This window comes from Nonomuraea sp. NPDC004186 (genome assembly GCF_053603495.1).
On record NZ_JBSGFQ010000091.1, the window covers coordinates 1 to 53,430 of the forward strand.

General features: G+C 73.1%; 47 protein-coding genes, 1 pseudogene and 2 riboswitches. Of the genes and pseudogenes, 26 read left to right on the plus strand and 22 right to left on the minus strand.

Translation table 11 applies throughout. From position 1 onward, the window contains the following. Positions 1 to 191 (minus strand): annotated as a pseudogene (locus ACWEPL_RS47605) (hypothetical protein); the annotation flags it as partial. A 248-nt stretch (positions 192 to 439) separates the two neighbouring features. On the opposite strand from ACWEPL_RS47605, the gene ACWEPL_RS47610 reads away from it, so the two are divergent. Beyond that, positions 440 to 3,229: a BTAD domain-containing putative transcriptional regulator gene (locus ACWEPL_RS47610; RefSeq protein ID WP_452440142.1), complete on the plus strand. Its 2,790-nt coding sequence runs from the start codon at positions 440 to 442 to the stop codon at positions 3,227 to 3,229. Here ACWEPL_RS47610 and tenA read toward each other — a convergent pair. The 3 genes from tenA to ACWEPL_RS47625 all read right to left on the minus strand — a co-directional run bounded on the left by tenA (position 3,210) and on the right by ACWEPL_RS47625 (position 7,558). After that, positions 3,210 to 3,917 (minus strand): thiaminase II, encoded by a 708-nt coding sequence (gene tenA, locus ACWEPL_RS47615; RefSeq protein WP_350742943.1) that lies wholly within the window; start codon positions 3,915 to 3,917, stop codon positions 3,210 to 3,212. The two genes, ACWEPL_RS47610 and tenA, sit on opposite strands and share 20 nt — an antisense overlap. Then, positions 3,909 to 4,004, minus strand: a riboswitch (TPP riboswitch). It overlaps the preceding gene by 9 nt. A 29-nt stretch (positions 4,005 to 4,033) precedes the next feature. Next, entirely contained in the window at positions 4,034 to 6,148 is a 2,115-nt protein-coding gene (locus ACWEPL_RS47620; RefSeq protein ID WP_452440143.1) for a hypothetical protein, read from the minus strand. A gap of 180 nt (positions 6,149 to 6,328) precedes the next feature. Next, entirely contained in the window at positions 6,329 to 7,558 is a 1,230-nt protein-coding gene (locus tag ACWEPL_RS47625) for an MFS transporter (protein WP_452440144.1), read from the minus strand. Positions 7,559 to 7,617: 59 nt separating this feature from the next. Between ACWEPL_RS47625 and ACWEPL_RS47630 the strand changes: the two genes are divergently transcribed. The 13 genes from ACWEPL_RS47630 to ACWEPL_RS47690 all read left to right on the plus strand — a co-directional run bounded on the left by ACWEPL_RS47630 (position 7,618) and on the right by ACWEPL_RS47690 (position 23,712). Beyond that, positions 7,618 to 8,592, plus strand: coding sequence for a helix-turn-helix domain-containing protein (locus ACWEPL_RS47630; protein ID WP_452440145.1), 975 nt, complete (start codon positions 7,618 to 7,620; stop codon positions 8,590 to 8,592). An 84-nt stretch (positions 8,593 to 8,676) separates the two neighbouring features. After that, positions 8,677 to 8,797: riboswitch (SAM riboswitch) on the plus strand. 54 nt (positions 8,798 to 8,851) lie between these two features. Continuing rightward, entirely contained in the window at positions 8,852 to 9,958 is a 1,107-nt protein-coding gene (locus ACWEPL_RS47635) for an ABC transporter substrate-binding protein (protein ID WP_363985439.1), read from the plus strand. Continuing rightward, positions 9,937 to 11,052, plus strand: a complete 1,116-nt coding sequence (locus ACWEPL_RS47640; RefSeq protein WP_452440146.1) for an ABC transporter ATP-binding protein — start codon at positions 9,937 to 9,939, stop codon at positions 11,050 to 11,052. Before ACWEPL_RS47635 ends, ACWEPL_RS47640 begins: the two co-directional genes overlap by 22 nt. Then, a complete protein-coding gene (locus ACWEPL_RS47645) occupies positions 11,049 to 11,906 on the plus strand; it encodes an ABC transporter permease (RefSeq protein ID WP_452440147.1) in 858 nt (285 codons plus the stop codon). Before ACWEPL_RS47640 ends, ACWEPL_RS47645 begins: the two co-directional genes overlap by 4 nt. Further along, complete coding sequence (locus tag ACWEPL_RS47650; RefSeq protein WP_363985433.1) at positions 11,899 to 12,699, plus strand: ABC transporter permease; 801 nt, start codon at positions 11,899 to 11,901, stop codon at positions 12,697 to 12,699. The genes ACWEPL_RS47645 and ACWEPL_RS47650 overlap by 8 nt, the downstream gene beginning before the upstream one ends. 32 nt (positions 12,700 to 12,731) lie before the next feature. Further along, positions 12,732 to 14,837, plus strand: coding sequence for a hydantoinase/oxoprolinase family protein (locus ACWEPL_RS47655; protein ID WP_452440148.1), 2,106 nt, complete (start codon positions 12,732 to 12,734; stop codon positions 14,835 to 14,837). Positions 14,838 to 14,839: 2 nt separating this feature from the next. Further along, a complete protein-coding gene (locus ACWEPL_RS47660; protein ID WP_452440149.1) occupies positions 14,840 to 16,843 on the plus strand; it encodes a hydantoinase B/oxoprolinase family protein in 2,004 nt (667 codons plus the stop codon). Then, positions 16,840 to 18,096: an amidohydrolase gene (locus ACWEPL_RS47665; RefSeq protein WP_363985427.1), complete on the plus strand. Its 1,257-nt coding sequence runs from the start codon at positions 16,840 to 16,842 to the stop codon at positions 18,094 to 18,096. Before ACWEPL_RS47660 ends, ACWEPL_RS47665 begins: the two co-directional genes overlap by 4 nt. Positions 18,097 to 18,303: 207 nt before the next feature. Next, complete coding sequence (locus ACWEPL_RS47670) at positions 18,304 to 18,822, plus strand: hypothetical protein (protein ID WP_363985425.1); 519 nt, start codon at positions 18,304 to 18,306, stop codon at positions 18,820 to 18,822. A gap of 4 nt (positions 18,823 to 18,826) precedes the next feature. Beyond that, positions 18,827 to 20,248, plus strand: coding sequence for an RICIN domain-containing protein (locus ACWEPL_RS47675; RefSeq protein ID WP_452440150.1), 1,422 nt, complete (start codon positions 18,827 to 18,829; stop codon positions 20,246 to 20,248). Positions 20,249 to 20,347: 99 nt separating this feature from the next. Then, positions 20,348 to 21,292 carry a cucumopine synthase-related protein gene (locus ACWEPL_RS47680; protein ID WP_350742956.1) on the plus strand — a complete coding sequence of 315 codons (945 nt, stop codon included), beginning with the start codon at positions 20,348 to 20,350 and terminating at the stop codon, positions 21,290 to 21,292. Then, positions 21,289 to 22,377 carry an NAD(P)/FAD-dependent oxidoreductase gene (locus ACWEPL_RS47685; RefSeq protein ID WP_452440151.1) on the plus strand — a complete coding sequence of 363 codons (1,089 nt, stop codon included), beginning with the start codon at positions 21,289 to 21,291 and terminating at the stop codon, positions 22,375 to 22,377. Before ACWEPL_RS47680 ends, ACWEPL_RS47685 begins: the two co-directional genes overlap by 4 nt. 27 nt (positions 22,378 to 22,404) lie before the next feature. After that, entirely contained in the window at positions 22,405 to 23,712 is a 1,308-nt protein-coding gene (locus ACWEPL_RS47690; RefSeq protein ID WP_363985418.1) for a cytochrome P450 family protein, read from the plus strand. Between the two features lie 34 nt (positions 23,713 to 23,746). Here ACWEPL_RS47690 and ACWEPL_RS47695 read toward each other — a convergent pair whose 3' ends face one another. Continuing rightward, the gene (locus ACWEPL_RS47695; RefSeq protein WP_452440152.1) at positions 23,747 to 24,643 is read right to left on the minus strand and encodes an ABC transporter ATP-binding protein; all 897 of its coding nucleotides are present in this window, start codon (positions 24,641 to 24,643) and stop codon (positions 23,747 to 23,749) included. 18 nt (positions 24,644 to 24,661) lie between these two features. After that, complete coding sequence (locus ACWEPL_RS47700) at positions 24,662 to 25,285, minus strand: TetR/AcrR family transcriptional regulator (RefSeq protein ID WP_363985414.1); 624 nt, start codon at positions 25,283 to 25,285, stop codon at positions 24,662 to 24,664. A gap of 138 nt (positions 25,286 to 25,423) precedes the next feature. On the opposite strand from ACWEPL_RS47700, the gene manA reads away from it, so the two are divergent. Together manA and ACWEPL_RS47710 are read left to right on the plus strand one after the other, a co-directional pair. Beyond that, on the plus strand, positions 25,424 to 26,581 hold the full coding sequence (manA, locus tag ACWEPL_RS47705; RefSeq protein ID WP_452440153.1) for a mannose-6-phosphate isomerase, class I: 1,158 nt from the start codon (positions 25,424 to 25,426) through the stop codon (positions 26,579 to 26,581). A gap of 55 nt (positions 26,582 to 26,636) precedes the next feature. Further along, on the plus strand, positions 26,637 to 27,239 hold the full coding sequence (locus ACWEPL_RS47710) for a flavin reductase family protein (RefSeq protein ID WP_363985410.1): 603 nt from the start codon (positions 26,637 to 26,639) through the stop codon (positions 27,237 to 27,239). On the opposite strand, the gene ACWEPL_RS47715 is transcribed toward ACWEPL_RS47710, so the two are convergent. Next, entirely contained in the window at positions 27,236 to 28,822 is a 1,587-nt protein-coding gene (locus tag ACWEPL_RS47715) for an FAD-dependent oxidoreductase (protein WP_452440154.1), read from the minus strand. The genes ACWEPL_RS47710 and ACWEPL_RS47715 overlap by 4 nt on opposite strands. Before the next feature lie 95 nt (positions 28,823 to 28,917). Here ACWEPL_RS47715 and ACWEPL_RS47720 point away from each other — a divergent pair, with 95 nt between their 5' ends. Together ACWEPL_RS47720 and ACWEPL_RS47725 are read left to right on the plus strand one after the other, a co-directional pair. Continuing rightward, a complete protein-coding gene (locus ACWEPL_RS47720) occupies positions 28,918 to 29,508 on the plus strand; it encodes a helix-turn-helix transcriptional regulator (protein ID WP_363985407.1) in 591 nt (196 codons plus the stop codon). A gap of 31 nt (positions 29,509 to 29,539) precedes the next feature. Next, positions 29,540 to 30,124, plus strand: a complete 585-nt coding sequence (locus ACWEPL_RS47725) for an Rv1733c family protein (protein ID WP_363985405.1) — start codon at positions 29,540 to 29,542, stop codon at positions 30,122 to 30,124. A 235-nt stretch (positions 30,125 to 30,359) separates the two neighbouring features. On the opposite strand, the gene ACWEPL_RS47730 is transcribed toward ACWEPL_RS47725, so the two are convergent. Then, the gene (locus ACWEPL_RS47730) at positions 30,360 to 30,818 is read right to left on the minus strand and encodes a VOC family protein (protein ID WP_452440155.1); all 459 of its coding nucleotides are present in this window, start codon (positions 30,816 to 30,818) and stop codon (positions 30,360 to 30,362) included. A gap of 164 nt (positions 30,819 to 30,982) precedes the next feature. On the opposite strand from ACWEPL_RS47730, the gene ACWEPL_RS47735 reads away from it, so the two are divergent. Next, positions 30,983 to 32,005, plus strand: coding sequence for a TIGR04222 domain-containing membrane protein (locus ACWEPL_RS47735; protein ID WP_452440156.1), 1,023 nt, complete (start codon positions 30,983 to 30,985; stop codon positions 32,003 to 32,005). Positions 32,006 to 32,020: 15 nt separating this feature from the next. Here the strand turns inward: ACWEPL_RS47735 and ACWEPL_RS47740 are convergent, their stop codons facing one another. Together ACWEPL_RS47740 and ACWEPL_RS47745 are read right to left on the minus strand one after the other, a co-directional pair. After that, a complete protein-coding gene (locus ACWEPL_RS47740) occupies positions 32,021 to 32,914 on the minus strand; it encodes an ABC transporter permease (RefSeq protein ID WP_350743055.1) in 894 nt (297 codons plus the stop codon). A gap of 142 nt (positions 32,915 to 33,056) precedes the next feature. Then, positions 33,057 to 33,884, minus strand: coding sequence for an IclR family transcriptional regulator (locus tag ACWEPL_RS47745; RefSeq protein ID WP_452440158.1), 828 nt, complete (start codon positions 33,882 to 33,884; stop codon positions 33,057 to 33,059). Positions 33,885 to 34,097: 213 nt separating this feature from the next. Here ACWEPL_RS47745 and ACWEPL_RS47750 point away from each other — a divergent pair, with 213 nt between their 5' ends. Continuing rightward, a complete protein-coding gene (locus ACWEPL_RS47750; RefSeq protein ID WP_363985396.1) occupies positions 34,098 to 34,508 on the plus strand; it encodes a RidA family protein in 411 nt (136 codons plus the stop codon). Positions 34,509 to 34,594: 86 nt separating this feature from the next. After that, positions 34,595 to 35,602 carry an aminotransferase class V-fold PLP-dependent enzyme gene (locus tag ACWEPL_RS47755; RefSeq protein WP_452440160.1) on the plus strand — a complete coding sequence of 336 codons (1,008 nt, stop codon included), beginning with the start codon at positions 34,595 to 34,597 and terminating at the stop codon, positions 35,600 to 35,602. A 149-nt stretch (positions 35,603 to 35,751) separates the two neighbouring features. Here ACWEPL_RS47755 and ACWEPL_RS47760 read toward each other — a convergent pair whose 3' ends face one another. Together ACWEPL_RS47760 and folE are read right to left on the minus strand one after the other, a co-directional pair. Next, positions 35,752 to 36,969: an NAD(P)/FAD-dependent oxidoreductase gene (locus ACWEPL_RS47760; RefSeq protein ID WP_452440161.1), complete on the minus strand. Its 1,218-nt coding sequence runs from the start codon at positions 36,967 to 36,969 to the stop codon at positions 35,752 to 35,754. Between the two features lie 31 nt (positions 36,970 to 37,000). Further along, complete coding sequence (gene folE / locus ACWEPL_RS47765) at positions 37,001 to 37,639, minus strand: GTP cyclohydrolase I FolE (RefSeq protein WP_350743065.1); 639 nt, start codon at positions 37,637 to 37,639, stop codon at positions 37,001 to 37,003. Between the two features lie 115 nt (positions 37,640 to 37,754). On the opposite strand from folE, the gene ACWEPL_RS47770 reads away from it, so the two are divergent. Continuing rightward, positions 37,755 to 38,462 (plus strand): helix-turn-helix transcriptional regulator, encoded by a 708-nt coding sequence (locus tag ACWEPL_RS47770; protein ID WP_452440163.1) that lies wholly within the window; start codon positions 37,755 to 37,757, stop codon positions 38,460 to 38,462. A gap of 31 nt (positions 38,463 to 38,493) precedes the next feature. On the opposite strand, the gene ACWEPL_RS47775 is transcribed toward ACWEPL_RS47770, so the two are convergent. From ACWEPL_RS47775 to ACWEPL_RS47800, 6 genes are all read right to left on the minus strand, one after another. Beyond that, positions 38,494 to 39,300, minus strand: a complete 807-nt coding sequence (locus ACWEPL_RS47775) for a hypothetical protein (protein ID WP_363985386.1) — start codon at positions 39,298 to 39,300, stop codon at positions 38,494 to 38,496. A gap of 138 nt (positions 39,301 to 39,438) precedes the next feature. Beyond that, complete coding sequence (locus tag ACWEPL_RS47780; RefSeq protein WP_355212112.1) at positions 39,439 to 40,095, minus strand: helix-turn-helix domain-containing protein; 657 nt, start codon at positions 40,093 to 40,095, stop codon at positions 39,439 to 39,441. 150 nt (positions 40,096 to 40,245) lie between these two features. Continuing rightward, the gene (locus tag ACWEPL_RS47785) at positions 40,246 to 41,034 is read right to left on the minus strand and encodes an HAD family hydrolase (protein WP_350743073.1); all 789 of its coding nucleotides are present in this window, start codon (positions 41,032 to 41,034) and stop codon (positions 40,246 to 40,248) included. Positions 41,035 to 41,112: 78 nt separating this feature from the next. Further along, positions 41,113 to 42,234 carry an esterase-like activity of phytase family protein gene (locus ACWEPL_RS47790; RefSeq protein WP_452440164.1) on the minus strand — a complete coding sequence of 374 codons (1,122 nt, stop codon included), beginning with the start codon at positions 42,232 to 42,234 and terminating at the stop codon, positions 41,113 to 41,115. A gap of 144 nt (positions 42,235 to 42,378) precedes the next feature. Further along, positions 42,379 to 42,999: a TetR/AcrR family transcriptional regulator C-terminal domain-containing protein gene (locus ACWEPL_RS47795; protein WP_363985381.1), complete on the minus strand. Its 621-nt coding sequence runs from the start codon at positions 42,997 to 42,999 to the stop codon at positions 42,379 to 42,381. Positions 43,000 to 43,019: 20 nt separating this feature from the next. Next, the gene (locus ACWEPL_RS47800; protein ID WP_363985379.1) at positions 43,020 to 43,853 is read right to left on the minus strand and encodes a putative protein N(5)-glutamine methyltransferase; all 834 of its coding nucleotides are present in this window, start codon (positions 43,851 to 43,853) and stop codon (positions 43,020 to 43,022) included. Between the two features lie 213 nt (positions 43,854 to 44,066). Here ACWEPL_RS47800 and ACWEPL_RS47805 point away from each other — a divergent pair, with 213 nt between their 5' ends. From ACWEPL_RS47805 to ACWEPL_RS47815, 3 genes are read left to right on the plus strand one after another with little or no spacing between them, the layout of a single operon-like run. After that, positions 44,067 to 44,930, plus strand: a complete 864-nt coding sequence (locus ACWEPL_RS47805; protein WP_452440166.1) for an SMP-30/gluconolactonase/LRE family protein — start codon at positions 44,067 to 44,069, stop codon at positions 44,928 to 44,930. 58 nt (positions 44,931 to 44,988) lie between these two features. Then, positions 44,989 to 45,588, plus strand: a complete 600-nt coding sequence (locus ACWEPL_RS47810; protein ID WP_397374824.1) for a TetR/AcrR family transcriptional regulator — start codon at positions 44,989 to 44,991, stop codon at positions 45,586 to 45,588. After that, a complete protein-coding gene (locus ACWEPL_RS47815; RefSeq protein ID WP_452440167.1) occupies positions 45,572 to 46,078 on the plus strand; it encodes an FBP domain-containing protein in 507 nt (168 codons plus the stop codon). The genes ACWEPL_RS47810 and ACWEPL_RS47815 overlap by 17 nt, the downstream gene beginning before the upstream one ends. Positions 46,079 to 46,274: 196 nt before the next feature. On the opposite strand, the gene ACWEPL_RS47820 is transcribed toward ACWEPL_RS47815, so the two are convergent. Then, a complete protein-coding gene (locus tag ACWEPL_RS47820) occupies positions 46,275 to 47,189 on the minus strand; it encodes a LysR family transcriptional regulator (protein ID WP_452440169.1) in 915 nt (304 codons plus the stop codon). Between the two features lie 78 nt (positions 47,190 to 47,267). Between ACWEPL_RS47820 and ACWEPL_RS47825 the strand changes: the two genes are divergently transcribed. Then, positions 47,268 to 48,089, plus strand: a complete 822-nt coding sequence (locus tag ACWEPL_RS47825) for an isocitrate lyase/PEP mutase family protein (protein ID WP_452440170.1) — start codon at positions 47,268 to 47,270, stop codon at positions 48,087 to 48,089. A 73-nt stretch (positions 48,090 to 48,162) separates the two neighbouring features. Here the strand turns inward: ACWEPL_RS47825 and ACWEPL_RS47830 are convergent, their stop codons facing one another. From ACWEPL_RS47830 to ACWEPL_RS47840, 3 genes are all read right to left on the minus strand, one after another. Beyond that, entirely contained in the window at positions 48,163 to 48,522 is a 360-nt protein-coding gene (locus ACWEPL_RS47830) for a hypothetical protein (RefSeq protein ID WP_452440171.1), read from the minus strand. Positions 48,523 to 48,715: 193 nt separating this feature from the next. Beyond that, positions 48,716 to 50,440, minus strand: a complete 1,725-nt coding sequence (locus ACWEPL_RS47835; protein ID WP_452440172.1) for a hypothetical protein — start codon at positions 50,438 to 50,440, stop codon at positions 48,716 to 48,718. Position 50,441: 1 nt separating this feature from the next. After that, the gene (locus ACWEPL_RS47840) at positions 50,442 to 53,159 is read right to left on the minus strand and encodes a hypothetical protein (RefSeq protein ID WP_452440173.1); all 2,718 of its coding nucleotides are present in this window, start codon (positions 53,157 to 53,159) and stop codon (positions 50,442 to 50,444) included. Between the last annotated feature and the right edge of the window lie 271 nt (positions 53,160 to 53,430).

The window sequence follows — 53,430 nt, forward strand, 5'->3', positions numbered from 1 at the left end:
GGCGCCGCCAGCGTGGACACCGGCGGGACGTCCACCTGGTTGTCCGGGTTGCCCATCTCCCCCTCGTCCTCCTTCGACGAGGACGACGGCGTCGGAGTCGGCGTCGGAGCGGCCCATGCCGTCGCGATCGGGCCCGTCGTGAGGCTGAAGAGCAGGGCGAGCCCGGCCGTAAGCACCCCTCTGGTTCTCATGCGGATACCTTTCTGCGGGCAGCGAGGGGCGATGCCCGCCGGAGCCGCGAATCTTGTCCGTTAGATCTTCCGAAGCGCTCTTGCTGGGGATCAAGATTGCGAGTCCGGCATACAAAGAACATCCAAAATCGGTATAAAGGCCCTTCCAGCTTGAACGCTTCACCAACGGACGCCCTCGCACGGCGCCCAGCTCAGGAGAACGCGCGGTCATGGTGGTTGAACAGCCCGTATTCAGTGTTCTTGGGCCGTTGCAGGTCCGGGTCCCGGAAGGACCCCTACGCATCGCGGGCAGGAAGCCCAGGCTCCTGCTCGCCTCGCTGTTGCTGGAGGCCAACGAGGTGGTCAGCTCGGAGGCGCTCGTCGAGGTGCTGTGGCCCCGGACGCAGCCGTCGTCGGCCGTGGCCAACCTGCGCACGTACGTGAGCACGCTGCGCTCGGCCGGCGTCCAGATCGAGGCCCGGCCCTCCGGTTACGTGATGCAGCTCGACACGGGACGGCTGGACGCCCTGGAGTTCGAGGACCTGGTGGCCAGGGCGCGGGCGGCGGGGCGTACCGAGGAGGCGGCGGAGCACTTACGCCGGGCGCTGGCGTTGTGGCGCGGCACCCCGCTCGGCGACCTGCCCGCCAGCGCGCTGTGGGACGGGCGGCTGCGCGCGCTCACCCAGGCCCGGCTGGCCGCCGTCGAGGAGCTGGTGGCGCTGAAGCTGGCCCGAGGCGAGCATGCCGCCGCGATCGACGACCTGCGCGACATGATCGGCGAGCACCCCTACCGCGAGGACCTGTGGCAGCAGCTGATCCTCGCCCTGCACCACAGCGGCCGGCGGGCCGAGGCCCTGAACGCCTACGCCACGATCAGACGGCAGCTCGTGGACGAGCTGGGCATCGAGCCGGGGCAGGACTTACGTGACGTGCACGCGTCCGTGCTGGCGGGCGACGCCCCGCCCGCGCCCGTCGCGGCGGCGCCCCACCAGCTCCCCGCGGACGTGCCGGACTTCACCGGCAGGGCGCAGGACGTCGCGGCCGTGACGCGCGCCCTGTCCCCCGAGGCCCACCGGCCGGACGGGCCGCCCGCGATCGCCGTGGTGACCGGACCGCCGGGGGTGGGCAAGTCCGCGCTGGCCGTGCACTGCGCCCACGCGTTACGGGCGGGCTACCCCGCCGGCCAGCTCTACCTGTGCCTGGGCGGCACCGACTCCGAACCCGCCGACCCGCTCGCCCTCCTGGCCGAGGCGCTGCGCGCGCTGGGCGTCGCGGAGCCGGCCCTGCCGCCGACCGTGCGCGAGCGGGCCTCGCTCTACCGCTCCCTGCTGTCCGAGCGCCCGATGCTGGTCCTCCTCGACGACGCCGCCGACACCGCCCAGGTACGCGCCCTGCTCCCCGGCAGCGGCAGCGCGGTGCTCGTCACGAGCCGCCGGCGGATCGCCGAGCTGCCCGGCGCGCTCCAGCTCGAACTCGACGTGCTGCCGCCCGCGGAGGCCGAGGAGCTCCTGGGCCGGATCGTCGGCCCCGAACGGGTGGCCGAGGAGCGCGAGGCCGCCCGGGCGATCGTGCGCTCCTGCGGCCACTTACCGCTGGCCGTCCGCGTGGCCGGGGCCCGGCTGTCCGGACGGCCCGGCTGGTCGCTGGGCGTGCTGCGGCAGCGGCTGGAGGACGAGGCCGGCCGCCTCGACGAGTTACGCGCCGGCGACCTGGAGGTACGCGGCTCGTTCGAGCTCAGCTACCGGCGGCTGTCCGACGACGCCGCCCTGGCCTTCCGCGCGATCGGCCTGCTCGGCGAGCAGTCCGTACCCGGCTGGGTGGCCGACGCCGTGCTCGACCGGCCCCGGGCCGACGCCGTCGTGGACACCCTGGTGGACGCGAACCTCCTGCGGCTGGCCGGCACCGACCACGTCGGCCAGCCCCGCTACCGGCTCCACGACCTGATCCGCTGCGCCGCCAAGGAGAAGGCGGGCGGCGACACCGAACGGCACGCGCTGGCCCGGGTGCTCGGCGGCTGGCTGACCGCCGCCGAGCACGCCTCCCTGCGGCTGCCCACCACTCTCTTCGGGCTGACGTCCGACCTTGCGCCCCGCTGGAGCCTGGAACGGGAGACCCTCGGCCGCCTGACCGCCCAGCCGCTGTCGTGGTTCGACGCCGAGCGGGAGTCCCTGGTCGAGGCCGTACAACTGGCCGCCGGCGCGGGCCTGGCCCAGTCCGCGTGGGGGCTGGCCGCCACCCTGGTCCCGTACTTCGACCTGCACTGCCTGCTGGACGAGTGGCAGCTGACGCACCGCCTCGCCCTCGACAGCGCCCGCGCGGCCGGCGACCGCCTCGGGGAGGCCGCCATGCTGCGCGGCCTGGCCCAGGTCTGCCTCTACCAGGACCGGTACGCCGAGGCCGAGGACATGTTCAGGCGGGCCCGCGCCATCTTCCACGAGCTGGGCGACACGCGGAGCGAGGCCATCTCGATCTGCGGGCTGGCGGCGGTCAGCCAGTTCTCCAACCGGCATCTCAAGGCGCTCGCGTCCTTCCGGCAGGCGCTGGCCATGTTCCTGGCCATCGGCGACCGCAGCGGCGAGGCGTACGCTCGGCAGGCGATCGGGCGCGTCTACCTGTCGCTGCGGGACCTGCAGCAGGCGTCCCGGTGGCTGGGGGACGCGCTGCGGCTGGCCGAGGAGCTCGGCGACGCCCACCGCGAGGGCTGCGTGTCGATGCAGCTCGGCCGCATGTACGACCTGTTCGCCCAGTCGGACCGGGCCATGCGCTACCAGGGGCACGCGCTGGGCATCTTCGAGGCGCTCGGCGACCGCCACTGCGGCGCGTACGCGATGCGGAACCTGGGCGGGCTCCAGGTGGCCAGGGGCGACCGTTCGGACGGCTCCGACCAGTTGGAGCGATCCCTGGTGATCTTCCAGCAACTGGGGGATCGCAGCGGGGAGGCGGACACGTACCAGACGCTCGGCGAGCTGTACCGTTCGTCCGGCCGCACCGCGCTGGCCACCCATTACCTGCACCAGGCCCGTGAGCTGCGCAGGGAGCTCAGCGAGTCGTTCGCGTGAGCTGCGGCCGGAGCCATTGTCCCGTGGGCCAGGTCTCCAGGCGCCAGGCGCTGTCCCAGAACATCCACTCGTACTCGGTGGCCCGGCAGAACGCCTCGTCCATCGCCCGGCGCGTCTCGGGGTCGGCGCTCTCGGCCAGCCGGTCGGTGATGGCCTTGGCCTGCTCCACCGAGGCGGCGAAGGCGGGGTCGGAGTAGGTGCCGATCCAGGTCCGGTACGGGTGGTCGGCCGCGCCCGCCGTACGTTCGAGCAGTGCCGCGCCGACGTCCTGGTAGACCCAGAAGCACGGCAGCACGGCGGCGGCGAGCACGGGCAACGGGGCGGCCAGGGCCGTGGCCTGGAGGTAGGAGGAGTAGGCCAGGCAGGTCGGCGAGGTGGCGACGGCCGCCGTCTCGCCGGCCGTCAGCCCGAACTCCTCCAGGTAGCCGGTGTGCAGGGCCCGCTCGACGACGAGCGCCGTGTGCGCGCTCTGCGCGAAGAACGCGGCGTCGGCCGGAGAGCCGGCGCGGGCCGAGGCGGTCGCGAGGACCTTGGCGTAGGCCACCAGGTAGCGCCCGTCCTGGACCAGGTAGAACGCGAATCGCTCGCGGTCGAGGGTGCCGTCGCCGAGCGCGGCGTTGAACGGGTGGTCGTGGATCGCCTCGAGCAGCGTGGCCGTGCGCGCCCAGATCTTCTCACAGAAGGTCACCGATGACGTCCCTTCGCTAGTGCGAACTAGATCAGGTTCGACGGGTGTGATCTCAGCCCGGCAGCCCGGGCACCCCGCGTCACGGCCAACGCTAGCAGAGGCCCGGCCCGGTCGTGTCAGGCGGGGATCAGCTCGTGCAGCGTGCCGGGGGTGTAGACCCGCGCCCCCTCCGGGAGGTCGGCCGGCGCCTCCAGCCCGATGTAGGTGGTGGGCCCGGCCGGCGTGCTCTTCGCGCGCAGCAGGTCGGCCAGGTAGCGGACGCGCAGGAAGTCGCGTTCGACGATCGAGCGCACCAGCAGGGAGGCGCTGACGCGGTTGCCCTCCACCTGGTTGAAGCCGGGGTGGCCCTTCAGGTAGAGGTGCAGCCACTTCACCAGCCAGCCGCCGTCGGCGCCGCGCAGGAAGACGAGCGGCAGGGCGATCCGGCCGGAGCCGCGCAGGTCCGACTTCATGCGCACGGTACGCGGCTCGAACGGCCTGCCTTCCTGCGCGGCGTCCCTGGTCATGTAGCCGAAGAACGCCTCGGCGGCCTCGTCGAACGCTTCCCCGTCGTAGATGTTCACCTGCGGGATGATGATCGGCTGGGTCGCGGCGGCGAGCCGGATGTCGATGAACTCGGACGCGCCTTCGGGCGCCTCGGTGAGGTCGCCGGAGTACCGGGCGAAGTCGTTGGTGTAGTTCGTCCAGGAAATGTGCGTCGGGTCGTCGTAGGAGGCGTCCAGCATGAGCGCGGACAGGTCGTAGTCGGTGCGCTGCCGTGCCTCGCGCCAGTGGACGAAGAACCTGAGCAGTTCGCCGTCCACCGCCGACACCGAGCCCCGGGGCAGCATGCCGAGCCCGGGCACGACGGCCTTGCCGGACAGCGGCAGGGCGACGTCGAGCACGTCGGGGTCGACGATCAGCTCGCCGGGGTCGGGGAGGCGACGGGCGATCTCCTCGTCCAGGATGGCCAGCGCCCGCGCCAGGGCCTCCTCCTCCAGCGGCGAGCGGGAGTCGGGGGCCGCCCACGCCCTGCCGTTCCGGTTGACGAAGACGCGGCCCGCGACGGGGGCGAGCCGGTTCTGCAGATGCTCGCGCAGCGACAGCAGGACGCGGCCGGAGGCGCCCGAGGCGGCCCCTTCCGCGGCGTCCAGCACGGCCGACGTGGACAGGCCGGTCCGCAGCAGGTGGTCGAGGCGGCGCAGCAGCGCGCCAGGGGCCTGCTCCAGCAGCTTCACCGCCTCGGCGGTGCGGCCCGCCGACAGGGCGGCCTCGACCCGGCCGTCCAGGCTCGGGGCCGGACGCGTGCCCCTGGCGGTTTCGAAGACGGCCCGGGCGCGCGGGAACTGCGGGTACTCGTGGGGGTGCAGCCGTTCGCCGAGCCGCTTCCACTCCTCCCGGTGGCGCGGCACGTCGCCGAGCCTGGCCGGGGAGGCGACCGCGTCCAGGGCTCCCAGCAGGGCGCGGCGCTCGGCCCGGCGGAACGAGCGGAACCTGGTGGGCTCGGCCAGCGTGACATCGCCGCCGGAGCAGCCGCAGGCGAGCCGGAGCACGTCGGTCACGGTGTCGACCAGCAGCGGCCGGCCCTCGGCCAGCCGGACCTCGTTGACGATCGCGCGGTTCTCGCGCACGGGGACGCGCTCGGGCTCGTCGGCGCAGAACCCGGCCAGCAGGCGCAGCGCGGCCAGGTCCTCGGCGGCCAGGGGCACCTCGGAGCCCGCCAGCGAGAGGTAGAGCTCCCGCGCCTCCGACTCCAGGCTCCCGCCCAGCTCCAGCACGGTCACCCGGTCCCCGGCCAGCGGGATCAGCTCGGCGTGCGCGGCCAGCAGGTCGGCGTAGGTGTGCTGGTAACGGCCGTAGCCGGGCAGGGAGAGCAGGTTGAGCGCCGAGGTCTCGACGCGGGCGGCGGCGACCGGGTCGAGCAGGGCCTCGCGCAGCAGCCCGGCCCAGAACTCCAGGGTGTCGGGCACGTTCCTGGGGAAGTCGAGGAAGTACGCGTTGTGCCGGACGTGGTCACCCACGAGCGTGCGGACGGCGGCCAGAATGCGGACGCCGAGGTCGACCACGGTCTCGCCGCGCAGCCCGGACAGTCGCTCGAGCAGCGCGGCCGAGCAGGTGAAGCCGACGCTGAGCAGCGCCGCGTCGAGCTGGCGGGCGGCGGTCTCTCCCCAGCCGGACCCGGATCCGGCGGGCGCGGCGCCGATGGGGACGCGCAGCCGCCGGGCGATGACGAGGCTTTCCAGAGTGTCCACGAACGGCACCATATAGCCGGGACACGCCCGATCGCGGACGGTTTTCCGCACCCGCGCCGAGGATGCGGCCGGTCAGCGGCAAGGGCCCACAGCGAGCTCGGCGGCCGGTCGACGGCGAGGGCCCGCCGCACGCTCAGCGGCCGGTCGACGGCGAGGGCCCGCCGCACGCTCAGCGGCCGGTCAGAGGTGAGGGGCCGCTTCGCGCGTACCGCCCGGGCGCAGCACGCCCGCCAGCGCCAGCGCGACCAGGACCCCGGCACCGCCCGCCACCGCGATCGCGGGCCCGGGGGCGATCACCTCTCCGAGCGCCCCGACCAGCGCCGCCCCGGCCGCCTGCCCCGTCATCAGCCCGGACGACTGCAGCCCGAACGCCTGCCCCCGCACCTCCTCGGGCACCGACTCGACGAACCGCCGCTGCAACCCCAGCTGGTACGACAGCCCCGCGGTCGCCACCGCGGCCAGCACGGCGGCCCACGCCATCCCCGGCCCGAGCGCGAACCCCACCCACGGCACGCCGAGCAGCACCGCCAGCGGAAACGACAGCCGCTCCCGCAGCCCCGGCGCGGCGAACCTGCCCACCGCGAACTCCCCCACCGCCATCCCGACGGCCGCCGCCGCGAGCACCACCCCGGCCTGCCCCTGCCCACCCAGGTAGGGCACGACCATGGCCTCGGCCCCGGCCAGGAACACGCACGGCAGCCACCCCGCCAGCAGCAGCCCGCGCACCCGCCCGTCGGCCAGCAGCCGCCGGTTGACCCGCAGCGTCTGGCGCACCGTGCCCGCTCCCACCGTGCCCGCTCCCACCGTGCCCGCTCCCACCGTGCCTCGGGCGGGCCGGTACGGCAGTCCGGCCCGCAGCACCACGGCGGCCACCGCGGCCAGGCCCGCGGTCGTGGCCAGCGCCCCCGAGGGCCCGGCGATGGCCAGGAACGCGCCCCCGGCCGCCAGCCCGGCGATCTGCGCGCTCGCGGAGGCCACGTTCAGGACCGACCGACCGAGCACGAACGCGTCGCCGGGCAGCACGTCGGGCAGCATCGCCGCCCGCGCGGCGAAGAAGACCGGCGTGAACAGCCCAGTGACCAGCACCAGCGCCAGCATCGCCCAGACCGGCAGCTCCGCGAAGGCCAGCAGCAGACACGTCACCGCCCTGACCACCTCGCCGGTCACCATCAGCGCCCGCGGCGGCAACCGGTCGGCCAGCGAGAGCAGCAACAGCCCGCCCACGATGAACGGCAGCCAGCCGGCCATGTACGCGGCGGCCGACAGGCCGGCCGAGCCGGTCCGCGCATAGACCAGCACGGACAGGGCCAGCATCTTGATCGAGTCCCCGCCGACCAGCAGCGCGAAGCTGCCGAACAGGACCCGGAACTCCTTGACGGCGAACACCTCGCCGAACGTCGCCCCATTCACGTCCACGATGGTGCGGACCGGACCGGCGAGCCGGCGACTCTTTCGGATATAACCGAAAGGTGCCCGTAAGAATCGAGGTCACCCCGCAGGACCTGGTGGCCACCAGGTTCGCGATCTCGCCGCTGATCGAGACCATGCACGCGCAGTGGGTGCTGGCGGGCCGGCTGGAGGCGGGCGTGCACGGCCGGTGGGCCGCTCGGTGGCGGGGCACGTACCGCGAGCTCGAACGCGCGCACCCCGTGCTGCGGGCCGCGGACGCGATCAGCGGCAACCGGCGCGGCACGAACGTCGCCTTCATCGCCCCGCCGCCGACGGCGGTGGACGTGCCGTTCGAGGCGGAGCTGGCCGCCATGCGCAGGACGCCTATGGAGCAGGCGCACGCGGAGATCGCCCGGGCGCTCGCCGGGCGGCCGGCGGCGGGCGGGGTGAGGGAGCTGCTGGCGGGAGCGCGGGTGGTGGAGCGGTTCGCCGACGCGTACGAGGCGCTCTGGACGGAGATCGTCTCCCACGACTGGCCGCGCTTCCGCGCGATCCTGCAGCGCGACGTCGCCCATCGGGCGGGACGGCTGGCGGCCTACGGCTGGGCGGCGGCGCTGGAGGACCTCAGCCCGCAGGTCCACTGGCGACCCCGGGGGCAGATCGAGGTCGAGCTGACCAGCCTCCACGGGCTGCGCCGGCTCGGCGGCAAGGGGCTGCTCTTCCTGCCGTCGGCGTTCACGACCGGCGTCGGCGCCTATCTGGAGGACGCCTGGCCGTACGCGATGATCTACCCCGCGAGGGGCACCGCGGCCGTGCCCGCCGCGGCCGACGCCGACCTGTCGGCCCTGATCGGCCGCAGCCGCGCCCGCATCCTCGCCGAGCTGGCCGAGCCCGCCACCACCACCCAGCTCGCGGCCCTGCTCGGGCAGAGCCTGGGCACCACCGGCGGCCATCTGGCGGCGCTGCGCAGGACGGGCCTGATCGCGGGCACCCGCGTCGGCCGCGGCGTCCTGTACGCGCGCACGCCCCTCGGCGACGCCCTGGTCAACGGCTGAGCACCCCCTCGCACAAAAGAGACAAAAGCCACTAACCATCACCCTGTGCCATATCCAGGTAAATCCTACTGATACAGTCGCTTATGTCACGAGTCCAGTGCGAAGCCCCGGCTTGCTGGACGGCAACCCTCCCACCGCGGCGGGGTGCCCCGGGTGATGACACGGTCGTCGAGCCGAATGGTGCTCCTGGCGGCAAGCGCGGATGTCGAGTCGTGCTGCCCTGTGCCCTTGGCCGGCTGCTCGAAAAGGAAAGGGAAAGATGAAGGGCGGATTCACGCGCCTCGCGGGACTGGGCATGGTGGTCGCGCTGGCGGTCACGGCCTGCGGCGGCGTCGACACGGGTGGTTCCACCGGCGGCTCCACGGGCACCGGCGGCGCGGCGAAGCAGGAGCTCACGGTGACCGCGTTCGCGGGCGCGTGGGGAGAGCTGTTCAAGAAGTCGTTCGTGGAGCCGTTCGAACGCGACACCGGCGCCAAGGTGAACCTCGTCTACGGCGCGAACGCCGAATGGCTCACCAAGCTGCGCGCGGCCGGCGGCAAGAACCCGCCGTTCGACGTCATCGCGTTCACCCCGGACGCGTCGCTGCCCGCGGCCTCCGCCGGGCTGCTCCAGCCGCTGGCCACCGACGGGCTGGCGCACTTCAAGGAGCTGGACCCGGTGCTCGCCGGCAAGTCCGCGTACGACGGCAAGCAGTACGGAGTGCCGCTGACCACCGGCTCCACCGGTCTCCTCTACCGCACCGACAAGATCAAGACGCCGCCCGCGGACTGGGCGGACATCTTCGACAAGCAGTACTGCGGCCACGTCGCCCTCCCGCCGCTCACCTACAACCCCGGCCTGGAGTTCTTCTCGGCCCTGGTCACCTCCCAGGGCGGCACGCTGTCCGATCCGGCCGCCGTGGACAAGGCGTTCGACAAGCTCGCGACGCTGAAGGGCTGCGTGTCCTCCTTCCCCGCCAACGCGGGCAACGCCGCCACCGTCATCGAGAACGGCGACGCCTGGATCATGCCCTTCTGGGACGGCCGCGCCTTCGCCATGGCCCAGGCCGGCTCCCCGATCGGCTTCACCTACCCCAAGTCCGGCCCCGTCGGCGCGCTGACCTCGTATTTCATCGCCGCGGGAACGCAGAAGAGCGACCTGGCGAACAAGTTCCTCGACCACCTGACGGCCGCGCAGAACCAGAAGCCGTTCGCCGAGGGCACCTGGTACGCCGCGGGCAACGACTCGATCTCCTACAGCGAGCCGTTCGAGCAGAAGGTGAAGCACGGTCCCGACGTCTTCAAGAAGTTCATCTGGGTGGACTACGCGGTCGCCACCCCGAAGCTGAACGAATGGCAGCAGCGGTGGAACCAGATCTTCGGCTGACCCCGGAAGAAGGCGGCGGGCACGTCGAGATCGAGGGGCTCGCCGCCGGGTACGACGGCGCGCGCGTGCTCGACCTGGACCGGCTGTCGATCCGCAAGGGCGAGTTCCTGTCGATCCTCGGGCCCAGCGGCTGCGGCAAGACGACGCTGCTCAACTGCGTCGCCGGGTTCGTCCAGCCCACGGCCGGGCGGATCGTGATCGACGGCTCCGACGTGACCCGGCGGCCCCCGTACCGGCGGGGTCTGGGCATGGTGTTCCAGAACTACGCGCTCTTCCCGCACATGACCGTGGCCGCCAACGTGGCGTACGGGCTGCGCGTGCGCAGGCTCGACCGGCGGGAGCGGGACGAGCGGGTGCGGGAGGCGCTGAGCCTGGTCGGCCTGGAGGGGTACGCCGGGCGGCGGCCCCGCCAGCTGTCCGGCGGGCAGCAGCAGCGGGTCGCCCTCGCCCGAGCCCTGGCCATCCGGCCCGCCGTGCTGCTGCTGGACGAGCCGCTGTCCAACCTGGACGCCAAGCTGCGCAGGGAGATGCGGGTGGAACTGCGCGCCATCCAGCGGCGCATCGGCACCACCATGGTCTTCGTCACGCACGACCAGGAGGAGGCGCTCGCGCTGTCGGACCGGGTGGCCGTCATGAACGGCGGCCGGGTCGAGCAGCTCGGCACCCCCGACGAGGTCTACCGGCGGCCGGCGACCCGGTTCGTCGCGCAGTTCATCGGCGCGGCCAACGTCCTGGAGGGCACGGTGACCGGCTCGGGCGCGCTCGACTCCGGCGGGATCGTCGTCGAGTGCGGCCCGCTGTCGCTGCGGCCGGGCGGGCGCGCCGTCGTCGCCGTCCGCCCCGAACGCATCCGCCTGACCACACCGGGCCCAGAGGCCGGCCCAGAGGCCGGCGGCGTGGCCGGGACGGTGGGGTATCGGGCCTTCGCCGGGGACGCCTGGCATGTGGAGGTGCGGCTGGCCGACGGACGCATCCTGAGCGTGCAGGTCGCCGACACCGGCGCGGGCGCCGAGGACCCGCCCGGCGCGGGCACGTCCGTGCTCGCGCACTGGGATCCGGCCGACGTCATCCTCCTGGAAACGGAGGCGCCGTGACACGCCGCTGGGCGGGCCTGCCGTACATCCTGCCGCTCGTGGCGTTCCTGACCGCCCTGTTCCTGGTCCCCCTCGTAGGGCTGCTGCGGCTCAGCTTCAGCCCTGTCGACGCCTTCAACGCAGCGCTGCCCGGATTCACCTTCGGGCAGTACGCCCGGGTGTTCACCGAGCCGTACTTCTACGGCTCCCTGCTGCGGACCCTGGCCACCGCGCTCCTGGTGGCGGTGCTGTGCGTGGCGCTGGCGTACCCGGCCGCGTATTTCCTGGCCCGCCGGCGGCCCGGCGTCGTGCGGACCCTGCTGTTCGTCATCGTGATCTCGCCGCTGCTGACCAGCGTGGTCGTACGCACCTACGGATGGGTCGTGCTGCTGTCCGGCAACGGGCTCGTCAACCGGGCGCTCGTCGCCTCCGGGCTGCGTGACCAGCCCGCCCAGCTGCTCACCAGCTACCCGGCCGTCGTGGTCGCGGTGACGCACGTGCTGCTGCCGTTCGCGATCATCCCGCTCACGACGGCGCTCGGCGGGCTGGACCGCAACCTGCACCGGGCCTCGCAGACGCTCGGAGCCGGGCCGGTCAGGACGTTCCTGCGGGTCACGGTCCCGCTCAGCCTGCCCGGCGCGGTCACCGGCGCCCTCATCGTCTTCGCGCTGGCCATGGGCATCTACATCACGCCGCTGCTGGTCGGCGGGGTGACCCAGCCGCTGACCGGCATCCGGGTCTACGACCAGGTGACGACGGTGTTCGACTACCCGGTGGCAGCGGCGCTGAGCTTCGCGCTGCTCGCGCTGACCGTCGTGTCCACGGGGCTGCTGGCGGGCGTGTTCCGGATCTGGGAGAGGCGCCTTCATGGGTGAGCGGGGCTACGACAGGATCGTGCGGCTGGTGGCCGCGGCCCTGGCGGCGCTGGTGTTCCTGTTCCTGATCGCGCCGCTGGTCGTGCTGGTGACGAGCTCGTTCAACCGGGCGGGCTCGATGGCGTTCCCGCCGTCGGGGCTGTCGCTGCGCTGGTACGCCGAGGTGCTCGGCTCGCCCGACTGGCAGGTCTCGTTCCGGCTGAGCGGCCTGCTGGTGCTCCTGGTGGTGCCGACGACCGTGGTCATCGGGACGCTGGCGGCGTACGGGCTGACGCAGGGGTCGTTCCCCGGGCGGCGGCTGCTGCAGGGGTTCGCGCTGTCGCCGCTGATGGTCCCGGAGATCATCGTCGCGCTCGGCCTGCTCTACTACTTCCACGGCGTCGGCCTCGTCAACTCGGTGACCGGGCTGTGGCTGGCGCACTCGCTGGTGGCGCTGCCGTTCGTGGTGCGGGCGGTCATGGTGAGCGCCGCGCAGCTCGACCCGGCGCTGGAGCGGGCCGCCCTGAGCCTGGGCGCCGGGCGGGTCCGGGTGTTCCTCACGGTGACGCTGCCGCTGCTGCGGCCCGGCATCCTCGCGGGCGCGATCCTCGCCGCGGTCACCTCGCTCGGCGAGGTCGCCGTCACGGCCCTGGTGGCGGGCGCGAACACCACGACGGTGCCGCTGCGCATCTTCTCGGCCGTGCAGTACCAGCTCGACCCGTCGATGGCCGCGGTGTCCACGCTGCTCATGGCGGCGAGCGTGGTGGTGATGGTGGTCGCGGACCGATTCGCTCGCATTTCGGAGGCCCTGTGACAAGCCCTGTGACAAGCACGGTGACAAGCACGGTGACAAGCACGGGTACGGCGACCGCGACCGGCGCGCGGATCGGCATCGACGTCGGGGGAACGTTCACCGACCTCGTGGCCTCCGTGCCGGACCGCGGCCTCGTGGTGCACCACAAGGAGCCGAGCACGCCCGCCGACCCGTCCCTGGCGGTCGCGGACGGGCTGGCGGCCCTCCTCGCCCGCGCGGACCTGCGGCCGGAGGAGGTCGCGGGCCTCGTCCACGGCACCACGATCGGCCTGAACGCCGTCATCCAGCGGCGCGGCGCGCGCATCGCCCTGGTCGTGACCGAGGGCTACCGCGACATCCTGGAGATCGGCCGCAGCCGCATGCCGTCCTCCTTCGACCTGTACGCGGGCAAGGAGGAGCCCCTCGTCCCCCGCAACCTCATCGTCGAGATCTCCGCCCGGCTGGGCCCGCGTGGCGAACCCGTGGCCGAGCCGGACGCCGCCGAGCTGGACCGCGTCGCCGCGCGGCTGCGGGCCACCGGGGCCGACGCGGCGGCGGTCGTGATCCTGCACGGTTACACCGACCCGGCCTTCGAGGAGGGCGTCGCGGCGGGCCTGCGCGAGCGGCTGCCCGCGTTGCCGGTGACGGCCTCGGCGACCGTGTGGCCGGAGGTACGCGAGTACGAGCGTGCCCTGGTGGCCTGCATGAACGCCTACATCCAGCCGCTCATGCGCGACTACTTCGCCCGCCTGGAGAGCCGGGTGCGCGGGCTCGGGGTGTCGGCGCCGATCTTCATCAGCGCGTCCAACGGCGGCTCGATGAGCCTGCGCTCGGCCGCGGAGCGGCCCGTCGAGACCGTGCTGTCGGGCCCGGCCGCCGGGGTGGCGGCGGCCGCCCGGCTGGGGGCGGGGGCCATCGTCACGTTCGACATGGGCGGTACCAGCAGCGACATCGCCGTGTCCGTGGACGGGTCGCCCGAGCTGGCCACCCACACCACGGTGGGCGGGCTGCCCCTGATCGTGCCGGTCGTGGCCGTGCACGCGATCGGGGCCGGGGGCGGGTCGGTCATCTGGGTGGACGGGCCGGGCGTGCTCAAGGTCGGGCCGGGCAGCGCGGGCGCCGACCCCGGGCCGGCGGCGTACGGCCGGGGCGGCGACCGGCCGACGGTGACGGACTGCTACCTGGCGACCGGGCTGATCGACCCGCGCACGTTCCTCGGCGGCCGGATGCCCCTCGACGCCGGCGCCTCGCTCAAGGCCCTGTCGGGCATCGCCGCCCACCTCGCCTCCGGAGGCGAGCGCGCCGGTGACGACCTGGCCGCGTACCGGGTGGCGGCGTCGGCGTTGCGGGTGGCGACGGCGGGGATGGCGACCGAGCTGCAGAAGATCATGGCGCAGCGCGGGCTCGACCCGCGGCGGTTCGCGCTCGTGCCGTTCGGCGGCGCGGGCCCGACGCACGCGGCCATGCTCGCCGAGGAGGTCGGGATCGCGCACATCGTGGTCCCGCCGACCGCCGCCACGTTCTGCGCCCTGGGCGCGGCGGGCGCCGACCTGCGCCGCGACTTCGCCCGCAGCCTGCGCCGCCCCCTGGACGCCGCGAGCGCCACCCGCCTGGCGGGCGTGCTCGCCGAGCTGTCCGCCCAGGCCCGGGAGTGGCTGGCCGAGCAGGACGGCGAGGCCCGGCTGCGGGGGCGGCTGTCGTTCGCGGCCGACCTGCGCTACTCCGGCCAGGCGTACGAGCTCCGCGTCGCCCTCGACCCGGACCGCCTGGACGTCGAGGCGGTCTCCGAGGCGTTCCACGCCGAGCACGAGCGCCTGTACGGCTTCCGCGACCAGAGCGCGACCATCGAGCTCGGCACCGCCAGGCTCGGCGTGGTCGGTCCGGCGGCCGAGCTGCCGCCCGCCGCCGTCTCCCCGGGCAGAGGCGCGCCCCGCCCCACGGCCCGCAGGCGGGTCCTGCTGGCCGGCGCCTGGCACGACGCCCACGTCCACCTGCGCGACTCCCTCGGCGTGGGGGACGCGTTCGACGGCCCGGCGATCGTCGAGCAGGACGACACCACCGTCGTCGTGCCGCCCGGCTGGTCGGCTGACGTGGACGAGGCCGGCAACCTGCACCTGCGCCGGGCGGACGGCGCCCACAACCCCCGTCGGAAGGCCTGAACGTGCGGCTCGACCCCGTCACCATGGAGATCGTCGGCAACCGGCTCAGCGCCATGACCGAGGAGATGTGCCTCACCCTGCAGCGCACCAGCCGCTCCCTGTACGTCAAGGAGACCGCCGACTTCTGCTGCGCCTTCGCGGGCCTGGACGGCGGCTTCGTCGCCTACCCGCGCGGCATCGGCGTCTCCGGCTTCGTCGGCCTGAACGTGCTGACCGCCGTCGAGGCCGCCGGCCCGCTGCAGCCCGGCGATGTGATCATCACCAACGACCCGTACCGCTCCGGTGGCCTGGCCACCCACCTGACGGACATCCAGCTCATCGAGCCGTATTTCCACGAGGGCGAGCTGGTCGGCTACGGCTGGGCGTTCATCCACTGCTCCGACATCGGCGGCCGGGTGCCGAGCAGCCTGTCGCCGGTCAACGACGAGATCTTCCAGGAGGGCCTGCAGATCCCGCCGGTCAAGCTGGTGCGCGCCGGGGAGCCGAGCCGCGACGTGGAGGCGCTGATCTCGGCCAACAGCCGCACCCCCGAGGCGAACCTCGGCGACATCAGGGCCATGCGCGCGGCGCTGCGCACCGGCCGGGAGCGGCTGGCCGGGGTCGTCGCCCAGCACGGCCTGGCCACCGTGCTCGACGCGCAGCGCGACCTGGTCGAGTACACCGCGGGCAAGGCACGCGCCGCCCTGGCCGCGCTCGGCGACGGCACCCACCGCTTCGTGGACTACCTCGACGACGACGCCGTCTCCAGCCTGCCGGTCCGCCTGTCGGTCACCGCGACGCTGCGCGCGGGCGACCTGCACCTCGACTTCACCGGTACGGATCCGCAGGTCGCCGCGGCGTTCAACATCGCGACCCTGGGCCGGCCGCACGCCTGGATCACCACCAGGGTGCTCGCGCTCATCTGCACCCTCGACCCCGGCATCGCGCTCAACGCTGGGCTCATCGCGCCGATCACCGTCACCACACCCGAGGGCTCGCTGGTCAACCCCGTGCACCCGGCCGCCGTGGGCGTGCGGCACGCCTCGGCCAACCGCGTCAACGACGCCGTCGGCGGCGCGCTCGGGCTGGCCGCCCCGCACGTGCTGCCGGCCGCCTCCAGCGGGCTGGTGGTGCCCGTGGTCGTCGCCGAGCAGCGCGCCGCCGGGCAGAACGTGCAGGTCCTGGAGCCGATGGTGGGCGGTACGGGGGCCCGCGACGGCGCCGACGGGGTGGACGGCCGCGACAGCGGCATCTCCAACCTGTCCAACAACCCGGTCGAGACCGTCGAGACGGAGATCGGGGTCGAGATCCTCAGGTACGGGCTGCGTACCGACTCGGGAGGCGCCGGGCGCTGGCGCGGCGGGTGCGGGCTGGAGCTGACGTTCCGGGTGCGCGGGGAGGGTTCGAAGCTGCTGGCCCGGGGGCTGGAGCGGATGTGCTTCCGCCCGTGGGGCGTGGGCGGCGGCGGTCCGGGCGCGGCCACCGAGCTGATCGTCAATCCGGGCACACCCCGGGAGCGCAGGCACTTCAAGATCGACGTGCTGCCGCTGGAGCCCGGTGACGTCGTCACGCTGCTGACCTCGGGCGCGGGCGGCTACGGCGACCCGTACACCAGGGATCCGGAGGCGGTGCTGCGGGACGTGGAGCGGGGCGTGGTCTCCCGGGAGGCGGCGGCGCGCGCGTACGGCGTGCTGCTGGCGGAGGCGGACGGCGGCCTGGCCGTGGACGGCCCCGCCACGGCGGACGCCCGCCGCGAGCACCACCCGGACCGGGGCGCCCACGACGGCGGGGCGGAGCGGCGGGCGTGGGAGTCGGTGTTCGACACCGCCACCGTCGACCGCCTGGTGGCCGCCCTGTTCCGGCTCCCCCGCCCGGCCCGCACCCCGCGCAGGACGGCCCTCTACACCGCGGTCCTGGCCGGGCTGCCGGCCGGCTTCCCCAGGACAGCCCCCACCCCCGAGCAGCGCGACGCGGCCCGCCGTACCCTCGTCCAAGAGATCACCGAACTGGAACGGATGTCGGCATGAGCGATCAGGACGCCATCGACGCGATCATGGCCGGGCTCGCGGGCCCGGCGCTCGGCGAGCTCGCCGAGCTGTATCAGGACCTGCACCGGCACCCCGAGCCCGCCTTCGAGGAGAAGCGCACGGCGGGCATCGCCGCCGGGCGGCTGCGGGCGGCCGGGTTCGAGGTCGTCACGGGCCTCGGCGGCACGGGCGTGGCGGGCGTGCTGCGCAACGGCGAGGGCCCCACGGTGGCATTACGGGCCGACATGGACGCGCTGCCGGTGCTGGAGGCCACGGGCCTGCCGTACGCGAGCACCGCCACCACGCCCGACGGGGTGCCGCTCATGCACGCCTGCGGCCACGACATGCACGTGACGTGCCTGAGCGGCGCGGCGCAGCTGCTGGCGGCCGGCCGGGACCGGTGGCGGGGCACGCTCGTGGCGCTGTTCCAGCCGGCGGAGGAGATCGCGGCCGGGGCGCGGGCCATGCTCGACGACGGGCTGTTCGACCGGATCGGCACGCCCGACGTCGTGCTCGGCCAGCACGTCTTCCCCAACCCGGCCGGGACTCTGCTCATCAGCCCCGGCGAGATCCTGGCCGCCGCCGACAGCATGGAGATCCGGCTGTACGGCCGGGGCGGGCACGGCTCGCAGCCGGAGCGGACCGTCGACCCGGTCGTCCTGGCCGCCTCGACCGTCATGCGCCTGCAGACGGTCGTCTCGCGCGAGGTCTCCCCCTTCGAGCGGGCGGTGCTGACGGTGGCCCAGATCCACGCGGGCCACAAGGAGAACATCATCCCCGACGAGGCGTCCATCACGATCAACCTGCGCTCGTTCTCCCCCGAGGTGCGCCGCACCTTGCTGGCGGCCGTGGAGCGCGTGGTCAACGCCGAGGCGGCCGCCTCCGGCGCGCCCCGCCCGCCGGAGATCCGCACGCTCAACGCCTTCCCGCTGACCGTCAACGACGGCGACGCCACGGCCCGGGTGCGCGAGGCGTTCGCCGGCCGGTTCGGCTCCGAGCGGGTGCCGGCCATGGCGCCGCTGATGGGCAGCGAGGACTTCGGCCTGTTCGGCGCCGAGGCGGGCGCGCCGTCGGTCTTCTGGGGCCTCGGCGGCGCCGACCCCGGCCTGTACGCCCGCGCCGAACGGGAGGGCCGGCTGCGCGAGGACGTTCCGAGCAACCACTCGCCCTTCTTCGCGCCCCAGATCCTCCCCACGCTGCCCACGGGTGTCGAGGCCCTGGTCACCGCCGCCCTGGCCTGGCTCCCGGCGTAACGGACCGAGCCCCGGCACGCCGCCGTGCCGGGGCTCCTCACGCGCTGAAAGTTTCAGGCGCTGAGCTGGGCGGACGCCGCCGGGCGAGCGCCTGGCTGGTGCCCGCGTCCGGCCCGATCTACGGTGGCGGTGCCTATCCGGCGCCGGCCGTCCGACGGGTGCCGGAGTGGCGCTCCTGGCGCGACCCCCACGCGAAAGGGACCCCCGATGGCACCTCGGCACCTCCTCCCGGCGCTGGCGCTCGCCGCCGCGGTCACCCTGGCCTCCCCTCCGGCGCACGCGGACACGTTCCGCACCGCGAGCTCGTCCGGCTGGGGACCCAGCTGGTCGGCCGGTCAGGCGAACGCCGAGGCCAACGCCCGCGCGGAGCTGAACCGGCAGGCCGCCCAGGCGGGCGAGGTCTGCCCGAGCGTGTCGGTCACCTCCACCCACGTCTACACCGCGCCCGACGGCTCGGCCTACGTCTTCAACGCGACCGCGTCGGGCACCTGCGTCCCGCAGCCTCCCGGACCGTCGTACCCGGTGGCGCGCTCGGAGACCCGCCAGGGCAGCGGCGCCACCTCCGGCGCCGCCGTCCAGAACGGCGCCCAAGCCGCCCGGGCGGCGGTGCTCGCGGCCGGCGTCAACTGCGTGAACTGGACGACCACGTCGGCGCTCGTGTGGGCCGCGCCCGGCAGCGTCTGGTACATCTACGACGTCACCGTCTCCGCGAACTGCACCGACTGACGCCATGTCCCGTCTCCTGACCCTGCTGGCAGGGCTCTGCCTGGCGCTCACGCTGACCCCCGTCGCCCCGGCGACGGCCGCGCCCGTGACCGTGCCGGTCGGCGCGCAGTTCACCGACACCTCGGGCAACCTGCTGCACGCCCACGGCGGCGGAGTGATCAAGGTCGGCTCGTACTACTACTGGTTCGGGGAGAACCGCAACGCCGACGGCACCTTCCGCTACGTCTCCGCCTACCGCTCGGCCGACCTGCGCACCTGGGAGTTCCGCAACCACGTGCTCACCCAGTCCAGCTCCGCCGAGCTGCAGGTCGCCAACATCGAGCGGCCCAAGGTCGTCTACAACGCCGCGACCGGCCGGTTCGTCATGTGGATGCACAAGGAGAACGGCCGCGACTACGGCGAGGCGCGGGCCGCCGTGGCCGTCTCGAACACGGTGGACGGCGCCTACACCTACCTGCGCAGCTTCCGGCCGCTCGGCCACATGTCGCGCGACATCACCACGTTCGTCGACACCGACGGCACCGGGTACATGATCTCGGCCGCGAACGAGAACTACGACCTGCACGTCTACCGGCTCAGCGCCGACTACACCGACGTGGCCGCGCTGGCGCGGATGTGGGCCGGCGACCACCGGGAGGCGCCGGCGATGTTCAAGCGCGACGGCGTGTACTTCATGCTGACCTCGGCCGCGACCGGCTGGCAGCCCAACCAGGCCCAGTACGCCACCGCCACCAGCATCACCGGCACGTGGAGCTCCTGGCGGAACACCGGCGACTCGCTCACGTTCGGCTCCCAGCCGGCCTACGTGCTGCCGGTGCAGGGCACCTCCGGCACGTCGTACCTGTACCTGGGCGACCGGTGGGCCGGCGCGTGGGGCGGGACCGTCAACGACTCCCGGTACGTGTGGCTGCCGGTGCAGTTCCCGAGCAGCACGTCCATGAGCCTGACCTACGCGCGCCAGCTCACCGTCGACACGGCCGCCGGCACGATCGCCACGACGGGCACCGGCTACGACCGGCTGGCGGTGCGCCACTCCGGCAAGTGCGCCGACGTGCGCGGCGGCTCCACCGCCAACGCGGCCGCGGTCATTCAGTACGCCTGCGGCGGCGGCACGAACCAGCAGTGGCGCATCCAGTCGATCAGCGGCGGCTACGTGCAGGTCGTGGCCCGCAACTCCGGCAAGTGCCTGGACGTCAACGGCGCCTCCACCGCCGACGGGGCGGCGCTCCAGCAGTACACGTGCGGCACCGGCGCCAACCAGCAGTGGACGCCGCAGGACGCGGGCGGCGGCTACCTGCGCCTGGTGGCCAGGCACTCGGGCAAGTGCGCCGACCTGCCCAGCTCCTCGCAGGCCGACGACGTGCAGTTCAAGCAGTATCCCTGCAACGGCGGCCAGAACCAGCTGTTCACCCGCACCCCGCTGTGAACCACCAGAAACCCAAGCCACAGAAGAGCACGTCAAGCACCGGTCAATAGCACGACCCCGCCTCTTTCGGCACAAATCGTGACGTTAGAGTGACGTACTGTGAACGAATCGAAGCGTGTGGAAATCACCTGGCCCAGCCTCGGCATCACCGTGGCCGCCGAACTCGACCAGCGCAACCGCGCCCTGGCCCAGTGCCTGTGGGACGCCCTGCCCTACCGCAGCCTGCAGGGGCACGCCCTGGTCGCCGGATATCACCTCTACCACGTCGCACCGGTCCATTCGCTGCTGCACACACCAGCGGAATACAAGGTGGACCGGCGCACCGTGCCCGACGGCACCCTGTTCTGCTCGCGGCTGCAGCATCTCGGCATCAAGTACGGCGAGCTCACCGAGCCCATGACCGCCACCCCGATCGGCCAGGTCGTCCCGGAGGACCTCGACGCCCTGGTCCAGGCCGGCCGCGACGTCTGGCACTCCGTCTACACCACCAAGAGGCCCGTCATCGCCGAAGTGCGCCGCGAGGGCGAGCCCAGCGGCCACCAGCTCCCGCGCCTGCCCATCGGCGACCCGCAGCTCAACGAGCTGGTCAAGGACGTGCACGCCGAGACCGAGCGCATCTGGCTGGACCCGCCCCGCGAGCTGCTCGACCTGCACGCGGGCCGCATCCCGTCCGGCGCCGGCAGCTACGAGACGGTCCTGACCACGCTACTGTTCGTCAACGGCGAGACCCGGCCGCTCGGCTACAGCTGCTACGGCGGCCTCGTCCGCGCCGCCCTCGACGGCATGCCGATGCCGTGGCTGCGCCAGATGACCCGCCAGCTCGCGCACACGCCCGCCGAGTTCCTCGGCTACTGCGGCCTCGACACCCTGTGGGGCTTCACCCAGCGCCTGCTGGACGGGCTCGACCGGCTCGACGACCACGAGGACTTCGTCTCCGTCATGGCCCACATGGCCCTCTACTGCAACTGCCTCGGCGGCTGGAACCTGCACCTGTTCCCATGGGAGGCGGGCGAGCACCTGCGCCGCGAGGAGACGCCCGCATGAGCGGTCCGCGGGTAGTGGTCGTCGGCGGCGGCGTGATCGGCCTGTCGATCGCGTTCCACCTGGCCGAGGCCGGCGTCGACACCACGCTGCTGGAGCGGGACACGCTCGGCTCCGGCGCCTCGCGCGCCACCGCCGACGTGGTCCGCTCCTACTTCGCCGGCAACCCGGTCAGCTCGGCGCTGGCCGTGCGCAGCCTCGCGGCCTACCACGCCTTCCCGACCAGACCGGGGATCGACCTGCCGCTGCGGCAGGTCGGTTACCTGGTGCTGTTCACCGAGGCCGACCAGGTGACCGCGTTCGAGGCCGACCTGCCCGCCCAGCACGCCGCCGGCGTCGACGTGAACCTGATCGGCGCGCAGGAGGCCAGGGAGCGCAACCCGCTCATCGGGGACTTCCCGCTGGTGGCCGCCGCGTACTCGCCGCAGGCCTACATCTCCGACACCACGGCCATCGTCACCGCCTACGCGCGGGCGGCCGAGCAGGCGGGCGCGACACTGCGTACCGGCTGCCCGGTGACCGCCATCGACACGCGGGCCGGGCTCGTGCGGACCGCCGCCGGCGAGGTCGGCGCCGACGCCATCATCTGCGCCGCCGGCGCCTGGTCGGCCTCGCTCGTCCGCGGGGCCGGCGTGGACCTGCCGCTCACCGAGCCCATCGAGCAGGAACTGCTCACCACCGACCCGCTGCCGCCGGACACGCCGGACATCCCGGTCACCCTGCACGCCGCCACCGGCCTGCTCGTACGGCTGCGCGGCAACCGGCTGCTCATCGGCATGGGCTACCCGGGGCCCGACCGGGAGGCGTGGCGGCGGCAGGTCGCCGAACGCCTCGTGGCCACGTACCCGAGCCTGGCCGGGCTCGCGCTGCACACCGCCGTCACCGGCCTGCGCGACGCCAGCCCCGACAAGACCGCCTTCATCGGCCACCACCCGGGACCGCCGGCCTTCCTGTACGCGACCGGCTTCTCCGGGCACGGCCTGTGCAACGCGCCCGCCGCCGGGGAGCTGGTCCGCGACCTGTATCTCGACCAGGACCCCGGCTTCGACGTGACCGCGCTGGCCTTGAGCCCGCGCCGCGCGGGATGACCCAACGACAGACGGACGGGAAGACCCATGAGCCAAGAAAGCCGCCTCGATCAGGACACTCTCGACGCTCGGGAACAAGAAGCCGCAGACGGATACGACCCGGACGCCGTCCCAGGGTGCCCACATGCCCGGTTCGTCCTCGACCCGGCCACCCCGAGCCTGCACGCCGACAACGACCGGCTGCGTGCGGCCGGCCCGCTCGTGCCCGTGACGGCCGAGGGTGTACCGGCCTGGGCCGCCACCCATTACGCCACGCTGCTGACGGTCCTGACCCATCCGAGCCTGTCCAGGGACATCCGCCACTGGGCCACCCGCGACACCTGCCCGGCCGGCACCGCCATCGACCGCATCGTCACCGACACCTCGATGCTCAACGCCGAAGGCGACGACCACCGCCGCCTGCGCACCCCCGTGGCCGGCGCGTTCACCGCGCGCCGGCTCCGGCAGCTGCGCCCCAAGATCGAGGCGCTCACCGAAAGGCTCGTCGACGCCCTCGCCGAGCTGCCGCCTGACGAGCCGGTGGACCTGCGCAAGGAGTTCGCCTACCCGCTGCCGCGCGAGGTCATCTCCGAGCTGATCGGCATCCCGGCCGAGCACCAGGACGCGCTGCACGAGCTCTCCGACGCCGTGGCCCAGGTGTCCGACACGCTCGACGACTCGCCCGACGTACGCCGGGCCCTGCACGAACTGCTCGACCAGATCATCGAGGAGCGCCGGGACACGCCCGGCGAGGACCTCATCACCGACCTGTTCAGGCTGCGCGAGAAGGACGGCGACCGGCTGTCCTCCGACGAGCTGTTCGCCACCATCGAGCTGCTGTTCATCGCCGGGCACGTGACCACCGTCAACCTCATCACCAACGCCATCGGCGCCCTGCTCAACCGGCCTGACCAGCTCGAACTGCTGCGTACCGGCCAGTGCGACTACGGCGCGGCGGTCGAGGAGACGCTGCGCTGGGACTCGCCGATCGCCTACTTCCCGATGCGGTACGCCGTACAGGACATCGAGATCGACGGCGTGCACCTGCGGACCGGCGAGCCCGTGCTGGCCTGCTTCGCCGCCACGGGGCGCGACCCCGGCCAGTTCGGCGAGAACGCCGACCGCTTCGACATCACCAACCCGCCGAGCGCCCACCTGGCTTTCGGGCACGGGCCGCACTTCTGCCTCGGCGCGCCGCTGGCCAGGATCGAGGCCGAGATCGCGCTGAAGGCGCTGTTCGAGGCGTTCCCGGAGATCGCGCCCGCCGCGCGGCCCGAGGACCTGGCCCCGCTGGACACGCTGCTGGGCAACAGCACCCGCAGCATGCCCGTCCTGCTCGGCCCGCGCGCCCGCTGAAGCGCCCCGGACGGGCGGGCCTGCCCGTCCGGGGTCAGCGCACGCTCTCCGCGTGCCGCTCGTAGTGGCGCAGGAACAGCTCCTCCAGCGTCGGCGGCCGGCTCACCAGGCTGCGCACGCCCGCCTCCGCGAGCCGGCGCAGCGCCGGGTCCAGCGCCACGCCGTCCACGCTGAACCGCACCCGCCCGTCACCGGCCCGCAGGTCGTGCACCCCGGGCAGCTCGGCCAGCCCGTCCGGCGGGCTCGCCAGCTCGGCCTCGATCGACGTGCGGGTCAGGTGCCGCAGCTCCGCCAGCGTGCCCGTCTCGACCGTGCGGCCGTCCCGGATGATCGTCACCCGGTCGCACAGCGCCTCGACCTCGGACAGGACGTGGCTCGACAGCAGCACCGTACGCCGCGCCCGCTCCTCCCTGACGCACTCCCGGAACACCTCCTCCATCAGCGGGTCCAGGCCGGACGTGGGCTCGTCCAGGATCAGCAGCTCCCCCTCGGAGGCCAGCGCGGCGACCAGGGCCACCTTCTGCCGGTTGCCCTTCGAGTACGTCCGCGCCTTCTTGCGCGGATCCAGGTCGAACCGCTCCAGCAGCTCCGCCTTGCGCCGCGCGTTCAGCCCGCCGCGCAACCGGCCCAGCAGGTCGATCACCTCGCCGCCCGACAGGTACGGCCACAGCGTCACGTCGCCCGGCACGTACGCCAGGCGGCGGTGCAGCTCGCCCGCCTCCGACCACGGGTCACCGCCGAGCAGCCGGGCGGTGCCCGAGTCGGCCCGCACCATGCCCAGCAGGATCCGGATCGTCGTGCTCTTCCCCGCGCCGTTCGGCCCCAGGAAGCCGTGCACCTCGCCGGCCCGCACACCGAGATCGAGCCCGTCCAGCGCCCTGGCCGTCCCGAACGACTTCACCAGCCCCTTCACCACGATGGCGTCACTCATGGTGGTGCTCCTCCAGATTCACGCGGTCGCGCCCCGATCGAGGGCCTTCCTGGCCTCAGCGGCCTCCTCCAGGCTGAGCAGCGGGTGAGAGTAGAGGTCCACCATCACCCGCATCAGCTTGACCTGCCCCTCCGGGCTGGTCAGATCCACACCCATGCCACGCTCGACGTGCTGGCGCAGCACCGTGGCCGACAGAGCCATCGCCGCGATCATCGTCGAACGGGACCGGGCGTCCACGTCGGGAGGATCGGGACGGCTCCTGTCGGCCTCGATGATCCACCCCTCGCCGAGGTCGACCATCTCGTCGAACAGCGGCGCCGCCCACCCCTCCGTCAGCGCCCGCGCCAGATAGGGCTGGTACGGGCCCAGGACGGCGGCCGGGTTGAGCCCGGCGCCGTAAGGGTCGCTCGCGGCCTGCTCGCTCAGCCTGCGGATCGTCTTCATCAGCTGCTCGTCGCACGCCTCGCGCAGCGCCTGCTTCGAGCCGAAATGATGGCGCACCAGGCCCAGGGACACGCCGGCGCTCTCCGCGATGTCGCGGATCGTCGCCCGCTCGAACCCGTGCTCGCCGATGTGCCGCATCGCCGCGTCCCTGATCCGCGCACGCGCCGTGAGATCCTCCGGATCCGGTACGGTCGTCATCCCGTTCCCCTGTATAGCTCGCTGTTCATCTGAAAAGCAGACTATACCTGTGTATAGCAGCCCCGCAACGCGGCCCCCGGCTACGCACATCCGGCCGTCTCGTTCTACGCTCCAAGCACGACGATCGGAGACAACGCCGTGCCACAGCCCGACCCGGCGCCCATGCGCCTGGCCACCGCCATCCGCCCCTACGACTGGGGCTCGGTGACGGCCCTGCCACAGCTCTTCGGCACCGAGCCCACCGGCCGGCCCCAGGCCGAGCTCTGGATGGGCGCCCACCCCGGCGACCCCTCCACCGTCGGCGGCACCCCGCTCAACGAGCTCATCGCCGACGACCCCGCCGGCACCCTCGGCGAGGCCACCGCCGCCCGCTTCGGCCCCGCCCTCCCCTACCTGCTCAAGGTCCTGGCCATCGAACGGCCGCTCTCCCTCCAGGTCCACCCCACCACCGAGCAGGCCCGGGCCGGGTTCGCCGACGAGGACGCCCGCGGCGTCCCCATCGACGACCCCGCCCGCACGTACAAGGACACCTCGCACAAACCCGAGATGGTCTGCGCGATCACCCCCTTCCACGGCCTGTGCGGCTTCCGCGACCCCGCCGCCACCGCCGCCCTCCTCGACCGTCTCGCCGTGCCGGACCTGGCCCCCTGGAGCGACCTGCTCAGAGCGGGCGACCTGCGCACCGTGTTCGCCCAGATGCTCGACGACGCCCGCGAGCCGCTGCGCGCCCAGGTCGAGCACGCCCTGCGCGAGTCCGACGACCCCGGCCTGGCCGTCTACGGCGACCTCGCCCGCGCCTGCCCCGGCGACCCGGGCGTCACCGCCGCGCTCCTGCTCCACCATGTCAACCTGGCCCCCGGCCAGGCCCTCTACCTCGGCGCCGGGATCCCCCACGCCTACCTCGGCGGCATCGGCGTCGAGATCATGGCCAACTCCGACAACGTGCTGCGCTGCGGGCTCACCACCAAGCACATCGACGTGCCCGAGCTCATGCGCGTCGTCGACTTCACGCCGTCCGCCCCGCACCTGGTCCGGCCGGGGCAGGACACGCCCGGCGAGCACCGCTACCGGCCGCCGGCCCCCGAGTTCGCCCTCACGCGCTACGACCTCGACAGCCCCCACACGCTGCCCGGAGGCGCGCCCCAGATCGTCGTCTGCATCGACGGGGAGGCCCGCCTGGCCGGCCTGACGCTGCGGCCGGGCGAGTCGGCGTTCATCCCCGCGGCTGCTCCGTCGGTGCCGCTTGCCGGGAAGGGGACGGCGTACCGCGCCGAGCCGGGCGCCTTTACATTGTAGATTCGCTACGACGTTTCGGCCCGGCGTTGAACGTCCCGTTCCTAGGCTCGCCCGCATGAACACTGTGACCATCGAGCCGAGCATCCTGTACTTCGGGACCCCGGTCGTCCTGCTCTCCACCGAGAACCCGGACGGGACGTTCAACCTCGCCCCGATGTCCTCGGCCTGGGCGCTGGGCCAGGTGATCGTGCTGGGGCTGGGCGCCGAGGGGCAGACCGCCCGCAACCTCATGAGCCGCCCGGAGGTGGTCGTCAACCTGCCCGCTCCCCACCAGTGGCAGGCGGTCGAACGGCTGGCGCCCCTCACCGGGCGGCACCCCGTACCGGCGACCAAGCACGCGGGCTGCCGGTACGAGCCCGGCAAGTTCGCCGCGGCCGGGCTGCGGCCCGAGCCCTCCGAGACCGTGCGGCCGCCGCGCGTGGCCGAGTGCCCCCTCCAGTTCGAGGCGCGGGCGGAGCGGGTGGGCCACGACGTCTCGGGGTCGTTCGTCATCGCGGAGGCCGTCGTGAGCAGGGTGCACGCGGACCCGCGCATCGTGGTGCCCGGCACCCAGCACGTGGACCCGGGCACGTGGAGCCCGCTCATCTACAACTTCCGCCACTACTTCGGCCTCGGCCCCGAGCTCGGCCACTCCTACCGCAGCCAGACGCCCCGCTAGGGCAGCCGGCGAACCTTGAGCACGCTGTCCGTGCGGGCGCCGTGCCGCCCGTCCGGCTCGTCCTGGGCGCGCTCGTACTCCTCGCGGACCTGCACCTCCCACTCCCCCTCGGGCAGCCCGAGAGCGTCCAGGACCTCCTGCGCCGTCGGGAAGTGCACCTCGACGGGCGGGTTGTGCTCCCAGGACGGCCATCCCACGTGCCCGACGACCAGCAGCACCCCGCCGGGGGCGACCGCCGACGCGGCGGCGCGCAGGATCTCCTCGCGCGGCAGGTCCACGAACGAGTGCAGGAAGCAGGCGGAGACGAGGTCGAAGACGCCTTCGGGGAAGGACACGCCCAGGTCGTGGCGCTGCCAGTCGATGCGGTCGGCGACGCCCGCCTCCTTGGCGTGTGCGGCGGCGCGTTCGAGCGCCACGCCGGAGACGTCGGCCGCTGTGACCCGCCATCCCCTGCCCGCGAGCCAGATCGCGTCGCCTCCCTCGCCGGACCCCAGGTCCAGCGCCGTGCCGGGCTCGAGGTCCGACACCTCCCGGACCAGCGTCACATTGGGGTTCCCGCTCCAGATCCGGGTCTTCTCGGAGTAACGGGAGTCCCAGTACTCTTCCGGGGCCCCGAGGGAGGCGACGTAAGAGGCGTCCATGGCGGCTACGGCGCGGCGGGTCTCCTCGGCGACCAGGTCGGCGTTGATCGCCGCCGCCGCCCGCACCCCCGCCGCCGCGGCGCCGATGACCTGCTCGTTCAGGGTGGTCACGTTCCCCGCCACCCACACCCCGGGCACGCTGGTGGCGCCCATCGGGTCGGCGGGCACGCGGGTGCCGATCACGTGCCCGGACATCTCCATCTCCTCCGTCTCCAGCCCCAGCGCCGCGAGCAGCCCTGCCTGGGCGGTGAGAAGGCCGGCGGTCGCCAGAGCCTGGCAGGCGACCACGCGCCCGTCGGCGAGCCGCACCCCGGACAGCCTGCCGTCCGTCACCTCCAGGCCCGCCACCTTGCCCTCGACCACGGTGACGCCCCTGGCGGCGAGCTGACGCCGCTGGTCGTGGCTTAGGTCGGGCGCGGTGTGCGGGAAGAAGGTCACGTCCGCGCTCCACTGCCGCCACAGCAGCGCCTGGTGAACGGAGAGCGGCCCCGTGCCCAGGATCGCGATCGCCTGGTCACGCACCTCCCAGCCGTGGCAGTACGGGCAGTGCAGCACGTCCTTGCCCCACCGCTCGGCCAGACCCGGCACGTCCGGCAGCTCGTCGGTCAGGCCGGTGGTGACCAGCAGCCGGTCCGCCTCGACCGTGGCGCCGTCCGCCAGCGCGACGCGGAAGCCCCCGCCGTCGAGCCGCTCGGCGGTGGTGACGGTGCCGGTCACGATCTCCCCGCCGTACCCGATCACCTCCTCCCGGCCCGCGGCCAGCAGTTCGAGCGGCGAGAGTCCCTCGCGCCCCAGGTACGTGTGCACGCCCTCGGCGGGCGCGTTGCGCGGCCGGCCGGCGTCGACCACCAGCACCCTGCGCCGCGCCCGGCCCAGCGTGAGCGCCCCGCTCAGTCCCGCGGCCCCGCCCCCGACCACCACGACGTCGTACTTCGCGTCCATCTCGCCTCTCCTCACGGTGATTCCGATGTCCGACACTGTCCGCGCCCGGCGGCCGATTTGACAAATTTCATTGCCGAAATGGCAAAGTGGGTCGCATGGACGACCTCGACGACGTACTCCAGTCCGTGGGGCCGCGGCTGCGGTCGGTGCGCCAGGAGCGTGGCGAGACGCTGGCGCAGCTGTCCGCGAGCACCGGCATCTCCGTCAGCACCCTGTCCCGCCTGGAGTCGGGTCAGCGCAAACCGACCCTGGAGCTGCTCCTGCTGCTGGCCCGGGCGTACCAGGTGCAGCTCGACGAGCTGATCGACGCGCCGGTGACCGGTGACCCGCGCGTGCATCTGCGCCCCTTCAAACGGCACGGCACGACGTTCATCCCGCTGAGCCGCCGGCCCGGCGGGGTGCAGGCGTACAAGCAGATCTTCCCCCCGCACTGGCCGGGCTACGAGCCGGGGCCGTCGGACCAGAAGGTCCACGAGGGCTACGAGTGGATGTACGTGCTGTCGGGGCGGCTGCGGCTGCTCCTCGGGGAGCACGACGTGATCCTGACGGAGGGGGAGGTGGCGGAGTTCGACACGCGGACGCCGCACGCGTCCGCCAACCCCGGCCCGGAGCCGACCGAGATCCTCGCCCTGTTCGGCCCTCAGGGGGAGCGCATGCACGTCCGCGCTCGCCCGACCGCCCGGTGAGCACCCGGTGGTCTGGTGCATGATGATGCACGTGACCGAGTCGGTGATGCGGTGGGTGCGGCGGCACCGGCCGGACGGCAACCCGCTGCGGCGGCGCTCCGACCGCCTGGAGAGCGCCGTGCTGCTCGTGACGGTGGTCCTCGTCCTGCTCAGCGTGTGGCCCGCGGCGGCGGCGGGGCGGCAGTCGTACGAGCACGCGCTGCCGGCGCTCGGCGACGGGCGCCGGGAGGTGGTGGCGACCTTGCTGGCGGACGCGCCGGTGACGCGCCTGTCGTTCGGGGAGGCGCCCCGGAGCGAGCCGGCCCCGGCGCACTGGACGACGCCGTCCGGGCTGGCAAGGACCGGCCGGGTGATGGCGCCGCCCCTGGCCAAGGCGGGCACGGAGGTGCGGATCTGGGTCGATCCCGGCGGCCGGCGGGTCAGCGCGCCGCCGAGCCCCGGCGACCTGCGGGTCACGGCCGTGGCGACGACGCTGTTGCTGGTGCTGGTGGCGGCGGTGGTCGCGGGGCTGGGGTTCGCGGGCTTCCGGCTGCTGCTCGACCGGGGACGTTACCGCGAGTGGGAGTCCGCCTGGTCGCTGGCCGACGCGCGGTGGCGGCGCCGGCGTTCGTCGTAGCCGCCGGGCCGTCGATTTCCGTCCTATACCGAAATCGCATGCCCGGTCAGGGCCCGAGTCAAGGGCCTGCCCAGGTCAAGGGCGGTATTCACCCAAATCGTGGTGATCTCCGGGCGTCTAAGGTGTAGGGGATGGGAAGCGTCACCCGGATGAACGGGGTGCGGGCGCGGGGCGTCCCGCCCGGCCAGGCGGAGCTGGAGCCGCCACGGCCGGTGCGGGCGCCCCGCTGACGCACTCAGGCGTCGGTGCCGAAGCCGTCGAGCGTCTGGCGCTCCTCCAGCTCGCGCAGCTCCTCGAAGACCGTGATGTGCAGGCCCGCGGGCGCGTCCAGCCGGGCGTTCAGCGACTCCCAGGGCGTGACTGTGGGCGGCGCCACCTCCGTCGCACCCGCCGCCACCAGCCGCTCGGTGGTGCCCCGCGCGTCGTCCACCTCGAACGCCACCCGGAGCTTCGGCGCCACCTGCCGTCCCACCTCGACCTCGTCGATCATCTTCTTCTGCGCCGGGTTCGCGATCTCCAGCGTGGCCCTGCCGGCGTCCAGGATCGCCACCCGCGCGCCGTCCCCGCCGGAGAACGCGGCCTGCTCGGGAAGGCCCAGCACATCACGGTAGAAGGCCAGCGCGGCCTCGTAGTCCTCGGCCTCCACCACCAGCCGGAGCTGCCGTACGGGGCGGTCGTCGGTGGGTGCGCTCATGCGATCTCCTCAGCGGGAATGCGGGCGTTCATTGCCTCGTGCAACCCACCTGCCCCGTCCGTTCATCCCGCTCGCATGGTTCGAGAAACCTCTAAGTGTTTCCGGGAACCCTCGTGCCTCCGGAAGAGTCCTTCATGCAAAGGGGCCGCCTCTGGGGAGGCTGTATGGACGGGGTCTTACACACGGCTGCCATCGTGCTGCTCGCGCTGGTCGTCCTCACCGCGATCCGGACGCAGTTCGCGTTGTTCCGCGCCCGTTCCGTCGCGGCGCGCGGGAGCCACCGGCTGAGCGTCTACGAGGCGGCGTTCCTCGCGGGCGGGCCTCGGCGGGTCATCAACGCGGCGCTGGTGTCGCTGGTCTCGCAGGGCGGGGTGCGGGTGTCGAGCGAGGGGCTGGTCACGCCGGTGAAGGGGTTCCGCGTGACCAAGTCGGTGCCGGTCGAGCGGGCGCTCTACCGGCACGTGCGTTCGGGCGGGGGGCCGCACACGACGGCCGAGCTGCGGCACCAGACGGTCCGCGATCACGCGATGCGGCGGCTGGCGACGCCGTTGTGGCGGCAGGGGTTCCTGATGTCGCCGGCCGTCCGGACGCGGTCGCGGCGGCGTACGAGCTGGCTGGCCGTCTTCGCCGGGCTGGCGGCGGTCGTGGCCGTGGTGAGCCTGCTCCGGCGCGCCCCGCCGGCCACGACCGTGATCGCCGGGGCGGCCGCCGTCGTCGGCGTGCTCTGCTTCTTCCTGCTGCGGCGCTCCATGGCGAACCCGGTGACCAGGGCCGGGCGGGCCGCTCTGCGGCAGGCCGAGGTCGACGACCTGGCGGACGGGTCCTGGAAGGTCTCGGACGACGCCGGGGTGGTGGCGCTGCGGGGCCTCACCGAGCTGCCGGACCGGCGGCTGGCCGACTCGCTGGCCCGCGACACGCGGGCCAGGAGCCACCGCGGGGTGCGGGCGGCGTGCTGCGCACCCGGCCATTGCGGGTCGTACGGCGGCCCCGCCTACTCCTGCGGCGACCCCTCGTACGAGGGCAGGTTCTTCGACTTCGGCGGCCTGTTCGACGGCGGCGGCGGGTCCCACGGCCATGACGGCGGCGGAGGCTGGGGCGGCTCCGACGGTGGAGGCGGCGGGTCCGATGGTGGAGGCGGCGGGTCCGACGGCGGGGGCGGTGGGTGCGGCGGTGGTGGGAGCCAGTGACGCCGCCGTTCCCGCTCAGCCCCGCCCGTAGCGGTCCTCGGCCCGCCAGAAGTACCAGAACCCGAAGATCAGCGAGAACACCGCCCAGAACACGCACGACAGCCACACCGTCCGCGGCGGGACGTGGCTCCCGATCAGGATGTCGCGCATCCACTCGATGTAGGAGGCCGCCGGGTTCAGGTACATCACCGTCGCCACCCACTCCGGCAGGCGGGCGCTGTTGACGACCTTGTCATGGATGGCGAAGAACACCCCGGACGCGTACAGCCACGTCCGCATGATGAACGGCAGCAACTGGCTGAGGTCCCGCACCGTGGACCCCAGCCTGGCCAGCACCAGCCCCGCCCCGATGTTGAACGACGTCTGCAGCGCCAGCACGATCGGCACCATCAGCCAGAACCACGTGGGGAACTCCCCCGTCACCGTCACGATCAGCAGCAGCACCCCCATGGAGATGGTGAGCTGCTGCAACTCCTGGATCGTGTACGCCAGCGGCAGCGACGCCCGGGGGAAGTGCAGGGCGCGGATCAGCGACAGGTTGCCGGAGATCGACTTGGCGCCCGCGGTGACGGTCCGCTGCGTGTAAGTGAACACGAACATCCCGGTCAGCAGGAACGCCGGGTAGTTGTCGATGTTCTTGCTGCCGCCGAGGATGAGGCCGAACATCACGTAGTAGATGGCCGCGTTCAGCAGCGGGGTGAGGATCTGCCAGAGCTGGCCCAGCGCGGATCCCGAGTACTTGGAGACGTTGCGCGAGGTCGCGTACGTCAGGATGAAGTGCCGCCGCTCCCACAGCTGGCGTGTGTAGACGGGCAGTCTCGGGCGCGCGATGGCGGGGCGCAGCCCGTGTCGCCTGGCGAGTTCGGCCAGTGACCCGCTCTCCGGCGGGGCGTTGTCCAGTTGGCTCATGAGCACCTCACTGCGTTGCGGTCCCCGGCCCCGGTCGTGGCGGCGCGCGCCCGTTCCCGATGCCGAGGCTAACCGATCAACCGGCGTCATCGCAGCTAGCGGGCGGTAGCCGTTTCCGTGCGGCGCGTCCGGGGCGGTGTCCTTATCGGGCGATGCAGGGACACACCCTCCCATCCGGCCCCGCGTGGGCCACGGCCCGCCCGCGCAGGAGGCCGGTCGCCGTCGCCGCCGCCTCCCGGACCCCCATGGTCATCGTGGCCTGCCTCTCCTGGAACCGGGTCGTCGGGACGGACACCGTGAACGCGCCCGTCGGCGAACCCGTCTCGTCGAAGAAGGGCGCCGACACGCAGCACACGCCCTCGCTGAACTCCTCACGGTCCACCGCGTAGCCCTGCCTGCGCACCCGGGCCAGCTCGACGGTGAGGTGGTCGTGGTCGACGATCGTGCGCGGGGTGACCGCCTTGAGCTCCACTCCCTTGAACATCGCCGCCACCTGATCCTCCGGCAGGAAGGCGAGCACCGCCTTGCAGGAGGCGCGCGCGTGCATGTGCCCGGTGTAGCCGACGTCGAGCTCGCCGACGCTCATCGCGTGCGGCCCGGAGATGTAGTGCTGCAACGTCAGCGTTCCGTGCTGCCAGCCGGAGATGTAGGACGTCTCATGCGTCCTGTCGTGCAGCCGGGCCAGGATCACCGCCAGCTCGGGCGCCGGTCCCGCCCGGCGCTGGAGGTGCCGGTTCAGCGACGCCGCCCGGTGGCCGACGTCGTACCGGCCGCCGGAAAGGCGCACCACATAGCCGCCGGCCAGCAGCGTGCGCAGGAGGTGGTAGCAGGTGCCGAGCTTGATGCCGAGCTGGCGGCTGAGCACCTTCGCGGTGGCGGTGCCGTCCGCGGCGGCCACGGCCTCCAGCACGTGCAGGCCGCGTTCCAGCGTGAGCAGCACGGTCTTCCCGCCGGCCTCCGGCTCGCTCATGTCCGCCTCCCTGTCAGGTCCCGCCGGGCGAGTACGCCCGCGGTCTCCATCATGGTGCGCCGGGCCCCGGCCACGTCAGCGGGGCGCGGTCGCGCCAAGGGGGCGGCCCGATTTTCGACTATCTGAAATTCCGCAGGTGGACGCGTGATCCGGCCGGTCGCCCCCGCCTAGCGTTGTGACGCCCCAGAAACCGGCCCTCCGAGGAGAGACCCGATGATCCGCCGCTGGAATCCCCCCACGCTGGCCCCGCCGATCGGCCAGTACAGTCACCTCGCCTCCGTGCCGGCAGACCATGAGCTGGTGATGATCTCCGGCCAGGTCGGCGCGCTGCCGGACGGCACCCTCGCGGGCCCGGACGCGGAGACCCAGACGCGGCAGATCTTCGCCAACATCGAGCTGCTGCTCGACTCGCTCGGCGCGGGGCCGCAGCACCTGGTGAAGCTGTTCACCCTGGTCGCGGGCGTCGAACACGTCGCGGGCTGCCGCGCGGCGCGGGCGGAGACGTTCGCGAAGTGGTACCCCGACGGCGACTGGCCCGCCCATTCGCTCGCGGTGGTCACGGCCCTGGCCGATCCGGCGCTGACCGTCGAGATCGAGGGCGTGGCCGCCCTGCCCCGCCGATGAGCCCGGAGGACTTCCGAAGGCTCTTCCCCGCGCTGCGCTCAACGGTATGGCTGGACACGCCGGGCGTTCCTCCCGGTGCGGACCCGGTGACCGAGGCCATGCACCGGGCCGTGTCCGACTGGTCCACCGGCGAGCTCGACTGGCCCGCCTGGGACGCGGCGGCGGCCCGGGCCCGCGCCCTGTTCGCCCGGCTGATCGGGGCCGAACCCGCCACGGTGTCGGCCCTCGGCTCGCTCTCCGAGGCCGCCGCCACGATCGCCGCGTCCCTGCCGCCCGGCCGGATCGTGGTGGCGGCCGAGGAGTTCCGCAGCAACCTGTTCCCGTGGCTGGCCCGGCACGACGTGGTCGCGGTCCCGGCGCGCGACGGGGAGACCCGGGTGGAGGACCTGATCGCCGCGCTGGACGACGACACCGTCCTGCTCGCCGTCAGCGAGGTGACCAGCAGGGAGGGACAGCGGCTCGACCTGCCCGCCCTGCGGGAGGCGACCGACCGCGTGGGCGCGCGGCTGTTCGTCAACCTCACGCAGTCGCTGGGCGCGCTGCGCTACGACCCGGCGGCCGTGCGCCCCGACTACCTCGCCGTACACGGCTACAAGTGGTTGTTGTGCCCGCGTGGCGCGGCCTGGCTCGTCACCAGGCCGGACCGGCTCGGCGACCTGACGCCGCTCGCGCCGAGCTGGAAGTCCACCAGCCCTCCACACGGCTACTTCGGCGGCCCCATGCGGTTGGCGGACGATGCCGGCCGGTGCGACACCTCCCCCGCCTGGTTCTCGTGGATCGGCGCCTGCGCGGCCCTTCGCCTGTTCCGCTCGCTGGACGCCGGCCGCGTCGAGCGGCACTGCCTCGATCTCGCCCGGCAGCTCACCGAGGAGGCGCGAGGGGCCGGGTTCCGGCGGGTGGTGAACGGCCCGCTCTCCCAGATCGTCGTGCTGCACACCGATCATGCCGACCGCCTCTCCGCGCGGCTGCGCGAACGGGGTGTGCGGGCGACCGCGCTCGGCGACCGCGTGCGGTTCGGTTTCCACTACTTCAACGACGAGGACGACGTACGGACGACGTTGAGCGTCCTCACGGACGGGAGGATCACGCCTTGAGGTAGGCGAGCACGGCCGGCACCCTGGAACGCCCCTCGGCCATGAGCCCCGGCGCCTCGCGTTCGCGCGGGGTCAGCCGGTGAAGCGGGTCGTTCGCGCGGCGCCGTACCAGCTGACCGTGTGAGTCCGCGGGCGCCGGAACGCCGTGGTCAACGGATGAGCCGGCGCAGCGGGGTCGCGGAGTCGGCGAGTGCGGCGCGGTCGAGCGGGGAGGCGGCTCGGACGAGTGCCTTGAGCTCGTCGGATTGGTCCCAGATGTTGACGTTCATGGCCGCGATCACCGTGTCGTTCCGGAGCCAGAAGGCGAGGAACTCCCGCTCGGCCAGGTCCCCGCGGATGACGACGTCGTGGGCCAGGCCGGGCGGGACGTGGCCGACGTACTCCATGCCCAGGTCGTACTGGTCGGTGTAGAAGTAGGGCAGCTCGTCGTAGGCGGCCTGCCGGCCGAGCATGGCGCGGGCGGCCACGGCGGGCTGGTTGAGCGCGTTGGCCCAGTGCTCGACGCGGATGTGCCCGCCCAGGAGGGGGTGGTAGGCGTTGGCGACGTCGCCGGCGGCGAAGACGTCGGGATCGCCGGTGCGCAGGTCGGCTGTGGTGATGACGCCGTTGTCGACAGGCAGCCCCGCGGCGGCGGCCAGATCGGTCTCCGGGACGGCGCCGATGCCGGCCACCACGGCGTCCGCGTCGATGTGGGTGCCGTCGGCCAGCCGTACGCCGGCCTCGGTGACCGCGGCGAGGCGGGCGCCGAGCCGCAGGTCTACGCCGTGGTCACGGTGCAGGCCGGCGAAGACGGCGCCGATCTCGGGGCCGAGGACGCCGAGCAGCGGCTGCCGCTCCTGCTCCACCACGGTGACCTCGACGCCGGCGGCGCGGGCCGCGGCGGCGGTCTCCAGGCCGATCCAGCCGGCGCCGACGACGGCGATCCTGGTGGCGGCGGACAGCGTGGCACGCAGGCGGTCGGAGTCGTCGACGGTACGCAGGTAAAGCACGTTGTCGCGATCGTGGCCGGGGACGGTCAGGCGGCGCGGGCGCGCCCCGGTGGCCAGCAGCAGCTTGTCGTAGCGGAGCCGCTCGCCGTCGGACAGGGTCACCTGATGAGCGGCCCGGTCGATCTCGGTGACCGTGACGCCGGTGCGCAGGTCGACGGCGTGGTCGCGGTACCACGCCGCGTCGTGCACGAAGATCTTCTGTCGTTCGCCGCCGTCCTGCAGATAGGTCTTCGACAGCGGGGGGCGCTCGTAGGGCAGGTGCGGTTCCCGGCCGACCACGACGATCGCGCCGTCGAACCCTTCCTCGCGCAGGGCCTCGGCGGCCTTGGCCGCGGCCAGGCCGCCTCCGGCGATCACGAACGTGGCTGGTGCCGGCATCGTCACTCTCCTGTCTGCTTGTACCGGGGGGTTAGCCGTGAGCTCCGGCCAGCGCGAAGAACTCCTGCCGGGAGCGCGGATCCTCGCGGAGCAGCCCCTGCAGGGCCGACGTCACCGTGCGGGACCCGCGGACCTGCACGCCGCGCATCGACATGCACAGGTGCTCGGCCTCGATCACCACGCCGACGCCCTTGGGGGCCAGGTGCTGCTGCAACCAGTCGGCCACCTGCTTGGTCAGCCGTTCCTGCACCTGCAGATCGCGGGCGAACAGCTCGACGACGCGGGCGAGCTTCGACAACCCCAGGATGCGGTCGCCGGGCAGGTAGCCCACGTGCGCCACGCCCTGGAACGGCAGCAGGTGGTGCTCGCACAGCGACTGCACCGGGATGTCGCGGGCCAGGACGAGCTCGTCGTACCCCTCCTCGTTGGGAAAGGTCGTCAGGTTGAACTCGCGCGGCGCCAGCAACTCGGCATAGGCGTGCGCGACCCGCCTCGGCGTGTCGGCCAGATGCTCGGACTCCGGGTCCCGGCCCAGCGCGATCAGCAGGTCGGTCACCGCCCGTTGCGCGGCCTCAAGGTCCACATCGCCGCGTCCCCGGACCACCCGCAGGCGTCGCTGCTGGTGGTCCGGCGACGAACCACCGACCGGCTGCGCCACGGAGTCGCTCATGCCGCCCGCCCGCGATCCTCGGATGCGCAGCGCATCATGAACCCTCCTTCTATTGACAAGTTTCGCTAACATTAGAAGGTGCCCAGTGATTTAGTCAACAGGAATGGGTTTTAGAATGAGCGAGGTCGACGAGGCATGGCCGGCACGCGTCTCCGCCGTCGCGGCGCTGGACGAGCCGACGCGGCGCCGCTTGTATGAGTTCGTGGTGCGACAGCCCGCGCCGGTGAGCCGCGACCAGGCCGCCGACGCCGTGCAGGCGCCACGCAACACGGTCTCGTTCCACCTGGACAAACTGGTGGCCGAAGGGCTGCTCGAAGCCGTCTACGAACGCCGCACCGGCCGCACCGGGCCTGGCGCCGGCCGCCCGGCCAAGCTCTACCGGCGCGCGCTCGGGCAGATCACGATCTCCCTGCCGGACCGGCGCTACGAAACCGCCGCCCACCTGCTCGCCGACGCTCTCCAGGAGGCGCAGACCTCAGGCGAGCCACCACGCGACGTGCTCGACCGGCGCGCCCGCGAGCTGGGCAGAGAGCTCGGCCGCGAGGCCCGCCCCGCCGACCCCGCACCCGACCCGCGCGCCGCGGTCGTGCCGGCCCTGGAAGCCCTCGGATTCGAGCCCCGCCCCGAGGGCGACGCCATCACCCTCGTCAACTGCCCCTTCCACAGCCTGGCCCGGCAGCACACCGAACTGGTCTGCGGCATGAACCTCTGCCTCCTCACCGGCCTCCTCGAAGGCCTCGCCGCGACAGGCGTCACCGCCCGCCTGGAACCCGCCCCCGAACACTGCTGCGTCCGCCTCCACCCGACCGGCCAGACCTCCTGAGACCGGACCTCGCGGCGCGCCGGGCAGGCGTTCAGGAGGGGGCGACGTTCACGCCCGTCACCGCGAAGCGTTCGACGGTCGCCACGTGGCCGCCGGTGGACGCCACGACGGTCAGCGTCCGCCCCGGGGGCGCCTTGAAGGAGACCCGGGCCGACCACGGCGAGCCGGTCCCGCCGGCGCCCACGCAGCACGACTCTCCCATCGGGGTGGCCGAGCCGGGCCGGCGGACCTGGACCTTGACGCTCTCGTCCACGCCCGTGATCTGACCGCCCACGGTCAGCGGGGACCGCACGGTGGCGCCGTAGCGGGGTCTGGTGAGCGAGAACGAGGTGTCGTCCGTGCCCACCACCTCCCACGGCGCGTCCTCGCCCGAGCCGAACTTCACCAGGTGCACGACGGCCGCCACCAGCGGTCGCGGGCCCTCCTCCGCCTGGTAGGCGACGTGCACCCGCGCGTGGTCGCCCTGCCGGACGGACTTGGCGACCCGGTCGATCTCGGTGAAGCGGAGGAAGTCGCGGGTGAAGGCGAGCGCGGTGCGGCGGGCGTCGAGGTGCCACGCCTCCCGGCCGTCCCTGCGATGCGCTTCCCGCCACGCCATCGCCTCGCCGGGAGTGGAGAACGGCCACAGCGGCTGGTAACGGCCGGCGACCAGGCCCCCGCGAGGGGCCGGCGTGCCGGTGCCGGGAGGCGTGGTCGTAGGACTGCCCGGCGGGGTGGTCTCCTCGGGTGAGGCCGTCCCGGGGACCGAGCCCCGCGGGTCGCCCACGGCCCCGCAGCCGGCGGTCGCCACCGCGAGCACGATGAGCACCTGTAGGGCTGGCCCGGTGAAGCGTTTCATGCGGCACCTCCTGACAGTGGCGATCATGCCCGGCCGGCTACCGAAGTATCCCAGCCGACCGCCTCTGATCAGCAGCGAAACGCCGGGGCGCCAGTATCCCGGCCCACCGCCTCTGATCTGCGGCGAAATGCCGGGCCGCTACATGCCGTGGATGCGCCGGCCCGCGATCTGATGGGGGACGATGCGGATGTAGAGGCGGCGTTCGCCGCCCGCCCAGGGCGTGACGCCCGAGTCGGCAACCTCCTCCATCTCGTCCGCCGTCACGTGGTGGGCGGGCCCCTGAACCAGGACGCTCCACCCTTCGCGGTTGGCCTCGTCGATCTTGTCGACCTCGAACGCGATCTTGATGTCCACCCCTTCCAGCCCCGAACGCAGGTCCTGGTCCATCGGGCCGCCGGACGCGGTGCGGAAGACGATCACGCCGTGGTGCAGCTTGTAGTTGACGGGCAGCACCGTGGGCCCGCGCGAGCCGCTGAACGCCACCCGCCCGATCCCGCCCGGCGAGATCAGCCGCAGGCACTCCTCCGGGTCCAGCACCTCCATCGTCGGGTTGGCCATGGCGGGGCCGTGCCCGGGCGGGCGGTCCAGGCCGCCGCCCAGCAGCTCGTGCACCGTGGTCTGCAGCGCGTCCGCCAGGCGGTAGAGGGCCCCGGTGTCCGGCATATCGGGATTTTCCTCCAGGTATCTCAGGTAGCCGGCCGACATGGCCGCGCGCTCGGCGACCTGCTCACGGGTCAGGCCGAGGCGTTCGCGGCAGTGGATGAGGCGGCGTCCGAGATCTCCGGTGCCAGTCATGATCGTTTCTCCTCGCGTGTGGCTACGGCGCGCGGTGCCGTTCACGCGTGCCTCGTGGTGGCCGGCGTCGACGAAGAGCCGGCCTCCGCGGTAGCGGATCGGCGTCGAACGGCGGCGCGCGGCGCACGTGCCCGAGCCCGAGCGCGCCGTTCATGGCCGTCCCACCGGCACGCGGCCGGAGACGTCCGTGTCGGCCAGATCGGCGACCACGACGTCCGCCCCGGCGGCCAGCATCGCCCGGGCACCGGTCCCCGCGGCGGCCCGCGGCCCGTCCCCCGGCACCCCGGACCCGCTCCTGTCCACGCCGACGACCAGGCCGAACCCGCCCTTCCGCGCGGCCTCGACGCCCGGCAGCGCGTCCTCCACGATCGCCACCACCCCGGGAGCCAGCTCCAGGCGGCGCGCGGCCTCCAGGAACAGCGCGGGATCCGGCTTGCCGGGCAGCCCCAGCTCGGCGGCGTCCTCCCCGCCGACCACCACGTCGAACAGGTGCAGCAGGCCCGCCGACGACACCACCGCCCGGCAGTGCCTGCTGGCCGAGACGACGCCGGTGCGGCAGCCGCGCTGCCGCAGCTCGTGCAGCAATGCGACGGTGGAGGGGAAGGCGGCCACGCCGTGGTGCGCGATCGCCTCCACGAACAGCGCGTCCTTGGCCAGCCCCAGCCCGTGTACGGTCTCCGCCCCCGGCTCGTCCTGCGGACCGCCCTCGGGGATCGAGATGCCGCGCGAGGCCAGGAACGTGCGCACCCCGTCCAGCCGGGGCCGCCCGTCCACGAAGGCCAGGTAGTCGGCGCGCACGTCGAACGGCGCGGAGCGGCCCCGCAGGAACGCGTCGAACACGTGCTTCCACGCGGCGGCGTGCACCCGCGCCGTGTCGGTGACCACCCCGTCGGTGTCGAAGACGACCGCCCGGAGCGTGGTCAGGTCGAAGGTGGCCATATCCAGCACGCTACCCACGCTCGCGGCGCCCAGCCGTGCCGCCTGACCAGGCACGACACGCCCTCCTGGCCGGCGTCCTCACGGGCACCCCGTGGCGGCGAAGGCGAGGAACTGGGTCATCTCGCGCTGGTCGAAGTTGTCGTCCGAGCCGATCACCAGCGTGCACGACCCGTCGGCCAGGCGCGGCCCCCAGGCCAGGCTCTCGAGGTTCTGGACCGGAGGCCGGAAGGAGCCGAGGTCGTAGACCAGCCGCTTGGTCACCGGCCGATACGGTCTGCCCTGCGCAAGGTCGTCCCTGGTCAGCACGTTCGTGGCGCCGCGCAGGTCGATCTCGTAGAGCTTGACCCGGTAGTTGACGCCCTGGATCCAGGACCGTTCCAGCGCGAGATAGCGGTCATCGTCGATGGCCAGGATCTCCGACACTCCGCTGTCTGCGTCCCCGTCGGGCGGGATCGGCGCGGTGGGCAGGGGGTCCAGCGGGTAGGCGTACTGGGCGCGCGCGATGCCCATGCGGTTCCACACGGTCAGGCGCGCGGGCGCGCCACGCGCCACCGACGGCACGGGCCCGTCCTCGTGGCGCGGGCCCTCGGTGACGGCGGTGATGCCGCTTTCCGTGACCGCCACCCCTTCGAAGCCGAAATTACGCCTGGGCCCTCTTTCGGTGTCCGTCAGCCGCAAATTCGGCGGCACCCGCAATTCTCCGGCATTACGTCCTTGAAGGTCGGTCGTGTGCACCGCGGCGGCGGAAATCGGAATGGCCTGATGGGCGCCGTCCGGCCGGTCACCCTCGTCTCCCCATATCAGCCGCCCGCTCCACCGGTCGTATCTGATCGACTCGGGGTCGGCCGAGCCCGGCTGGCCGTACGCCGCGTACGGTGTGCCGTCGGCCCTGGTCAGCGTCCTGACCCCGGTCAGCCGCACGCCGACGAACTCCCCCGTGTCCCGGTCGAAGTCCAGTTGCCCGGTGTAGAAGCGGGCGGGGTTGTAGCGCCAGCGGTCGTCGGAGACGAAGTACCAGGTGCCGGTGCCGGGATCGCGATCGATCCCCGACAGCCCGCCCACCGTGGTGTCCTCGAACTTCAGCAGATGCGCCAGCCGCTGCTCCCCGAGGAAGCGCGTGATCCGCACGGGATCCCGCTGCGCCGCCGACGCCGGAGGGGCGGCGCTCGCCACCACCGTGAAAGCGACGGCGATTTGCATGATTCGCCGCGAACGAGCCATCTGACCCCCGTAATTCGATGCCGAACCGACGGAGAAAATGAAAGCGCGGATCAGAGGCGAAGTCCACGGACAAATAACAGCACGCCGCCCATCAAAAAGGGCAAATCACTTCAAGAAAGCCGTTCAGGCGTCCCGCAAAGAGACGGCCACCCCGTCGAGGAGGAGCCGCAGCCCGTGCGCGAACGCCTCCTCGCTCGTAGGGGCCCCGCCCTCGCGCACGCCCGCGACCGTGAGGGGGTAGTCGGCGTACGCGTCCAGGCCCCGGGCCTGGCCCCGCTCCCGGCGTTCGCGCTGGGCCTGCTCGTTGAGCACGAAGCCGAGGGTGTAGTGGCTGACGGACCCGATCGCGTGCAGGCCCTGGCCGGGCGTGAACCCCAGCCCGACCAGGGTCTTCAGCTCCTCCTCGAACCCCCGCGCCACGCTCGCCCCCGGGTCGCTCCCGGTGACCAGCCGTGCCCCGTCACGGTGGCTCAGCAGCGTGCGCCGGTAGCGGTGGGCGCGCCGGGTCAGCCACTCCCGCCAGGTCTCGCCCTCGCCGGGGCCGCCCATCTCGGGGGCGAGCAGCTCGCGCGCCATCTCGTCCAGCAGTTCCTGCTTGTTGCGGAAGTGCCAGTAGAGGGCCGGGTTCTGCACGCCGAGGCGGGCGGCGAGGCGGCGTACCGACAGCCCGTCCAGGCCCACCTCGTCGAGCAGTTCCAGCGCGGCGCGCACGACCGTGTCCCGCGCCAGTCCCTTCTGTGCCATCGCGGGACACCTTAACATCGCTAAGGGCGCGTCCCGATCACTGCGGTGGCGTCCAGCTCGTGCGAGCTCGCCACCCGGGCGGCAAGCCCCGCCCGGGCGACGGCCTCGGCGGTGGCGGCGGCCTGCCGCTCGCTGGTCTCGACCAGGAGGTGGCCGCCGGGCGCGAGCCAGCGCGGCGCGCCCGCGATCACCCGCCGCACGACGTCGAGCCCGTCGCCGCCGCCGTCGAGGGCCACGAGCGGCTCGTGCAGCCGGGCCTCGGGGGGCAGCAGGTCGATGGAGGACGAGGGCACGTACGGGGGGCTCGCGATCAGGATGTCCACCCGGCCCAGCAGCGAGGCGGGCAACGGCTCGTACAGGTCGCCCTGGTAGACCTGGCCCGCGAGCGCGCCGCCCGACAGGAGGGGCACGGCGGCGAGGTTGCGGCGGGCGCACCGCACGGCGGCGGGGTCGAGGTCGGCGGCGTGCAACTCGGCCTCCCCCAGCCCCGCGGCCAGCGCCGCCCCCGCCGCGCCACTGCCGCAGCACAGGTCGAGGAGGACCGGCGGACCCGCGACGCGCCGGGCCAGCGCGACGGCCTGGCCGATGAGGAACTCGGTGCGCGGCCTGGGCACGAACACCCCCGGCTCCACGACCATCCGCAGGCCGCAGAACTCCGCCCAGCCGAGGACGTGCTGGAGGGGTTCGCCGGCGACGCGGCGCTCCACCATCGCGGCGAGCTCCGCGGGGGTGCGGGCGGTGGAGACGAGCAGTTCGGCCTCGTCCTCGGCGAACACGCAGCCGGCGGCGCGCAGCCTGGCGACGACGGCGGGGGTGGGGACGGCTGAAGGGACAGATGACGAAAAAACCGACATGAGAGCCTTTCGGGATGCCGATGGGCGCTCCCGTGGTCACCTAATCCTGATCATGGGGAGGGAGCACCCGGCCTGCTACAGCGTTGATGGGTCTCACCTCCTAGGGACGATCTGGCCGTGAGCGTACCAGAGCTTTCTCACGGCGCCCGAGGCGGGATCCCCGGCTCCCGATAGGGTCTGGATCACGACCCCGCGACCTCCTGGGAGAGCGTCATGAGCATCGCCCCGTACACCGTGACCGATCCCGTGGCCGAGCATGGCGAGGGACCCGTGTGGTCGAGCCGGTGGGGCGGGCTGCGGTGGGTGGACATGCTGGCCGGCGACGTGCTGGCGCTCGACCCGCGGGGCGGGGTGCGCCGCCGCCACGTGGGCAAGGTGGCCGCCGCGCTGCGGCCGCGCACGTCGGGCGGCTACGTGGTCGCGGGCGAGCGCGAGCTGCTGCTGGCCGACGGCGACGATCTGGACGCCCCGCTGCGCTCCCTGGGCGAGGCGTGGAGCGACCCCGGGGTCCGCATGAACGACGGCGGCTGCGACCCCGACGGCCGCTTCTACATCGGCAGCATGGCCTACGACGAGACCCCGGGGGGCGGGTCGTTCTACGTGGCCGGGCCCGGCGGCGACCTGCGGGTGGTGCTGCCGGAGGTGACGATCTCGAACGGGTTCGACTTCAGCCCGGACGGCTCCCTGGCCTACTACGCCGACACCACGACCGGCCGGGTGGACGTGCTCGACTACGACCCGGAGAGCGGGCTGAGCGGGCGCCGCCCGTTCGCGGTCATCGACCCGGAGCAAGGGGCTCCCGACGGGCTGACCGTCGACGCCGAGGGCGGGGTCTGGGTGGCGCTGTGGGAGGGCGCGGCCGTGCGCCGCTACGACGCGAGCGGCCGGCTCGACGCCGTCGTCAGCCTGCCGGTACGGAGGGTCACGGCGGTGACGTTCGGCGGCGAGGGCCTCGACCGGCTGTTCATCACCACCTCCGCGCTCGGCGTGGACCGGGCGGAGCAGCCGGACGCGGGCGCCGTCTTCGCCGCCGACCCCGGCGTCCAGGGGCGGCCGGTCCTCCTCACTGCCTTGTGAGGTGCTAACCTAAGCCATCTAGGAAAATAACTATATGGCTTAGGTTCAGGAGGTGGCCATGGCCCGTGCCGGGCTGACGGCGGACCGGGTGACCGAGGCGGCCGCGGAGCTGGCCGACGAGGTCGGGTTCGACAACATCACCGTGTCCGCGCTGGCACGCCGGTTCGGGGTCGCGGACGCGAGCCTGTACTCGCACGTCAAGAACCTCAAGGACCTGCGGGTCCGGGTGGCGATCCTGGCCGCCCGCGACCTGGCCGACCGGCTCGCCGACGCGACGGCGGGGCGGGCGGGCAAGGAGTCGCTGGCGGGGTTCGCCAGTGCGTGGCGCGAGTTCGCGCGGACCCGGCCCGGGCGTTACCAGGCCACCCAGATGCCCCTGGACGCGGCCGTGGTGGCCGAGTCCGCGGGGCATCTGCGGATCATGTCCATCACGTACGCGCACCTGAGCGCGTACGGGCTGCCGGAGCCGGACCTGACCGACGCCATCCGCCTGCTGCGCAGCACGTACCAGGGATTCTTCAGCCTGGAGGCGAGCGCCGGGTTCAACCACCCGCGCGACCTCCAGGACACCTGGACGAAGATCCTCGACGTGCTCGACGTCGCGCTGAGGCACTGGCCGAGCAACCCCCAAGGAAACGATCATGAATCCCCTCACTGAGAACGACATCCGCGCGTCCTTCGTCAACTGCTCCAAGGGCGAGGCCCGCCGGCTCGGCCTCCCGCGCGACCTGTCCGGGTCCCCCTGGACCGACCTCGACTTCCTGGGCTGGCGTGACCCGGGGGCGCCCGAGCGGGCGTACCTGGTGGCCGAGCGCGACGGCCGGGCGGTCGGTGTGGCGCTGCGCCTGGCGCAGGAGGTACGCAGGAGCTTCACGAAGTCCACGCTGTGCTCGGTCTGCGTGACGCCGCACTCGGGCACCGGGGTGGCGCTGTTCACCGCACCCAGGACCGGGGCGGCGGGCCGCCAGGGCAACACGGTCGGCGCCTACCTGTGCGCGGACCTGGCCTGCTCCCTCTACGTCCGCGACAAGAAGCGGACGGAGCTGGGCACCCGGTTCGAGTCGCTCACCGTGGAGGAGCGGATCGTACGGGCCGCCGCCAACCTGGACGGGTTCCTGGAGCGGGTGCTCGACGGCAACCTGAAGTGACGCGGGCTTCGTGACGGCGATCTGAGGTGACGCGGCTTGGCGGGGGCGACGTCCAGCGCGCGTCCGCAGACGGGAAGGGCCGTCCGCGGCACCGTCCCGGCGCTCTGTGAGGCGCCGGTGCGGGCGTCGCCCATGGCTTGGACACCGCTTGCCCGCCCGGCGGTTCCATCGAAACGCCGGCGGACCCGTATCCGCGTCAACCCAGCAGCTCAGGGGTGTGATCCTTGAGCGTGTCCAGGAAGGCGGCCGCCAGCCGGCTCCGGTGGCCGCGCCTCCTCCGTACGGCGACCACGGGCAGGCCCGCGTCCATGCTCTCCACCTCGATCACCCGCAGGCTGCCGATGCGCAGCTCCTCGCGGACGCTGCCGGTGGGCATGAGCGCGACGCCCAGCCCGGCCTCGACCAGCCTGCGCTGCGCGGTGAGGCTGTCGATCCTGGTGATCGTGGGGTCGGCCAGCCCGGAGGCGAGCAGCAGGCGTTCGAGAAGGTGGCCGAAGGAGTCGGACTGACCCCGCTCGGGCGGGAAGCCGAGCCACCGCTCCCCCTGGAACGCCCGCAGGTCGGGCAGGCGGCGGGCGGTGACCGGGTGCGAGGCGGGCACCACGACCAGGAGCTTCTCCATTCCCAGCGGGATCGACTCCAGCTTGGGGTCGGCGTCGGAGAAGTAGCGAAGGCCCAGGGACGCCTCGCCGCCGCGTACGAGCGCGCTCACCTCGCGGCTGGTCGCGGTGCGCAGCTCGACCGAGGCGTCGGGGAACTCCGCCTCGAACGCGCGCAGCGCCCGGACGATGTGCGAGTCGGCCAGGGTGCCGACGATGGCCAGGCTGAGGGCCTGCGCCTCGGCGGGCTCCCGCGACAGCTCCCGTACGGCCCGCTCGCCGTCGCGCATCGCGGCCAGGGCGGCCTCGGCGTACGGCAGCAGCGCCCGTCCCGCCTCGGTGAGCACCACCCTGCGACCGGCCCGTTCGAACAGCGCCGCGCCCAGCGAGCGCTCCAGCTCCCTGATCCGGCGGCTGATCGCGGGCTGGGACCGGTCGAGCCTCCTGGACGCCTCCGTGAACCCGCCTGACTGTGCGATGCACACGAACGCCTCAAGCTCTTCCACTGTCACGACCCATCAGTATTCCTGATGTCAAATTTCAGATCTATGCATTTGACGGATCGCGAGGGCGGCGACGACAGTGGCCGTATGACCGATCAGACGACCAGGGCCACCCGGTTCCGGGCTCTCCACGAGCGGCCGGAGCCCTTCCTGCTGCCCAACCCGTGGGACGCCGGAACGGCGCGGCTGCTGGCCGGCCTCGGCTTCGAGGCGATCGCCACCACGAGCCTCGGCGTGGCCAACATGCTCGGCCGCACCCGGGCCGGCCGGCAGGACGTCCTCGACAACTGCCGCCTCATCAGCGAGGCGACGCCCCTGCCCGTGAACGCCGACCTCGAGAACGGCTACGCCGACGAGCCCGCCGAGGCGGCCAGGATGATCGAGGACGCCTGCGCGTACGGCGCCGTCGGGGCGTCCATCGAGGACGCGACGGGCGACCCCCGGACGCCGATCTACGACTTCGGGCTCGCCGTCGAGCGGATCCACGCGGCCGTCGAGGTCACCCGCGGCCTGCCCGTCCCGCTCGTCCTGACCGCCAGGGCCGAGAACCTCCTGTACGGCGTCGCCGACCTGGACGACACGATCAGGCGGTTGCAGGCGTTCGAGGCGGCGGGCGCCGACGTCCTGTACGCGCCGGGCCTGCGCACGCTCGACCAGATGCGCGCGGTCGTCTCCTCCGTCGGCAGGCCGGTCAACGTCGTGATGGGCTTCGCCGACCCCTCGATCACGCTGGAGCAGCTCGCCGAGATCGGCGTGCGCCGGGTGAGCATCGGAGGCGCGCTCTCCCGGCTCGCCCTGCGGTCATTCCTGGACGGAGCCCGGCAGATGCGGGCGGGCCGGTTCGGGTTCGTCACCGAGATGGCCCCGATCTCCGAGCTCCACGAGGCATTCGCCCCGCCGCCCGAGTAGATCGCCGCGACCCGAGCACCGCCGCCCGAGCTTCCCGAGAACCGTCGCCCGAGCGGGTCGCCGACGCCCGGGCTCACTGGGAGAGCAGCCACCGCCAGCGTGGGAGCTCCAGCACCGCGGTGACCACGGCCAGCACCGACACCGCCACGGCCACGACGACGGGCCAGGCGGCCCACGCCGACGCCACCGCGGCCACGAGCTGCAGCAGGACCAGCGCGATCGTCACCGGCCCCGGCACCGCGATGATCACGTTCCGTTTGTCGCCCGGCGTCGAGAACAGCGTGGGCAGGCCGATCAGCACGACGACCGACAGCACGGCCAGGGGCACGGAGTGCGGGGCGAGGGCCCACGGGGTCGCGACCCAGGCGATCAGCTCGGTGGCGAACCGGAACGCGGAGGCGACGCGGTCGTCCGGGCGCGGGGTGGAGGGCATGCGCGCAATCTACCGGGTGCGCCCCGCGTGATCCGCGGCGGCCTCCGACGTCAGCCGACCACGACCCGCACCCGGGCGAGGTCGCCGATGCGCGCGGCCGGTCTCGACCCGGTCTTCGGCTTCGGGGACGTGCTCGTGGGCGCGTTCCGCCGCCTGACCGCCCATAACTGGATGGAGGCCCGCCGGCCTCTGATCAGGGGGCCATCGTGGCCTCCATGAAGCTGATCGAGCCGGGGTCCCGGGGATCGCCGTGGATCTCCTCGCCCGCGAAGACCACGAACTGGTGCCACCAGCCGCTCAGCTGCCCGGCCGGGAACTTGGCGGCCGTCCAGGGCTTGGCGTCGGCGAAGACGTACTCGGCCCAGGGGTCGGCCGGGTTCGGCGGGGCGGCGAAGTAGGCGGAACCGGCCTTGGGCCAGACGACGGCCTGGCCGCCCTGCCCGCGCACGGCCGCGAGGAATTCGGCCGACGGCGGGTGGCCCATCGCGTACGGGCTCCACACGATGCGCGCCTGCAGCCCCGGGCGGCGCGCCGCGGCGCGGGCCTTGGCGGTGTCCAGGAGGCGGGCCTGGCCGCGGTCGTCGAAGCGTACGGTGTCGAAGACCAGCGCCCGGGCCACACCGGCGCGGTTGCCGGGGTCGTTCAGCAGCTCCCACAGCGCGTGGCCCCCGCTGCTGTACGCGCCGACCCACGTGTCCTGGGCCACCCGCAGCGTCCCCGTGGCGGACGCGGCCGCGCCGGGCTGGGGCGGCTGCGGCGGGGCGATCTCGCCCGCCTCCAGCAGCTGCTGGCCGGGCCCGCCGAACCCGCCCCTGGTCCACAGCAGCCGGATCGCGGCCGACAGGCGCGCGGTGTTGCCCGGCCCGACGTTGCCGCCGTAGCAGAAGCCGGGGCTGTTCTTCTCCGGCACCGGCAACAGCAGCACCCGCAGGGAGCGGGCCTCGGACACGAGCTTGGGCGCGGTCCTGTCCAGGGCGTAGTCCATGCCGCACGGCAGGAACGAGTAGGCGTTGAGGGGGTGGTCGGCGTCGGGGCTGTGGTCGATGAGCTGGTGCCAGTCCGGCAGCCCGGTGATCTTGGCCTTGCCGGTCCTGGTGTGGCCCTGGAGCAGGTAGCGGCAGAGGTTGCGCAGGCCGGTGGTGGCGTGGGCAGGGGCGGTGAGCACGTCCGGCCAGGTGGCGGGGTAGGCGTAGGCGCTCCCGATGGGCCGCAGGAACAGGTAGCCGCCGACCGAGGTCTCCCCGGGCAGCTCGCGTACGGGCGGCAGGCTCGCGAACCACAGCATGGGCGTGGCGCGGGTGTTGAGCAGCACCCGCAGCCGCTCGGGCCGGTCGTTGCAGGTCGGCTCCAGGTACCAGGGGTTGAAGCCCTCCTCGTGGTTGTTCCGGCACACCCGGAAGTGCAGGGCCCACCACAGGTTGGTGGCGTCCAGGAACTCGGTGTCGATCTCGGGGGTGTCCTTGGCCGCCATGCGCAGCAGCGGATGGCGGCCGAAGAAGGAGCGCACCATGCCGCTCGGCCGCGTGCTCGGCACCTCCTGCAGCACCTCGCCGCCTCCGCCGCGCCGCCTGAGCTGCACGGCGAAGCGGTCGATCCGGTAGGCGTCCGGCACGAGCACCCCCGGCCTGGCCACGGTCAGCCGCTGGACCACGGACAGCGCCTCCTCGTCCTGGCCGCCGGCCCGCAGCCGTACGGAGAAGGTCAGCCGCAGCCCCACCGCCGTGTCGGGGACGGTGAAGGCGGCCGACACCTCCCCCGGCGCCCCCGCCGGCGGGCACGGCTGCCCGGCCGACGGATCGGCCCAGCGCGCCAGCTCGGCGGCGTCGAGCGCCTGCAGCTCCACCCGCACCGCGCCGCGCAGCAGGGGGTGGGCGGCCTCGCCGGGCCGCCGCCACCTGACGGTCGTCGTGAAGGCCATGTCAGAGCTGCTGCCCGGTCTTGGGGTCGTACCGGACCTCCACCGCCACCACCTGGTCGGTCGGCAGGACCTCCACCCACTGGTCGAACACCTCGTACGGCGCCGCCGGCCGGAACCCGCCCTCCAGCGGGTCGAACCCGGTCTCGAAGACCTCCTCGGTGGCCAGCGTCCTGGTGATGTCGGTGTTGGCCGCCTGGAGCTCGGCCGCGAGGAGTTCGAGGACCTGGCCCACCGTCTTGTTCTGGTAGGCGGGCGGGTCACCCGGCTGCACCGGGTACGGCAGCCCGAGCCCCGCCTCGCCCTCGACGTGCGCCTGGGCCAGCCATCTCAGCGCCTCCACCTCGTGCCCCGGCCGCACCGGCAGGACCGCCTTGGCCCAGGCCGCGTTGAGGAACTCGTTGCGCCGCTCGTCGCCGTCCTCCTGGATCAGCCAGCCGAGCGAGCTGCCCAGCGGGGCGGGCTGGGTCTCCTCGGTGACCAGGTAGTTGACCCGCCATTCCGGCACGGTGTGCAGCTGCTCGTCCAGGGCGTTGCTCGCGTCGGTGTGGGCGTACCAGGTGAGCACGGTCTGCCCGCCGAGCACCCCGGGATTCTCCATGTCCCAGGGCGGCGGCGGGACCGGATATTTGCCGGCGCTGCCCTGGCTCGGCGGGGGCACGTCGATGGGCCGCCAGTAGTCGGGGGCGACGAAGTACAGCATCTCGTCCACGTCGAAGATCTGCCGGATCAGCTCGGAGCCGAGGTGATCGTCGTCGAAGAGCCGCAGCTGGCGGATCAGGTGGGCGTAGACCGTCTGGCGCTCCTCGTCGCGCAGGTCCTGCGAGGGCCGCGGGCGGATGCCGCTGACCAGCCGCAGCCGGTCGCGCACGGCGTGCCCGTACGCCTCGTGCTGGAGCGCGGCCACCCGGCGGTCGTAGGCGGTCTGGGCTGCCTGGTTGGCGACGTCCACGGCGTGCTTGGCCTCGGGCGTCGGCTCGTAGACCATGATCGCGTCGAACGGCATGAACTTGCGGCCCTCGAAGTTGGCGTACGTGAGCCGGACCTTCAGCACGTTGGCCGCGGGGTCGGGGTTGACGCCGAGGTCGGCGGCGTCGGTGGTGAACCTGACCTGCGCGCCGTGGAAGTCGAGCATGCCGATCTTCTTGAGCGTGGTCCCCGGCGGCGGGGGCGGCAGCGGGAAGTCGAAGCGGAACTCGATGATGTCGTTCGCGCCCACGTCGGGGCGGAAGATGCCGTGGTTGATGTTCTCGTTGGAGGTCTGGTAGGTGTTCTCCGCCTCGTCGTCGGCGCCCTGGTAGAGCACGAACGGCACGGCCAGGTGGTAGGTGACCTGCTGCTCCGCCGGATACGGCCTGACCTCGGGCTTGGGCACCGCGGTGAGGTCGGGGGCGGTGACGACGTGCACCAGCTCGCCGAGGCCGAGCGAGCGGCCGGGCGCGTCGAGGTAGACCTGCCAGCTCAGCCGCGCCCCGATGTGCTGCACCTGGACGCCGATCTTGCGCATCTTGCGCCGCAGCTCGTAGTTGACCAGCTCGTTCGTGGTGTTCTGCACGACGTAGCGGCGGCTGGAGGTGTCGGTGGTCTCGGTGACCGTCTTGAACGTCGTCTTGAAGTTCCGCTTGATCTCGCTGGTGGTCTTGGAGCTCTGCGTGCGGGTGTGCTTGTGCGTCTGCTCCGACGAGCGCTTGACGGTGGTCTGCATCGAGAAGCTGGCGCTGGCGTCGGCGTGGTAGACGCCGGTGTCGACGCCGCCGCTGGCGGTCACGCCGAGGTTGGTGTCGTTGGCGTTGTCCTCCTTGACGGCGTCGGCGAGGTCGTCCTGGTCGGTCAGGCTCTCCTCGACCTTGCGCGAGGTCTCCTCCGCCTGCTCGGCGGTCCGCTCGACCAGCGTGCGGCGGGTGCTGCTCTCGACCACCTCGACCATGCCGCCGGGGCTGATCCACAGGTGGCCCACGGGGCCGCCCAGGAAGGTGTCGAACTCGAAGAAGTACTCCCTGAACAGGTTGACCAGCCCGACCGGCGACAGCACGCCCTGCGCGAGCGCGTCGAAGCGCTCGGCCAGCGCCGCCAGCCCCTCGTCGTCCAGCGCGCGGGCGGCCTGCCCGGCGAACGCGCCGCCGCCGAGGCGGGCCAGCCGCTCGTCGGCGAGCGCCCGGACGGCGCGCAGGGATCCGTTCTGGCCGAACCATCCGGCCAGCGGCTGGTAGACGCCGAACAGCTCGCTGGCGTACGGCAGGGTGCCGGTGAAGTCGTCGGGCGGTCGACCGTTGAACACCGGCGCGCCGACCATGGGCGCGGTCATGACCTGCAGGGGCTGCGCCGTGGTGCCCGCCCCGGCCAGGAAGGGCACCGCGGCGAGCGACTGCCCCAGCGGCGCCTTGGCCATGAGCACCTCGTACGAGGACTCGGCCGACGGCGCGACGAACGAGATCGTCTGGGGCCCCGGCGAGGTGATCTGCCGGCCCGCGTACACGCGGCTGGAGGTGGCGTCCCGCAGCACGAAGGTGCCTTCGAGCTGCGGCACGCCCGGATATTGCTCGGGGCCGCGCACGTCCGCCCGGCGCGGCAGGCCGATGGCGATGCGCTGGCCCGGCGTGAGATCCCCCTGCCCGCCCGGCCCCGGGTTGTTCGTGTCCACCCGGTAGGACCAGATGCTGTATCCGATGCCGGCGGTGGGCCCGGGGATCGCGGCCCGGCCGGCGAAGGTGACCATCAGCACTGAACACCACTCCCTCGTACGAAGACCCCTCGTTGACCAGGGTCAGGGCCGGCCGGGCGCGGCGCATGAGTATGGCCTACTCAACGTGCGCCCGCGGAAGCGGAATGTCACCTCCGGAGGGAGGGCTCGGGCTAGAAGTCCATGTCGCCGCCCGGCATGGCCGGAGCAGCAGCGTGCTTCTCGGGCTTCTCGGCGATGACGGCCTCGGTGGTGAGGAAGAGCGCCGCGATGGAAGCGGCGTTCTGCAGCGCCGAGCGCGTCACCTTGGCCG

Coding starts and splice junctions, on each gene's coding strand:
- ACWEPL_RS47760 (WP_452440161.1), bottom strand. CDS start 36,969: ATGCCGGCACCAGCCACGTTCGTGATCGCCGGAGGCGGCCTGGCCGCG.
- ACWEPL_RS47715 (WP_452440154.1), bottom strand. CDS start 28,822: ATGGACGCGAAGTACGACGTCGTGGTGGTCGGGGGCGGGGCCGCGGGA.
- ACWEPL_RS47730 (WP_452440155.1), bottom strand. CDS start 30,818: ATGAGCGCACCCACCGACGACCGCCCCGTACGGCAGCTCCGGCTGGTG.
- ACWEPL_RS47735 (WP_452440156.1), top strand. CDS start 30,983: ATGGACGGGGTCTTACACACGGCTGCCATCGTGCTGCTCGCGCTGGTC.
- folE (WP_350743065.1), bottom strand. CDS start 37,639: ATGAGCGACTCCGTGGCGCAGCCGGTCGGTGGTTCGTCGCCGGACCAC.
- ACWEPL_RS47810 (WP_397374824.1), top strand. CDS start 44,989: ATGGCCCGTGCCGGGCTGACGGCGGACCGGGTGACCGAGGCGGCCGCG.
- ACWEPL_RS47670 (WP_363985425.1), top strand. CDS start 18,304: ATGGCACCTCGGCACCTCCTCCCGGCGCTGGCGCTCGCCGCCGCGGTC.
- ACWEPL_RS47700 (WP_363985414.1), bottom strand. CDS start 25,285: ATGACGACCGTACCGGATCCGGAGGATCTCACGGCGCGTGCGCGGATC.
- ACWEPL_RS47795 (WP_363985381.1), bottom strand. CDS start 42,999: ATGGCACAGAAGGGACTGGCGCGGGACACGGTCGTGCGCGCCGCGCTG.
- ACWEPL_RS47675 (WP_452440150.1), top strand. CDS start 18,827: ATGTCCCGTCTCCTGACCCTGCTGGCAGGGCTCTGCCTGGCGCTCACG.
- ACWEPL_RS47635 (WP_363985439.1), top strand. CDS start 8,852: ATGAAGGGCGGATTCACGCGCCTCGCGGGACTGGGCATGGTGGTCGCG.
- ACWEPL_RS47825 (WP_452440170.1), top strand. CDS start 47,268: ATGACCGATCAGACGACCAGGGCCACCCGGTTCCGGGCTCTCCACGAG.
- ACWEPL_RS47780 (WP_355212112.1), bottom strand. CDS start 40,095: ATGACTGGCACCGGAGATCTCGGACGCCGCCTCATCCACTGCCGCGAA.
- ACWEPL_RS47790 (WP_452440164.1), bottom strand. CDS start 42,234: ATGCAAATCGCCGTCGCTTTCACGGTGGTGGCGAGCGCCGCCCCTCCG.
- ACWEPL_RS47785 (WP_350743073.1), bottom strand. CDS start 41,034: ATGGCCACCTTCGACCTGACCACGCTCCGGGCGGTCGTCTTCGACACC.
- ACWEPL_RS47750 (WP_363985396.1), top strand. CDS start 34,098: ATGATCCGCCGCTGGAATCCCCCCACGCTGGCCCCGCCGATCGGCCAG.
- ACWEPL_RS47685 (WP_452440151.1), top strand. CDS start 21,289: ATGAGCGGTCCGCGGGTAGTGGTCGTCGGCGGCGGCGTGATCGGCCTG.
- ACWEPL_RS47665 (WP_363985427.1), top strand. CDS start 16,840: ATGAGCGATCAGGACGCCATCGACGCGATCATGGCCGGGCTCGCGGGC.
- ACWEPL_RS47815 (WP_452440167.1), top strand. CDS start 45,572: ATGAATCCCCTCACTGAGAACGACATCCGCGCGTCCTTCGTCAACTGC.
- ACWEPL_RS47650 (WP_363985433.1), top strand. CDS start 11,899: ATGGGTGAGCGGGGCTACGACAGGATCGTGCGGCTGGTGGCCGCGGCC.
- ACWEPL_RS47775 (WP_363985386.1), bottom strand. CDS start 39,300: ATGAAACGCTTCACCGGGCCAGCCCTACAGGTGCTCATCGTGCTCGCG.
- ACWEPL_RS47690 (WP_363985418.1), top strand. CDS start 22,405: ATGAGCCAAGAAAGCCGCCTCGATCAGGACACTCTCGACGCTCGGGAA.
- ACWEPL_RS47830 (WP_452440171.1), bottom strand. CDS start 48,522: ATGCCCTCCACCCCGCGCCCGGACGACCGCGTCGCCTCCGCGTTCCGG.
- ACWEPL_RS47740 (WP_350743055.1), bottom strand. CDS start 32,914: ATGAGCCAACTGGACAACGCCCCGCCGGAGAGCGGGTCACTGGCCGAA.
- ACWEPL_RS47745 (WP_452440158.1), bottom strand. CDS start 33,884: ATGAGCGAGCCGGAGGCCGGCGGGAAGACCGTGCTGCTCACGCTGGAA.
- ACWEPL_RS47805 (WP_452440166.1), top strand. CDS start 44,067: ATGAGCATCGCCCCGTACACCGTGACCGATCCCGTGGCCGAGCATGGC.
- ACWEPL_RS47800 (WP_363985379.1), bottom strand. CDS start 43,853: ATGTCGGTTTTTTCGTCATCTGTCCCTTCAGCCGTCCCCACCCCCGCC.
- ACWEPL_RS47710 (WP_363985410.1), top strand. CDS start 26,637: ATGAACACTGTGACCATCGAGCCGAGCATCCTGTACTTCGGGACCCCG.
- ACWEPL_RS47695 (WP_452440152.1), bottom strand. CDS start 24,643: ATGAGTGACGCCATCGTGGTGAAGGGGCTGGTGAAGTCGTTCGGGACG.
- ACWEPL_RS47770 (WP_452440163.1), top strand. CDS start 37,755: ATGAGCGAGGTCGACGAGGCATGGCCGGCACGCGTCTCCGCCGTCGCG.
- ACWEPL_RS47835 (WP_452440172.1), bottom strand. CDS start 50,440: ATGGCCTTCACGACGACCGTCAGGTGGCGGCGGCCCGGCGAGGCCGCC.
- ACWEPL_RS47720 (WP_363985407.1), top strand. CDS start 28,918: ATGGACGACCTCGACGACGTACTCCAGTCCGTGGGGCCGCGGCTGCGG.